The organism is Sulfurovum sp. MH2-6 (genome assembly GCF_058374785.1).
Window position 1 is genome coordinate 1,548,294 of the sequence record NZ_CM178170.1, and the last position, 55,676, is coordinate 1,603,969.

The 55,676-nt window shown below is 43.5% G+C and carries 65 protein-coding genes and 1 pseudogene (2 of these 66 cut by a window edge); 38 read left to right on the forward strand and 28 right to left on the reverse strand.

Annotated features, from left to right (window positions below; translation table 11 throughout):
* Positions 1 to 912 carry the 3' portion of an OmpP1/FadL family transporter gene (locus AC4JOV_RS07940; RefSeq protein ID WP_229938115.1) on the forward strand. Its footprint begins 384 nt before the window's first position, so the window shows 912 of its 1,296 coding nt (coding positions 385–1,296); its start codon lies beyond the left edge, outside the window; its stop codon occupies positions 910 to 912.
* A gap of 53 nt (positions 913 to 965) precedes the next feature.
* On the opposite strand, the gene upp is transcribed toward AC4JOV_RS07940, so the two are convergent.
* Entirely contained in the window at positions 966 to 1,589 is a 624-nt protein-coding gene (upp, locus tag AC4JOV_RS07945) for a uracil phosphoribosyltransferase (protein ID WP_229938114.1), read from the reverse strand.
* Positions 1,590 to 1,612: 23 nt separating this feature from the next.
* On the reverse strand, positions 1,613 to 2,836 hold the full coding sequence (locus AC4JOV_RS07950; RefSeq protein WP_229938113.1) for an APC family permease: 1,224 nt from the start codon (positions 2,834 to 2,836) through the stop codon (positions 1,613 to 1,615).
* 545 nt (positions 2,837 to 3,381) lie between these two features.
* Between AC4JOV_RS07950 and AC4JOV_RS07955 the strand changes: the two genes are divergently transcribed.
* From AC4JOV_RS07955 to AC4JOV_RS07970, 4 genes are all read left to right on the forward strand, one after another.
* Positions 3,382 to 3,630 carry a hypothetical protein gene (locus tag AC4JOV_RS07955; RefSeq protein ID WP_229938112.1) on the forward strand — a complete coding sequence of 83 codons (249 nt, stop codon included), beginning with the start codon at positions 3,382 to 3,384 and terminating at the stop codon, positions 3,628 to 3,630.
* Between the two features lie 22 nt (positions 3,631 to 3,652).
* On the forward strand, positions 3,653 to 4,042 hold the full coding sequence (locus tag AC4JOV_RS07960; RefSeq protein ID WP_229938111.1) for a hypothetical protein: 390 nt from the start codon (positions 3,653 to 3,655) through the stop codon (positions 4,040 to 4,042).
* Positions 4,043 to 4,265: 223 nt separating this feature from the next.
* Positions 4,266 to 4,724, forward strand: coding sequence for an ankyrin repeat domain-containing protein (locus tag AC4JOV_RS07965; RefSeq protein WP_229938110.1), 459 nt, complete (start codon positions 4,266 to 4,268; stop codon positions 4,722 to 4,724).
* 9 nt (positions 4,725 to 4,733) lie between these two features.
* Positions 4,734 to 4,997, forward strand: coding sequence for a hypothetical protein (locus tag AC4JOV_RS07970; protein ID WP_229938109.1), 264 nt, complete (start codon positions 4,734 to 4,736; stop codon positions 4,995 to 4,997).
* A gap of 4 nt (positions 4,998 to 5,001) precedes the next feature.
* Here the strand turns inward: AC4JOV_RS07970 and AC4JOV_RS07975 are convergent, their stop codons facing one another.
* Positions 5,002 to 5,772: an exodeoxyribonuclease III gene (locus AC4JOV_RS07975; RefSeq protein ID WP_229938108.1), complete on the reverse strand. Its 771-nt coding sequence runs from the start codon at positions 5,770 to 5,772 to the stop codon at positions 5,002 to 5,004.
* Positions 5,773 to 5,844: 72 nt separating this feature from the next.
* Here AC4JOV_RS07975 and AC4JOV_RS07980 point away from each other — a divergent pair, with 72 nt between their 5' ends.
* Complete coding sequence (locus AC4JOV_RS07980) at positions 5,845 to 6,435, forward strand: class I SAM-dependent methyltransferase (protein ID WP_229938107.1); 591 nt, start codon at positions 5,845 to 5,847, stop codon at positions 6,433 to 6,435.
* Between the two features lie 101 nt (positions 6,436 to 6,536).
* A complete protein-coding gene (locus AC4JOV_RS07985; protein ID WP_229938106.1) occupies positions 6,537 to 7,028 on the forward strand; it encodes an REP-associated tyrosine transposase in 492 nt (163 codons plus the stop codon).
* A gap of 10 nt (positions 7,029 to 7,038) precedes the next feature.
* On the opposite strand, the gene AC4JOV_RS07990 is transcribed toward AC4JOV_RS07985, so the two are convergent.
* The 8 genes from AC4JOV_RS07990 to AC4JOV_RS08025 all read right to left on the reverse strand — a co-directional run bounded on the left by AC4JOV_RS07990 (position 7,039) and on the right by AC4JOV_RS08025 (position 13,801).
* Complete coding sequence (locus tag AC4JOV_RS07990; protein WP_229938105.1) at positions 7,039 to 7,953, reverse strand: L,D-transpeptidase family protein; 915 nt, start codon at positions 7,951 to 7,953, stop codon at positions 7,039 to 7,041.
* 121 nt (positions 7,954 to 8,074) lie between these two features.
* Positions 8,075 to 9,094, reverse strand: coding sequence for an aldo/keto reductase (locus AC4JOV_RS07995; protein ID WP_229938104.1), 1,020 nt, complete (start codon positions 9,092 to 9,094; stop codon positions 8,075 to 8,077).
* Positions 9,095 to 9,122: 28 nt separating this feature from the next.
* Positions 9,123 to 9,830: a DUF445 domain-containing protein gene (locus tag AC4JOV_RS08000; protein WP_229938103.1), complete on the reverse strand. Its 708-nt coding sequence runs from the start codon at positions 9,828 to 9,830 to the stop codon at positions 9,123 to 9,125.
* A 4-nt stretch (positions 9,831 to 9,834) separates the two neighbouring features.
* The gene (locus AC4JOV_RS08005; RefSeq protein ID WP_229938102.1) at positions 9,835 to 10,461 is read right to left on the reverse strand and encodes an HAD family hydrolase; all 627 of its coding nucleotides are present in this window, start codon (positions 10,459 to 10,461) and stop codon (positions 9,835 to 9,837) included.
* Positions 10,446 to 11,372, reverse strand: a complete 927-nt coding sequence (locus AC4JOV_RS08010) for a PDC sensor domain-containing protein (RefSeq protein WP_229938101.1) — start codon at positions 11,370 to 11,372, stop codon at positions 10,446 to 10,448. Before AC4JOV_RS08010 ends, AC4JOV_RS08005 begins: the two co-directional genes overlap by 16 nt.
* Before the next feature lie 329 nt (positions 11,373 to 11,701).
* Entirely contained in the window at positions 11,702 to 12,520 is an 819-nt protein-coding gene (locus AC4JOV_RS08015) for a phosphatidylserine decarboxylase (RefSeq protein ID WP_229938100.1), read from the reverse strand.
* Positions 12,513 to 13,349, reverse strand: coding sequence for a hypothetical protein (locus tag AC4JOV_RS08020; protein ID WP_229938099.1), 837 nt, complete (start codon positions 13,347 to 13,349; stop codon positions 12,513 to 12,515). The genes AC4JOV_RS08015 and AC4JOV_RS08020 overlap by 8 nt, the downstream gene beginning before the upstream one ends.
* Positions 13,346 to 13,801, reverse strand: a complete 456-nt coding sequence (locus AC4JOV_RS08025) for an iron-sulfur cluster assembly scaffold protein (protein ID WP_229938098.1) — start codon at positions 13,799 to 13,801, stop codon at positions 13,346 to 13,348. Before AC4JOV_RS08025 ends, AC4JOV_RS08020 begins: the two co-directional genes overlap by 4 nt.
* A 97-nt stretch (positions 13,802 to 13,898) precedes the next feature.
* On the opposite strand from AC4JOV_RS08025, the gene AC4JOV_RS08030 reads away from it, so the two are divergent.
* From AC4JOV_RS08030 to AC4JOV_RS08045, 4 genes are all read left to right on the forward strand, one after another.
* Positions 13,899 to 14,636: an exonuclease domain-containing protein gene (locus tag AC4JOV_RS08030; protein ID WP_229938097.1), complete on the forward strand. Its 738-nt coding sequence runs from the start codon at positions 13,899 to 13,901 to the stop codon at positions 14,634 to 14,636.
* 364 nt (positions 14,637 to 15,000) lie between these two features.
* The gene (locus tag AC4JOV_RS08035) at positions 15,001 to 15,255 is read left to right on the forward strand and encodes a hypothetical protein (RefSeq protein WP_229938096.1); all 255 of its coding nucleotides are present in this window, start codon (positions 15,001 to 15,003) and stop codon (positions 15,253 to 15,255) included.
* A 51-nt stretch (positions 15,256 to 15,306) separates the two neighbouring features.
* A complete protein-coding gene (locus AC4JOV_RS08040; protein ID WP_229938095.1) occupies positions 15,307 to 15,621 on the forward strand; it encodes a DUF6966 domain-containing protein in 315 nt (104 codons plus the stop codon).
* A gap of 44 nt (positions 15,622 to 15,665) precedes the next feature.
* Positions 15,666 to 16,037 carry a DUF6547 family protein gene (locus AC4JOV_RS08045; protein WP_229938094.1) on the forward strand — a complete coding sequence of 124 codons (372 nt, stop codon included), beginning with the start codon at positions 15,666 to 15,668 and terminating at the stop codon, positions 16,035 to 16,037.
* 317 nt (positions 16,038 to 16,354) lie between these two features.
* Here AC4JOV_RS08045 and AC4JOV_RS08050 read toward each other — a convergent pair whose 3' ends face one another.
* A complete protein-coding gene (locus AC4JOV_RS08050; protein ID WP_229938093.1) occupies positions 16,355 to 16,882 on the reverse strand; it encodes a YbhB/YbcL family Raf kinase inhibitor-like protein in 528 nt (175 codons plus the stop codon).
* A 273-nt stretch (positions 16,883 to 17,155) separates the two neighbouring features.
* Complete coding sequence (locus AC4JOV_RS08055; RefSeq protein ID WP_229938092.1) at positions 17,156 to 19,411, reverse strand: glutamine--tRNA ligase/YqeY domain fusion protein; 2,256 nt, start codon at positions 19,409 to 19,411, stop codon at positions 17,156 to 17,158.
* 222 nt (positions 19,412 to 19,633) lie between these two features.
* Here AC4JOV_RS08055 and gltX point away from each other — a divergent pair, with 222 nt between their 5' ends.
* From gltX to AC4JOV_RS08070, 3 genes are read left to right on the forward strand one after another with little or no spacing between them, the layout of a single operon-like run.
* Positions 19,634 to 20,908: a glutamate--tRNA ligase gene (gltX, locus tag AC4JOV_RS08060; protein ID WP_229938091.1), complete on the forward strand. Its 1,275-nt coding sequence runs from the start codon at positions 19,634 to 19,636 to the stop codon at positions 20,906 to 20,908.
* Positions 20,905 to 21,180, forward strand: a complete 276-nt coding sequence (locus AC4JOV_RS08065) for a YggT family protein (RefSeq protein WP_229938090.1) — start codon at positions 20,905 to 20,907, stop codon at positions 21,178 to 21,180. The genes gltX and AC4JOV_RS08065 overlap by 4 nt, the downstream gene beginning before the upstream one ends.
* 13 nt (positions 21,181 to 21,193) lie before the next feature.
* Positions 21,194 to 22,732: a lytic transglycosylase domain-containing protein gene (locus AC4JOV_RS08070; protein ID WP_229938089.1), complete on the forward strand. Its 1,539-nt coding sequence runs from the start codon at positions 21,194 to 21,196 to the stop codon at positions 22,730 to 22,732.
* On the opposite strand, the gene AC4JOV_RS08075 is transcribed toward AC4JOV_RS08070, so the two are convergent.
* Complete coding sequence (locus AC4JOV_RS08075; RefSeq protein WP_229938088.1) at positions 22,733 to 23,251, reverse strand: hypothetical protein; 519 nt, start codon at positions 23,249 to 23,251, stop codon at positions 22,733 to 22,735.
* Positions 23,252 to 23,337: 86 nt separating this feature from the next.
* Between AC4JOV_RS08075 and mobB the strand changes: the two genes are divergently transcribed.
* The 9 genes from mobB (at position 23,338) to AC4JOV_RS08120 (ending at position 28,613) form a co-directional block, all read left to right on the forward strand.
* The gene (mobB, locus tag AC4JOV_RS08080; protein WP_229938087.1) at positions 23,338 to 23,835 is read left to right on the forward strand and encodes a molybdopterin-guanine dinucleotide biosynthesis protein B; all 498 of its coding nucleotides are present in this window, start codon (positions 23,338 to 23,340) and stop codon (positions 23,833 to 23,835) included.
* Between the two features lie 11 nt (positions 23,836 to 23,846).
* Entirely contained in the window at positions 23,847 to 24,695 is an 849-nt protein-coding gene (locus tag AC4JOV_RS08085; RefSeq protein WP_229938086.1) for a class 1 fructose-bisphosphatase, read from the forward strand.
* A complete protein-coding gene (locus AC4JOV_RS08090; protein ID WP_229938085.1) occupies positions 24,695 to 24,892 on the forward strand; it encodes a hypothetical protein in 198 nt (65 codons plus the stop codon). The genes AC4JOV_RS08085 and AC4JOV_RS08090 overlap by 1 nt, the downstream gene beginning before the upstream one ends.
* 63 nt (positions 24,893 to 24,955) lie before the next feature.
* Positions 24,956 to 25,315 carry a c-type cytochrome gene (locus AC4JOV_RS08095; protein ID WP_229938084.1) on the forward strand — a complete coding sequence of 120 codons (360 nt, stop codon included), beginning with the start codon at positions 24,956 to 24,958 and terminating at the stop codon, positions 25,313 to 25,315.
* 61 nt (positions 25,316 to 25,376) lie between these two features.
* Complete coding sequence (locus tag AC4JOV_RS08100) at positions 25,377 to 26,300, forward strand: cation diffusion facilitator family transporter (protein ID WP_229938083.1); 924 nt, start codon at positions 25,377 to 25,379, stop codon at positions 26,298 to 26,300.
* A gap of 12 nt (positions 26,301 to 26,312) precedes the next feature.
* Entirely contained in the window at positions 26,313 to 26,846 is a 534-nt protein-coding gene (locus tag AC4JOV_RS08105) for a pyridoxamine 5'-phosphate oxidase family protein (protein WP_229938082.1), read from the forward strand.
* Positions 26,847 to 26,862: 16 nt separating this feature from the next.
* Positions 26,863 to 27,024, forward strand: coding sequence for a TetR/AcrR family transcriptional regulator (locus AC4JOV_RS08110; protein WP_256444116.1), 162 nt, complete (start codon positions 26,863 to 26,865; stop codon positions 27,022 to 27,024).
* Between the two features lie 393 nt (positions 27,025 to 27,417).
* A complete protein-coding gene (locus AC4JOV_RS08115; RefSeq protein WP_229938081.1) occupies positions 27,418 to 27,993 on the forward strand; it encodes a TetR/AcrR family transcriptional regulator in 576 nt (191 codons plus the stop codon).
* 98 nt (positions 27,994 to 28,091) lie between these two features.
* A complete protein-coding gene (locus AC4JOV_RS08120) occupies positions 28,092 to 28,613 on the forward strand; it encodes a carboxymuconolactone decarboxylase family protein (protein WP_229938080.1) in 522 nt (173 codons plus the stop codon).
* A gap of 23 nt (positions 28,614 to 28,636) precedes the next feature.
* Here AC4JOV_RS08120 and AC4JOV_RS08125 read toward each other — a convergent pair whose 3' ends face one another.
* Together AC4JOV_RS08125 and AC4JOV_RS08130 are read right to left on the reverse strand one after the other, a co-directional pair.
* Complete coding sequence (locus AC4JOV_RS08125; RefSeq protein ID WP_229938079.1) at positions 28,637 to 28,885, reverse strand: GIY-YIG nuclease family protein; 249 nt, start codon at positions 28,883 to 28,885, stop codon at positions 28,637 to 28,639.
* The gene (locus AC4JOV_RS08130; RefSeq protein ID WP_229938078.1) at positions 28,882 to 29,463 is read right to left on the reverse strand and encodes a hypothetical protein; all 582 of its coding nucleotides are present in this window, start codon (positions 29,461 to 29,463) and stop codon (positions 28,882 to 28,884) included. Before AC4JOV_RS08130 ends, AC4JOV_RS08125 begins: the two co-directional genes overlap by 4 nt.
* Before the next feature lie 178 nt (positions 29,464 to 29,641).
* Between AC4JOV_RS08130 and metG the strand changes: the two genes are divergently transcribed.
* The 4 genes from metG (at position 29,642) to AC4JOV_RS08150 (ending at position 34,471) form a co-directional block, all read left to right on the forward strand.
* Positions 29,642 to 31,597, forward strand: coding sequence for a methionine--tRNA ligase (gene metG, locus AC4JOV_RS08135; protein WP_229938077.1), 1,956 nt, complete (start codon positions 29,642 to 29,644; stop codon positions 31,595 to 31,597).
* Positions 31,597 to 32,577 carry a hypothetical protein gene (locus tag AC4JOV_RS08140; protein ID WP_229938076.1) on the forward strand — a complete coding sequence of 327 codons (981 nt, stop codon included), beginning with the start codon at positions 31,597 to 31,599 and terminating at the stop codon, positions 32,575 to 32,577. The genes metG and AC4JOV_RS08140 overlap by 1 nt, the downstream gene beginning before the upstream one ends.
* Positions 32,578 to 32,673: 96 nt before the next feature.
* Positions 32,674 to 33,519: a hypothetical protein gene (locus AC4JOV_RS08145; RefSeq protein WP_491522132.1), complete on the forward strand. Its 846-nt coding sequence runs from the start codon at positions 32,674 to 32,676 to the stop codon at positions 33,517 to 33,519.
* Between the two features lie 112 nt (positions 33,520 to 33,631).
* Positions 33,632 to 34,471 carry a DUF6920 family protein gene (locus AC4JOV_RS08150; protein WP_229938074.1) on the forward strand — a complete coding sequence of 280 codons (840 nt, stop codon included), beginning with the start codon at positions 33,632 to 33,634 and terminating at the stop codon, positions 34,469 to 34,471.
* 15 nt (positions 34,472 to 34,486) lie between these two features.
* Here the strand turns inward: AC4JOV_RS08150 and AC4JOV_RS08155 are convergent, their stop codons facing one another.
* Positions 34,487 to 34,957, reverse strand: a complete 471-nt coding sequence (locus tag AC4JOV_RS08155) for an HAD family hydrolase (protein WP_229938073.1) — start codon at positions 34,955 to 34,957, stop codon at positions 34,487 to 34,489.
* 10 nt (positions 34,958 to 34,967) lie between these two features.
* Positions 34,968 to 35,582, reverse strand: coding sequence for a DUF134 domain-containing protein (locus tag AC4JOV_RS08160; protein ID WP_229938072.1), 615 nt, complete (start codon positions 35,580 to 35,582; stop codon positions 34,968 to 34,970).
* 484 nt (positions 35,583 to 36,066) lie between these two features.
* On the opposite strand from AC4JOV_RS08160, the gene AC4JOV_RS08165 reads away from it, so the two are divergent.
* From AC4JOV_RS08165 to AC4JOV_RS08185, 5 genes are all read left to right on the forward strand, one after another.
* On the forward strand, positions 36,067 to 36,288 hold the full coding sequence (locus AC4JOV_RS08165) for a DUF4492 domain-containing protein (protein ID WP_229938071.1): 222 nt from the start codon (positions 36,067 to 36,069) through the stop codon (positions 36,286 to 36,288).
* Positions 36,289 to 36,322: 34 nt separating this feature from the next.
* The gene (locus AC4JOV_RS08170) at positions 36,323 to 37,849 is read left to right on the forward strand and encodes a cytochrome ubiquinol oxidase subunit I (protein WP_229938370.1); all 1,527 of its coding nucleotides are present in this window, start codon (positions 36,323 to 36,325) and stop codon (positions 37,847 to 37,849) included.
* Positions 37,849 to 38,982, forward strand: a complete 1,134-nt coding sequence (gene cydB / locus AC4JOV_RS08175; protein ID WP_229938070.1) for a cytochrome d ubiquinol oxidase subunit II — start codon at positions 37,849 to 37,851, stop codon at positions 38,980 to 38,982. Before AC4JOV_RS08170 ends, cydB begins: the two co-directional genes overlap by 1 nt.
* A gap of 13 nt (positions 38,983 to 38,995) precedes the next feature.
* Positions 38,996 to 39,121, forward strand: a complete 126-nt coding sequence (locus AC4JOV_RS08180) for a hypothetical protein (protein WP_256444115.1) — start codon at positions 38,996 to 38,998, stop codon at positions 39,119 to 39,121.
* Between the two features lie 497 nt (positions 39,122 to 39,618).
* Positions 39,619 to 40,986: a DUF3373 family protein gene (locus tag AC4JOV_RS08185; protein WP_229938069.1), complete on the forward strand. Its 1,368-nt coding sequence runs from the start codon at positions 39,619 to 39,621 to the stop codon at positions 40,984 to 40,986.
* A gap of 183 nt (positions 40,987 to 41,169) precedes the next feature.
* On the opposite strand, the gene AC4JOV_RS08190 is transcribed toward AC4JOV_RS08185, so the two are convergent.
* The 3 genes from AC4JOV_RS08190 to AC4JOV_RS08200 all read right to left on the reverse strand — a co-directional run bounded on the left by AC4JOV_RS08190 (position 41,170) and on the right by AC4JOV_RS08200 (position 44,640).
* Positions 41,170 to 41,619, reverse strand: a complete 450-nt coding sequence (locus AC4JOV_RS08190) for a hypothetical protein (RefSeq protein WP_229938068.1) — start codon at positions 41,617 to 41,619, stop codon at positions 41,170 to 41,172.
* Entirely contained in the window at positions 41,619 to 43,430 is a 1,812-nt protein-coding gene (gene lepA, locus AC4JOV_RS08195) for a translation elongation factor 4 (protein ID WP_229938067.1), read from the reverse strand. Before lepA ends, AC4JOV_RS08190 begins: the two co-directional genes overlap by 1 nt.
* 274 nt (positions 43,431 to 43,704) lie before the next feature.
* Positions 43,705 to 44,640 (reverse strand): ribose-phosphate pyrophosphokinase, encoded by a 936-nt coding sequence (locus tag AC4JOV_RS08200; RefSeq protein WP_229938066.1) that lies wholly within the window; start codon positions 44,638 to 44,640, stop codon positions 43,705 to 43,707.
* 137 nt (positions 44,641 to 44,777) lie between these two features.
* On the opposite strand from AC4JOV_RS08200, the gene AC4JOV_RS08205 reads away from it, so the two are divergent.
* Positions 44,778 to 45,365, forward strand: coding sequence for a DUF2062 domain-containing protein (locus AC4JOV_RS08205; protein ID WP_229938065.1), 588 nt, complete (start codon positions 44,778 to 44,780; stop codon positions 45,363 to 45,365).
* A gap of 9 nt (positions 45,366 to 45,374) precedes the next feature.
* On the opposite strand, the gene mnmA is transcribed toward AC4JOV_RS08205, so the two are convergent.
* From mnmA to aroQ, 6 genes are all read right to left on the reverse strand, one after another.
* On the reverse strand, positions 45,375 to 46,400 hold the full coding sequence (gene mnmA, locus AC4JOV_RS08210; protein ID WP_229938064.1) for a tRNA 2-thiouridine(34) synthase MnmA: 1,026 nt from the start codon (positions 46,398 to 46,400) through the stop codon (positions 45,375 to 45,377).
* 39 nt (positions 46,401 to 46,439) lie between these two features.
* On the reverse strand, positions 46,440 to 46,907 hold the full coding sequence (locus AC4JOV_RS08215) for a FliM/FliN family flagellar motor C-terminal domain-containing protein (RefSeq protein ID WP_229938063.1): 468 nt from the start codon (positions 46,905 to 46,907) through the stop codon (positions 46,440 to 46,442).
* The gene (locus AC4JOV_RS08220) at positions 46,897 to 47,979 is read right to left on the reverse strand and encodes a flagellar biosynthesis protein FlhF (protein ID WP_229938062.1); all 1,083 of its coding nucleotides are present in this window, start codon (positions 47,977 to 47,979) and stop codon (positions 46,897 to 46,899) included. Before AC4JOV_RS08220 ends, AC4JOV_RS08215 begins: the two co-directional genes overlap by 11 nt.
* A complete protein-coding gene (gene folK / locus AC4JOV_RS08225) occupies positions 47,976 to 48,467 on the reverse strand; it encodes a 2-amino-4-hydroxy-6-hydroxymethyldihydropteridine diphosphokinase (protein ID WP_229938061.1) in 492 nt (163 codons plus the stop codon). Before folK ends, AC4JOV_RS08220 begins: the two co-directional genes overlap by 4 nt.
* Entirely contained in the window at positions 48,468 to 49,487 is a 1,020-nt protein-coding gene (locus AC4JOV_RS08230; protein ID WP_229938060.1) for a M24 family metallopeptidase, read from the reverse strand.
* An 85-nt stretch (positions 49,488 to 49,572) separates the two neighbouring features.
* Positions 49,573 to 50,067 carry a type II 3-dehydroquinate dehydratase gene (gene aroQ / locus AC4JOV_RS08235; protein ID WP_229938059.1) on the reverse strand — a complete coding sequence of 165 codons (495 nt, stop codon included), beginning with the start codon at positions 50,065 to 50,067 and terminating at the stop codon, positions 49,573 to 49,575.
* A gap of 90 nt (positions 50,068 to 50,157) precedes the next feature.
* Between aroQ and mqnF the strand changes: the two genes are divergently transcribed.
* Positions 50,158 to 51,381, forward strand: a complete 1,224-nt coding sequence (gene mqnF, locus AC4JOV_RS08240; protein ID WP_229938058.1) for an aminofutalosine deaminase family hydrolase — start codon at positions 50,158 to 50,160, stop codon at positions 51,379 to 51,381.
* 185 nt (positions 51,382 to 51,566) lie between these two features.
* Here mqnF and AC4JOV_RS08245 read toward each other — a convergent pair whose 3' ends face one another.
* Positions 51,567 to 52,049, reverse strand: coding sequence for a MarR family winged helix-turn-helix transcriptional regulator (locus AC4JOV_RS08245; protein WP_229938057.1), 483 nt, complete (start codon positions 52,047 to 52,049; stop codon positions 51,567 to 51,569).
* A 408-nt stretch (positions 52,050 to 52,457) separates the two neighbouring features.
* Between AC4JOV_RS08245 and AC4JOV_RS08250 the strand changes: the two genes are divergently transcribed.
* From AC4JOV_RS08250 to AC4JOV_RS08265, 4 genes and pseudogenes are all read left to right on the forward strand, one after another.
* The gene (locus tag AC4JOV_RS08250) at positions 52,458 to 53,633 is read left to right on the forward strand and encodes a TolC family protein (RefSeq protein WP_229938056.1); all 1,176 of its coding nucleotides are present in this window, start codon (positions 52,458 to 52,460) and stop codon (positions 53,631 to 53,633) included.
* 11 nt (positions 53,634 to 53,644) lie between these two features.
* Complete coding sequence (locus AC4JOV_RS08255) at positions 53,645 to 54,859, forward strand: efflux RND transporter periplasmic adaptor subunit (protein ID WP_229938055.1); 1,215 nt, start codon at positions 53,645 to 53,647, stop codon at positions 54,857 to 54,859.
* On the forward strand, positions 54,846 to 55,526 hold the full coding sequence (locus tag AC4JOV_RS08260) for an ABC transporter ATP-binding protein (RefSeq protein WP_229938054.1): 681 nt from the start codon (positions 54,846 to 54,848) through the stop codon (positions 55,524 to 55,526). Before AC4JOV_RS08255 ends, AC4JOV_RS08260 begins: the two co-directional genes overlap by 14 nt.
* Positions 55,527 to 55,566: 40 nt before the next feature.
* Positions 55,567 to 55,676: pseudogene (locus AC4JOV_RS08265) on the forward strand (ABC transporter permease); its annotated part runs 556 nt beyond the window's last position; the annotation flags it as partial.

Below are 55,676 nucleotides of genomic sequence, written 5' to 3' on the forward strand. Positions count from 1 at the left end.
TACCGGAATGCGCCACGCACGATGACTGATTCGGGCAATATGCATATGGTCACCAACCTGCAGCTGATGCAGTTCGGTATCTCTGCTGCCTATAAAGCGGATGGCTTCAGTTTTGCCGTTACCCCTATCCTTCAGTACGGATCGCTTGATATCAACTATGACGGGTTTGATGGCAGCAGTGTAGGAGACGGAGTGGCACAGGACCTGAACTTCGGGGTGAATTTCGGTGCCTCTTATGACTTCTCAAACGGTTTGACACTGGGAGCCGTCTACAAATCAAAGATCGATATGGACTACGGTAACCAACTCTCCAATGCGACACAGCCGTTTGTAGATCTTGGTATTTTCCCCGAAGCGATGGGGGATCACCTGGAACAACCTGCCGAGATCGGCTTCGGAATAGGGTATACGATGGAGAACCATACCTTTGCGGTTGACTATAAAAAGGTCCAATGGTCCGACGCCAAAGGATATAAGGACTTTGCTTGGACGGACCAAAATGTCATGGCATACGGGTACCAGTACAGCAGGGACAACTGGGCACTGAGACTCGGATACAACTATGCCTCGCACCCGATCGAAGAGATGCCGAGTGCGCCGTCATCGACAGTGACAAAACCAAACTTTCCGTATGCAGGAGGGAATGCGATCAACCTCTTCAATCTTCTGGGATTCCCTGCTACGGCAAAAACGCACTTTACGCTAGGTGGGACCTATGAGTTTACCGAGACCTTTGCAGTTGATCTTGCCTATGTACATGCACCGAAAACCACAACAACGATGAATACGATCATAGGTTATAGTAATAATGAGACACCTGAAAACCCCGATGACGATCAACTCTATATCGGAGAGTCAAGTGTCAACCATACCGAAGACTCTCTCTCTTTCCAGCTTACCTATACATTCTAAGCTGCTCTCCCCTCCTTTTGGAGAGGGAAAGTTCTCATCTCTGCTCGCAGGTATTACTCCGGGGTATTGTAGGACCTGTCTCCTGCATCACCAAGTCCGGGATAGATAAACATATTGCTGTCAAGTTTTTCGTCGATCTGGGCGATATAGAGGTGGATATCGGGGTGTTTATGATCCACCACATCCAGTCCTTCAGGTGAACCTATCAGATTCAGCGAGATGATCTTCTCAGGCTCTTTGTTCTTGATCACACTGATCGCATCACACAAAGATCCGCCGGTTGCCACCATCGGATCAAGCAGGATCACGGTTTTCCCTCTGCACTCCGGTATACGGTCATAGTAGATCACGCTCTGGTGTGTCTTCTCATCTCTCCGCATCGCCAAAAAACCGGATGAGGCTTTGGGGAAGAGTGCAGTGACAGACTCGATCATCGGAAGTCCGGCACGCAGTATCGAGACGAAGAGAAGATTCTCCTCATCGATAAATTCAAATACCCTTTGACTGTTCCATGTTTCGATCTCTCTTTCTTTTAACGGCTCGGAACTGAGTGCTTCATACGCCATAAGCCGTGCGATCTCATGTACGATATGTCGAAAACGCAATGCATCTGTCTTCGTCTCTCTTAACTGATTAATCAGTGTTTTTATCACCGGATGTGTGAGTTCTGTGATCATAATACTCCTTTTTGTAAGTATAGCTAAATAAGCGATACGATCTGAAACCCGAGCAGTGTAAGATTAAGCACTATCCCCACAACCGGTACATAGAGTGGATAGGTACGTACACCTGAAGGGTGGGGATTTTTACGTTTGACAGATATCAAAGAGAGATTGACCAGGGTAAAGACGATAAAGATCACAAAGCTGCTAAACTGTGCCAGTGTCAAGAGTTCAAAAAAGGTCGCAAGAACAAAAACAATTACCCCGCTAAGTATCGTAGAGGCGATCGGAGTGCGTGTCTTCGGGTGGACACTGCCTAAAAACCCGGGCAGCCAGTTTTGCCTGCTCATCCCATAAAATATACGTGAAGCCATAATGATCTGTATCAATGCCCCGTTGACCACTGCCACCATCGCTATGATACTTAACACGTCTGCACTCTTTCCGGTTGCCGTCTCATAGACCTTTGCCAAAGGTGCAACAGAACTTGCCAATGTTTCCGGGGAAAGTACCAGGACAGAGACCAGTGCAATAGCCATATAAAAGAGTGTAGTGATCAAAAGTGTCATCATAATGGCACGCGGCAGCGTTTTGGTCGGCTCTTTCACCTCCTCGGCGATATTGACCATATCTTCAAATCCTACAAATGCAAAAAAGGCCAGAAATCCACCGAGAATGATCGCATTGATCACGGAGAATTCCAGTGGGGGTACCGCCATTTTCAAAGGGATATCCCAACTCTCTATATACCCTGCTCCGGCATAGATCACCATCCCCAGTCCTATCATCTCTACAAGTGTTAAGATAAAGGCAATGATCATCGACTGTGTGATGCCCCATACCGCAATCAAGCTAAGTGCCATCACAAGGATCACAACAGTCACGATCTCAGGCAGCGCAACAAAGGTACTCAGGTAACCGTGAAAACCATGAAGTATCGTCGCAGAGGAGAGTAGTCCTCCAAATGCGATCAAAAGCCCAACCGCCATAGAGAGTAAAGAGGAACCGAACCCTTCATAGATATAGACCGCCTCTCCTGCACTAAGAGGATATCGGGCCGAGAGCTCTGCGTAGCTCAACGCGGTAAACAGAACCACCACACACGCCAGCAAAAATGAAAAAGGCACATAGATCCCGGCGATCCCTGCCATCTTACCGATAAGTACGTAGATACCGGCACCGAAGATATTTCCAAGTCCATAGAAAATGAGCATAGGAAGGGTAACACTGCGTTTTAAGCTGGCAGGATCGGATGATGGCATAGGCAGGCTCTTTTTTTGTTTATTATAACTTAGAAATACACAAAGTAGATCAGGCTGGAATATATCCCAATTTGAGCTCTTTTTCGCTCCGACGATTTCGTGGGAGTGTATCCTGAACTGATATCCCAAATACAATTTGCGCAGCAGTAGGAAAAGTTTGTTATACTTAAAATAAAGAAAGAGGGGGAAATATCAATGTGCGATAGAGTGCTGGCTTTTATTAGTAACTCATATCCATTTCTAAAAAAGTTAGAAGTAGATGATCTTAAACTGATTCCTGTATGGACACTTATAATAGCAACCGTACTTTTCTTTTCGGTTAAACCTGAACCTTCCCAATTTCTAATAGTTTCAATCATAATTTTTACGCTTTTGATGCCTGTTATCTTTTCTATTACTTTAAGAAATGGTTATAAGTTTTATGATGATTTTTATCTAACAGATTTGATACGAAAACCTACAAAAAACACTATAAGAAGTAGAATTTGTATAGGCCACATATTATCCCTACTAACGATACTGACTATATATTTTTGGAATTTTGTATGAATAATAGAGAATTTATTTATACCTTATTGTTGGATGAGGGCATAGATGTTTGGAAGCCTGTTGAAGCTGAAAAACTTGATGGCAACAGATATAGAATCCTTGAAGATGACAAAAAAGCGTTTCATCACTATTTAGAAAAATGGGAATTTAAAATGAATGATATAGTTAAATGTGAATATAGAACTTTAACAGAGGGAAGAGACAAAAAGCATCATGTTTTAGTTGCGGTCGAAAAGTTAAATTAAAGTAATTGAGAAAGGTGGATATATGACTGAACTAAATGAAAAAATGATAAATATTCTCACAAAAATATCTCATCTAGATGATGAACTATATAAACTTTTATTTGTATCTAATAATATCAATGGTTTGTCATTTATTAAAATTGATAACACTTTGTATTATACAAATAAGAAAAATGATAATACACAAATAGTGGGTTGGTATATAGAAAATAAAGAAAATGATAAATACAAAGAAGTTATATTTTATGTAAATAATAATCCCGTTAGTATATATTTCTATATTGATAGAAATACAGATACATTACTAGAAGTAGAATTTTTAGATTGGACGGGGGAAGTTTGTAGTAATGAATGCATTGATATTGCATTAAATTCTGATATAAAAATAGAATGGGGGAACATAATTAAGTAATAGATTCCCAATACCTAAACGATAGGTGATATCACAGGTTTCGTCACAGTTGCATAAAAAATATTGGTAGTTGATATACTGGTCATCCTTGCATTAAACATATCTCCGTTCGATCTCCTCAAAAAGTTCCCACTGTGCAACTATCACCTATCAATAAACTTGATATTGAGATGATACAAAAACTGTTATAATAGTGCCAATAAAGAGACCCAAAAGGATTCCTATGACACTTTATGCCTTCGCATCACACTATCCGGTACTTCAAAAAAAAGAAGAGTTGCTCCTCAACGCCGGATTTGACGGAGAGATCGACCCTTTTAAAGTCGTTGCATACTTTATCAAAAACGGTGAGATAGAGATCATAAGAGAACTGATCGGGTCCGGCTATGATCTCAACAGTACTGAGAGCGGTGATTTCGGTTCATCCCTGTTGCACAATGCCATCCGATACGATCAGATGGAGATATTTCACTATCTGCTTGACCAGGGTGCCGATATCGACTTTGCAGATGCAGTAGGCTGGACGCCGCTGATGGAGGCGATCATCGATAGCAAACCGGCATACGGAAAGATACTGATCAATAAAGGGTGCAATCAGAATATCGCGAACAAAAGAGGCGTCACCGCAAAACAGATGGCACAGATGTTCGGACAGCAGGAGTTTTTGGTCTTTCTGGACTAAATTTTCACCATGAAACGGAACGAATTTCGTAAATCACTGCAGAAGATCAAAAAAAACCTGGATACAACAGCAGACAAGATCGTGCTCAATGAACTCTCAGAGCACAAAGAAGAGGATCAAGGCTTCTGCAGCTGCAAAGATGCAGAGGGACTGCCTAAAATGCTCTACCCTACACTCAAAGAGGCTGAAGAGGAACTGGCATACCTCAAAAAAAGCAATCTTCGTATCTACCCCTGTCCGAGTGAAAAAGGATGGCATCTGACCAAAGGTTGAAAGACTAGACGCTGAGTACCAGTTTCACAGGACAGTGGTCACTCCCCATCACCTCATCCATGATCTCAGCCTCCACAATACGCTCTTTGAGATCCTCAGAGACGAAGAAGTAGTCGATTCTCCAGCCGACATTTCTTCCTCTGGCCCCTGCTCTGTAGCTCCACCAGCTGTAACGCTCAGGCGTATCACCGTGAATATGACGGAAAGTATCGATATATCCGTGGGAGAGAAGCTTATCCATCCACGCTCTCTCCATAGGAAGGAAGCCGGAAGTTCCTTCATTCGCTTTAGGGCGTGCAAGGTCTATCTCACGGTGTGCGGTATTGACATCGCCGCATACGACGATCGATTTTCCCTGTTTCCTCAGATCATTGATATGCTCCAGGAAGCGGTCATAAAATCCCATCTTATAGCTCAGACGCTCATCACTGCTCTGCCCGTTTGGAAAGTAGACATTGAAAAATGCGATATCCCCGAAGTGGTACTCGTTGATACGCCCCTCATCCAGGATATCTACATGCCCGCAGTGATCAGGCGTCCCTTTGATGTCGGTATAGAGCGCTACCCCCGACTGCCCCTTCTTCGAAGAGGAGTTGATACTCTGAAATTTGAACTCACGGTCAAAGATCGACTCAGGTATTTGCTCGGCTTCTGCCTTGATCTCCTGCAGTCCCAAAAAATCTACATCATGCCCGTCGATCCATTTCAGTGCTTCTTTTTTATCCACGGCACGGATACCGTTGACATTCCAGGAGATAAAAGTAAGTTTATTCATAGGTCATCCTCGTTATATTCTACATCATTCATATTTGGATGGAATCATAACACATTAGACTAAAGGCTCAAAATGTCAATAGAAGATAAAGAAAAATGGGACAAAAAACATATAGAAGCCCCTATCCCTACCCAACCTATCGATCTGGTCACCAACTTTGCCAAACTGGCACCGGGAAAACAGGCACTTGATATCGCCTGCGGCATGGGAAGACATGCCAGATACCTTGCCTCCCAAGGATTTCAGGTAGATGCCCTGGATATCAGCTCTACAGCCATCGGATCACTGCAGGATACAGAGAATATCCATGCCAAAGAGGTAGATTTCGACAGCTACAGACTCGAAGAGAACAAATACGACCTGATCGTCTGCACCTACTTCCTTGACCGCAGACTCTTTCCCCAGATAGAAAAGGCACTCAAAGAGGGAGGGATCTTTATCTATGAGACCTTTATGTACCACCCCGATAACGACCGCTCCACCTCAAACCGTACCTTCCTCCTGGAAGAGGGAGAACTCGAAGCAACCTTTGATGAGAGATATGACATCATGCATATCAGAGAAGCGTGGACGACCGACTACACAGGTGCCAAAACGATGATAGGCCAGCTAGTAGCCAAGAAAAAAGCCGGAGGAATGACCATAGACGACTTCTGGTCATAAAATACTCTGTCAGGAAGGTGCGTGATTACGCACCCTACGCGTAAACTTTACAATTTGAGATATTTTTTTACATTATCCTATGAATCTTTTATAATGATTGTATGGCAAATTATAAACGAATATTTCTTGATGGTTATAGTTATTTTATTACAGTAGCAACACATCAAAAGAACCCTATATTGATAGAAAATATTACACTGCTTAGAGAAGCATTTAGATACAGTAAAGAAAAATATACCTATCAGATAGAAGCTATTGTGATTTTACCTGACCATTTTCATATGATCATTACACCACAAGATGTAAAAGAGTATCCTAAAATAATTTCAGCTATTAAACGTTATTTTACAAAATATTGTGAACCTAAATATTTTGTACATCTTGAACAATCATTAAGTAGACAACAAAGAGGTATGAAGCCTGTTTGGCAAAAAAGATTTTATGAACATACTATTAGAAATGATAAAGATATGTATGAAAAATTACAATATATTTACCATAACCCTGTCAAACATTGTTATGTAAAAGATGCAAGAGAATGGATATATTCATCATTAAATACGCGTAGGGTGCGTAATCACGCACCGAAATAGAGGATTAAGATTAGTTTACGATAGAAACCTGCGTCCCGGGACGTACACTCTTGAAAATTGTCTGGGATACTTTATACGGCAGGCGGATGCACCCGTTTGTCCCCGGATACCTCTTGATATATTTGCTTGCATGCAGCCCGATACCCGAACTTGTCAAACGCATCCAGTTCTTGAGTGAAGCCCCCTGATACCTGAGCCCTTTTTTACTCCCGCTGAACTTGCGTTTATCCCCTTTATAGACCATCTTTTTACCACGGTAGTACTCTCCGAAAATGGTTGAGCGCTTATCTGCGATCTTCTCTGTGATCTTGAATGTACCCTTGGGCGTACGTTTGTCTCTATAGATCTTCGTATTCGGTTCAAACTTGTTTTTTGCCCCCGTCGTACAGGGAGAGCAGAGTGCCACTTTACCGTCTACATAGAGTCTCACACGCTGTTCGGAGACATCGACTTTGAGCTTGGTATTGCGTCCGTTTGCCCGCTTGAGAAGTCTTTTATCCTCAAAAACTTCATAACTTTTTTTCAGATTGACATGCTTTCTAAAGTCGCTGTAACAGCTATAACACCGCTTCCCTTTATAATGTTGAGCCACTTTTATATCTTTTGGAAACGTTACTTTTTTATAAACACTGTCAAGCTTTTGCTTCGTTTGCTTTCCTACCCAGCCATCTGCTTTTGCAAGTCCGTACTTCTCCTGGAAAGAGATCAGTGCCTCCTTCGTGTGATCACCCCACTTACCGTCTACTTTGAGTTTGGCTCCAAGTTTTTTATCACTGTTCAATGCGATCTGGAGATTGCGGACGGCATTATAATTGTTCTCACACTGGTAATACTCATTACCGTCACACATATCGTTATGTTTGCTGAAATATCCTGCATGAAGTGCAGAGAGGCCTAGAAAAATTACAAAAAGCGTTCTTATCATTTTTTACCTTGTTCAAGAGTAGTGCCCATAGATAAAAAATTCTATCTATTTTGATATTAATCTTTTATAAAATATCAAAATATGATCTTTATGATAAGAGGATCAAATATATGATGTCCCCCTACCCCATAGGGTAAAGGATCTCATCGTGCACCTCGTCACAGGCTTTCAGGACATCATCACTGAGTGTCAACTCCATCGCAGCCAGCGAAGCATCCAGCTGTTCAGTCGTTGTTGCCCCGATGATCGTGGAAGCGACAAAACTGAACTGCTTGGACCAAGCCGTAGCCAAAGTAACGGGGTCTATCCCTGCCTCTTGGGCGATCTGAAGGTATTTTTCTGTCGATGCAAGTGTCTTCTCGTTCAAAAATCTTGTAGCCATCGCTCTCTGTCTGATATTCGGTGATTGCAGATAGTCAGTGAAGCGCCCTTTGGCATGCTTCTCCAAATTGTACTTTCCGCTCAATACCCCTCCCGCAAGCGGAGAATACGGCAACAGTGATATCTGCTCTTTCTCTGCGACAGAAGCCAACTCGTCCAGAAAGCGGCGGTTGAGCAGAGAGAAGTTGTTCTGTATCGATTCAAATCTGGCATACCCTTTATACTCAGAGGTCATCAATGCTTTGGTCGTACCGTAAGCGGTATCATTGGAGGTACCGATATAACGTACCTTACCGCTTTGAACCAATCTGTCAAATGCTTTCAGACTCTCTTCGATCGGCACAACCGTATCGGGCCAGTGCATCTGGTAGAGATCGATATAGTCCGTATCCAATCTCTTGAGACTTCCCTCCACGGCACGTTCGATATGAAAACTGTCGATCGCCGTCATCCCGTGTCTGATCGGTGGGACGAACCATCCGTTTGCCGCTCCGGCAACTTTACTGGCAAGGATCACGCTCTCTCTCGGCTTGGTTTTGAGCCATCTTCCTACGATCTCTTCGGTGATACCCGCTTTATCTGCGGTCGGAGGTACAGGGTAGAGTTCCGCCGTATCGTAGAAGTTGACACCGGCTTCATAGGCTTTATCCATAATGGCAAACGCCTCTTTTTCACTGCTGCACTGTGTTCCGAATGTCATGGTACCCATACAGATGGGACTTACCCTAAGACCGCTCTTCCCGATATAACGATACTCCATTGTTTCTCCTTTAACATTACCTAAAAGTTTAACTGATCACGAAGGATGAGAGCAGTCCTACAAGACCGCCAAATACCCCACCCCAGACAACAAGCCATCCGAGATGCGCTTTGATCAGCTCCTGTACCAGCGATTTTACCATAGTAGGTGTCAGCTCCTCAAGACGTTTGGTGATCAGCTCCTCCACCGCCTTTATCATATCATCACTCAGTGAGGAGTGCTGAAGGTGATGCTCCAGCTGTGCTTTGAAAGTATCGGAAGAGACGATCTTGCTTACTGCTGATTTAAGCTTCTCACTGAAAGGCTCACGCAGTCCCTCCAGTGCCGCCTCACCCCCGAACATCGATACCGCACCTCCGAACTTGGACTCCATCACCGTCTTGCTCAAGGCATCAAATGCCGGAGAGAAATCCGCACTTTGCACCAACGGGCTCAGGTCGATCTTCTTCTCCTCATCGGCAAAGAATGCTCCGAGCTGCTCTTTTGAAAAGAACTGCTTCATGATCATTGTTTTGATGGATAATTTGAAGCTCTCAAAATTTTTCTCTATGACCCCTGAGCCGTAGAGCAACGGTACTCTCTCAAACAGCATATGGATCGCAAGCTGATTGGTGATCGCTCCAGAAAGTGCAAAAAGCCCGGTAAAAAGCACTGCCGTATGGTACGCTTCAGGTACCAGATAGGATCCCAGGATCAATAAGAGGGAAAGAATATCGGTAAGTAAAGACTTTGACATAATACTACGCCCTATTTAAAATAATCTCTTGAAGTTCATCCACACTGCGTACTGCCTGCTTATGCTCTGTAAAGCCCCAGTCTACCATCACATAATCTATCCCTGCACGCTCGCTGGCCATCTTGTCACGCGGTCCGTCACCGATAAAAAGCGACTGCTCCGCTCGCATATCCAGCTCTTCAAGTATCTTATGGAGCATATCCGGATGCGGTTTGCCCTGCGGTACGTCATCATAACAGGCGATAGCATCGAAGTGTGCATCCACTCCGAGGTGTGTCAAGGACTCCAAGGTAGAGTTCCGGTAGGCATTGGTAGCCACAGCAAGAGATGCCCCCTTCTCTTTGAGCAGATCAAGCATCTCCTTGATCCCGTCATAGAGCACCAGCTCCTTCTCGTGGTTATTGGTATAGTACTCCGAGAACCACATCTCATGTTTGGCATCAAACGCCCTGGCATGGTAGAAGACCTTGGCAGGGTTGATCGTATGGTCATTAACACGTTTGAGGATATACTCCTGCTCCATCGGATGGAAGCCCAGTCTCTCTCTTACATAGTTGATCGCATTGGCGATGGTCAATGATGAGTTGACCAGTGTACCGTCCATATCGAATATAATCAGTTTTTCTTGCATGAATCCTCTTTGTTGCTACTCTCTCTGCTGAACTTCAGGTAAATAGAGAGAGCAATGATCAATGCCGTAACCCCCCCGATCAGGTAGACTGCAGGAAGCAGGTGGCTAGGGTCAGTGATCGCGAACTTGAATACCAGCATCAATGCCTCAATGGAGAGTGCGATGATAATAGAACCGAGGAAACGGACCATCGTCTGATGACTGTCCCCCCTGCTCTCTTTCTTCTCATGCCCCAGGACCTCCTCCTCGAAGATCGCCTTGACCAGGTCCACGATCGCCAGAGAGAGGGTCAGTAGGATAGTCGCTTTGAACATCTCATTGATATCGAGCTTTCTGATATCAAGACCAAAGCCCATAAAACTCGATACGCCTTTGAAGAAGAGAAGCATCGCGACAGCAAAAAGCGCGACAGAGAAAGCCGCATAGACCACTTTGCTGAGTGTTCCGAAGCTTGAATCCACTGAACTTGGATGGACCATACGCAGGATATCTCTCAGGCTGATATCCACACAGATGATATAAAGCAGCTTGCCTTGCTGATCATAGATCGGGAAGGTTGAAGTCACTACCAGCTGGTTGCTGACCAGTGACGGGTAGGGATCGGTAAGGATACAGCGGTGTTCGCTCATCGTACGGTAGTAGTAAGCCCTGTTGCTTCTATCTTCCCCTTTACCGAATCCATGAAGCGTCTCGTTAGTGGAGACATTGTCAACGACCTGTTCCCCTTTGCCGTCAAGCACATAGATCACTTCAGCCTGAGGCAGTGCCTTTTGAAGGGTATCGATATTACGCAGTACCTGATCGATACCCCCTTCGATATGTTTGGATATATTACGGCTGAGGATATAACACAGGTAGGCCCTTGCTTTGGTGCGTATCTGTGCATACTCCTGTATCTCTTTTACAACCATCTACTTCTTCCTTCTATGCTGATTTGCTTAGAAGCAAAGCTCCTAAGCACGCATTGTCCTCAGCGGACAGCTCTTGCGAACCTGGTTTCACTTTTATACTTGTGCTGATTTGCTTAGAAGCAAAGCTCCTAAGCACGCATTGTCCTACGATTCGGCATTTCACAGCTTTTCATTTAGTGCAAAGCTCGCATCAGACTTTAGTCTAGAAATGCCTCACATGCACTGCGATTTAGTCGCTTGTCAGCGGACAGCTCTTGCGAACCTGGTTTCGCTTTTATACTTGTGCTGATTTGCTTAGAAGCAAAACTCTTAGCAGTTTCATAGTATACCTACTTGAGCTCTCCGACCACGTCTCCGAACGAAACCTTCTGGTTGATCGCCACTTCAGTGACTATACTTCCTTTAGGGGAGAATGTCAAGACTGTCGACCCCATCTCAAACCAACCGAAGAGCTCACCCCGCTCTACAGAGAGATCTTCATAGGTATAGTGTCTCGGCTCTCTTATCTCGGAGTTTGTCTGGACATTCGGCTCAAACGTGACTACCATTTTACCCACATTCAGCGCACCTACAAGTACCAGAATATGCGTTCTACCCTTGCTGTCTTCCCCCTCTATCACAACCCTCTCATTTTCGATAAAGAGATCAGGCATATTGTGCAGCAACGGAAAGTTCACGGGATAGAGTTTTCCCGGGATATGCGTCAATGAATGGATCTTTAGGTCAAGCGGCATATGGTAACGGTGGTAATCTTTCGGAGAGAGGTAGAAGTTGACAAACTCTCCTCCATCCACCTTCTCTACTGCCTCTTTGTGATACTCACCGAAAAGTCTTTCGATATCATAGCTCATCCCTTTGATCTGATAGGCACGTCCCTCTGTGATCGTACCGTAATCGGTGATCAGCGCATCAACACCGGAAATCAGCTTGGACTTATCCTCAGGGAGCTTACGAGGCAGCTCTATGGCACGGGTAAAGAGCTTGTTGAGTGATTTGTAACTTGACGGCGCTCTAAACTCCCCCATATCCAGTCCCATCAGTTTCACGTAACCGGCATTGATGATATGCTGGATCACTGAAGGGAACTCCTTGGAAGCAAATTTGCCGAAAACGGCAGAGATCGCAGAGGTATAGTGTTTTTTAGACATTAGTCTCCTTTTTAGTATAGTATTCCAGTGCATCTTTCATCAGGGAGATGTGATAGTTCTCCTGGAAGTTGATAAAGTCAAAAAATGCAGCAAGTTCTGCACTGTCTTTTCCTACTGCTTCAGAGAGTGCCCTGCACTCCTCTTTGGCAGCCAGCTCTTCCTGGATACCGTCTTTGAGGAACTGTACCACATCTTCGACCTGGTAGAGCTCTTTCATAACGATACGCGGTACGCTGAGTATCCCCATCTTGGCCATCATATTTCCAAAGGATTTCAGGTGGAACTGGCTCTCATCGATCATAATCTGAAAGATCCTGATCAGATAGGTATCATCGCTGTGAGCTTTGAGGTAGTTATAGATGAGTATCAGCTCATACTCTTTATAGCTTTCTTCAAAAAGGAAGCGTGTAAAGGCCCGGGTCGCTTCATCACTGAGCGTTACGCCCGGATACTTCAATGCTTTGTTGAATGCCTCGATCTTTTCATCCTCCATCCTCATCATCACCCCTGAGATATAGTGAATGTCCGATGAGATACGATGTGCTAGATCACGGTCCGGAGAACTTGCAAGCTGAAGATCGAGCGCGTTCAGGTTTTTGATGATCCGGTGCAAGAGTTCGCTCAGTTTATCTACCTGGATATTTATCATATCACGGTCGTAGTTGTACGATTCCTCAGTCTCGATCAGTTCATTCTCCAGCCAGGTAAAGTGTCTGAAAAAGATATTGGCAAAATCAAAAAGCTGCTCTTTTTTCTCTCCGCTGCTCATAAATCCGGCCATCAGCGTCTCAAGCCAGATCTCATGCATCTTTATCATGACTGTTTTCATTGGTCCGCTCCTGCCTCATCGGGGGTCTCACAACTGTTTTGGATCTTATAACTGATGATCGGGAAATCCGGCTCGGTTTGTCTTTTGATATAGACATCTATCGCTGCTTTCAGTGCGACTGCGACCATCTCCGAACAGGCAGCCTGTTCAGGGGGAACACGGTCAAGCATCCCCAATGTAAAGGCGATGATATCCTCCGCCCTGTCAAAATCCGCCCCTTTGGCTTCCGTGGTGATGAGGGAACCCGCTACGATCGTCGTCGAACAGCCGATCGCCTGAAACTTGATATCTTCGATCACCGGCTTGCCCGCTTCTTCTTTCACCTTGAGGTGGATCAGTACCTTTTCACCGTTTTCCGGGTTCTTCCCTATTCCCTGTGCATCGGCACCTTCGATCGACCCGTAGTTTTGCGGGTTCATCATGTGCTCGATCAGCTGTTCATTTGCGTCCATATATTCTCCCATGCTTCTAAATCTGGCAGTATTATATCCTTTTGTATTTTATATTGTATAATTCTTCATTAAACCAACTATAAACGGAGCTTAATTCATGGCTGTCTACGTACTCTTTGATACAGAAACCACAGGAAACCAGGAACAGGACCGCATCATCCAGATCGGTGCGATGATCGTACACAACAAAGAGGAGATAGAGGTCTATGATGAGCTCTGTAGCACAGAAGTGCCTATCGCTCTGGAAGCGATGGAGGTACACAATATCACTCCGGATGTGATCGCCAACCAACCGCCATTCTCGGAGCTTGCATTTGCCAAGAAGATCGAAGAGTACAACAAAGAGGAGAACTTCCTCATCGCACACAACATCCAGTTTGATCTGGGAATGATCCAAAAAGAGGGATTTGAAAACCGCTACACCCTCATCGACACCTTCAGATGTGCCAAACACCTCTACCCGGATATGCCCTACCACCGCCTGCAGTACCTCCGCTACGCACTGGAACTTTACCTAGTCGAGGGTGCAGAGGCCGATAGTCTCGGCATCACGATCAAAGCCCACGATGCGATCGGGGATGTGCTGGTGATGAAACTCCTCCTCTCCAAACTGGTACAGGCTGCCATGGAGCAGTTCGAAGGCAAAAACCCGATGCAGACACTTGCCGAACTTACCCAAACCCCGGTACTCATGCGTACCTTCAAATTCGGTAAATACAAAGGCAGAGAGATCGCAGAGATCGCCGATGAGGATATGGGATACCTCCAGTGGATGCGAAAGAACCTCGAACTCGATGAGGATATGGCGTTTACGCTGGATAACTACCTGCACTAGTTCTCGTCTGAACAGTTAGCCTCACTCTCCTCGTTCCACCAGTCCTGAAATTGTGAAAGAACTCGCGGAAATAGAAGTGTAGGTCGGGGTGCCCTCACCCCGACACCATTGATGTCTTCTCCATATAAAGTGGATGTCGGGATAAGGGTATCCCGACCTACAGATAGCGGACAGAAGATCTATTGTTGTTTATTATTGCTCGTTCCCATCGTCTCGATGGGAATGCCTACCGACATCATGGGCTTTAGAACAATTTCTTTCATCCCTTTTCTTTTTTACAATTCATAAGGCACTTTTGATATACTGATGTTACTTCAATAAAGGGGAAAGAGGACATTTGTTCCTCTGATAAATAAATTACATAATGATAGAAAACATTATTACAAACATTTTGACATTTGATATGAATACCATTGGGCTAATTCTTGGATTTATTGGCGCAGTGCTTGTGACTATATTCGGATTACCGTCGATACCTCTACTAAATAAAGGCATGTATGTCGAAATAAAAGTAACTAAAGAAATGAAAATTTATTCAGCAATATCAAGAATTGGCTTGGTTTTTATTGCTGTTGGTTTCGTCTTTCAGTTATTAGGTGTCGTACCAGCAAACCAATGAGTGTAAATTTCAGGAAGAACATACTTCTTAATAGAACGTAAATAAAAAATAATGGGACCAAATACTGAAAAACTACACTTAATGCTTGAAGAGACTATTGACTTACTAAAACACCATGATGTCACATATTGGGCAAATTGGCTTGAGAAAGAGATGCTGAGGATTGTCAAAGCCGATTTTCAAGGAGTAGAACATCTCTTATCGGCATTTGGTGGTATGAGAAGTCTCAATGATTTATATATTTGCAAAGAAAACGGTCATATGATAGAAGAGGATCAAGTCCCATCTGTAAACGATCAACTTAAGCAACTGACTAGTGAAATTTACAATTTGGCTGAGGAAATACGCAAGGAAACAGATTTATAAAGATTGCTAATCTCAAATATTATTACTGAAAAAAAAGGACTAATATGAATAAAAACATCAACGAATACAAACGATTCATAGATGACATGGTCAAACTTCGACCCTGCATTAGCGCAGAATGGGTACTTGAAGGACGTCGGTGGCCTGAAGTCAATAATGATCCAAATGACATAGCTATTAACCAGTTTGTAGACTCACTTTCCCCAGAGCACAAAAAGGTTCTTGCTTATATGCTAAACAGTGCCTTTGATTCCGGGATTCATGATGTCCTTGCTTATTTCAACGAGGAATCGATGGAGGGACTGAGAATCTGTAAAAATGGAACTGAGTTGCCACTGGAACCTTTTGACACAGAGATGCATTATGATTTCATCTGCAGAAGTGAAAGTGACCAATGGCCGGATGAGACGAGATAACAAACCAAAGCAGAACAATCAAAAACTCACAGTCAGCTTTTGATTGGTCATTTTAAACGTTGTTTAGCTGGTTCCATATCTCCTGATATGGAACCTATACTTCCCATCGGATATATCAAAAAACAATAACTGCAAGCTTAATGGTCAGTATGCATTCCCGATCAGGAGATCGGGAACGAGATTGAATAGTTTCTCTCAGGCAGAGGATTGAATTTCAGTGTTGATTAACGGTCATCTACAGACTACTACGATGTACATTATCTCTTTGCTCGTTCCCATCGTCTCGATGGGAATGCAGATTTAAATTTCAGTAGTATTTACCGCTTATAGTAAGAAACGATCGTTGCTTTCTCTATCGTATGGTGATTGATCATAAATCCTACTAACGCACTGTCACTCTTATCCGTCACATCCAGTTTTACTACATCCAGCGCATGGATGGTAAATCTGTACTCATGCGGCTTGTCGCCTTTTGGTGGGCAGGCACCGCCAAAGCCCGGTTTTCCGTAGTCTGTCATCGTCTCCAGCGCACCTTTTGGCAAGGCATTGGTAGTTGAGGCATTTTGTGCGATATGATCGACATCTGCAGGGATGTTCACGACGATCCAGTGCCACCATCCGCTGCCTGTCGGAGCATCGGGGTCATAGACAGTAAGTGCGAAACTCTTCGTCCCTTTCGGTGCATTTTTCCAGAGCAGCTCCGGAGAGATATTTTTTCCGCTGCAGCCAAACCCGTTGAACTCCTGATCGATGGTCAACTGTCCCTGAAGGTCACTGCTGCTCAGCGTAAAGTTCCCTGCACTAAGCAACACAGCCATACTCATCATAGTGATTATCTTCTTCACTTGATACTCCTTTTAGTTTCTAGTCACACTTATTGTAGTACAGTGATATAAAATTTAGCTTTTTTTCTATTTTGGTGAGTGGTTACTCACCCTACGCGAAGATTTTTCCTTCTATCCAATCTCTTTGGAGGCACGCTTGAATTGGAGGGAGTAATTAACGGTTATATAGGCATTCCCGATGCCCACAGGAAATGCCCTTGGGGTGCGGGTCGGGAACGAGATTATCATGGGAGCGAGGAGATCCTGAATCAAGTTCAGGATGACCAAAATATATTACTTTAACTTCTCCGCCACGAGTTGGTTCACCACTTGCGGGTTTGCTTTACCTCCTGTGGCTTTGAGGACCTGTCCTACAAAGAAGCCCAAGAGTTTGGTATTACCGGCTTTGAACTTCTCAACGTTATCCGGATTTTTCGCAATGATCTCATCGATCATTGGTGAGATGACTGCCGGGTCACTGATCTGTACAAGCCCTTTGGCTTCAACGATCTCTGCCGGGTTTTCTCCGCTCTTAGCCATCTCTTCAAATACCTGTTTGGCAATTTTGTTTGAGATCGTCTCATCATCAACCATCTTTACAAGCTCGGCTATCTGAGATGCAGTAAACTTAAGATCATTTATCTCTTTTTCTTTGAGTTCTCTTGCGACTTCATTGGCTACGATATTGGCGATAGTCACAGGAGAGTTGTTCGTGGAGAGAGCCTCTTCATAAAAAGAGGAGAGTTTCTCATCACGTGCCAAGATATCAGCGACCATACTGTTTAGTCCGAGCTCGCCTGTATACTTCTCAAAGAGTGCCTGTTCCGCTTCACTCATAGGTTCTACTTCACCGTCAATCTGTACCGGTTTGGCTTGTGGTTTGCGCTCACCCCTTGGTGCTTTTGGTTTATCCTTTTTGCCCCAGGAGTCTTTAAGGCCTACGATCTTGTTGAACACAGGTGCTTCATCGGTGTAGTCAACAGGATCAGCATAGAAATATCCCTGTCTTTCAAACTGGAATCTCTCATCAGGCTTCTCTGTGATGACCGCCGGTTCGATGAGCGCATCTTTGATAATTTTCAGCGAGTCCGGATTGAGATCATCCAATCCTTCAGGCGCTTCTGACGAGTAGAGTCTGTCATAGAGTCTTACCTCTACAGTTTTGGCAGCCCTTGCATCCACCCACTGGATGGCACTTTTGACTTTGATACCACTCGTATCGCTTCCGCTTTTTGACTCAGGGTTGTACTCTGCTATGATCTCCGTGATATTGCCCTCAGCATCTTTGATCACCTCTTTACAAGTGATGATGTAACCGTGTCTCAGACGCACAGCCTGATCAGGTGTTAGACGGTAGTAACCTTTTGGAGGATTCTCAGAGAAGTCTTCACGCTCAATGTAGATCTCTTTGGAGAACGGCACTTTTCTTGAACCCTCTTTAGGTATATCTTCCGGGTAGTATGGCGCATCAAGCGCTTCAGACCCCTCATAGTTCTCGATCGTCACTTTGAGCGGATCAAGCACACACATCACACGCGGTACTTTGCTGTTCAGGTCATCCCTGATAGCAAATTCAAGCTGTGCAACATCCACAGTCGAGTTTGCTTTTGCGATACCTATACTGTCACAGAAATTCAAGATAGATTCCGGGGTATACCCTCTTCTTCTGTATCCGGCAATTGTCGGAAGACGGGGGTCATCCCAGCCGCTTACCCTTCCTTCATTTACCAGTTCCAAAAGCAATCTTTTGCTCATCACCGTATAGTTGATACCAAGGCGTGCAAACTCATGCTGGTACGGTCTCGGCGGTTCAAGCCCCAGCGTATCAAGTACCCAGTCGTAAATATCGCGGTTGTTTTCAAACTCCAGTGTACAGATAGAGTGGGTAACCCCTTCGATATAGTCTGAGAGACAGTGACCAAAGTCATACATTGGGTAGATCGCCCACTTGTCCCCTGCTCTATAGTGGTGGGCATGACGTATACGGTATAGAAGCGGATCACGCATCTTCATATTTGCCGCACTCATGTCGATCTTGGCACGAAGGACATGTTCACCGTCTTTAAACTCACCGTTCTTCATTCTCTCCAGAAGGTCCAGGTTCTCTTCTACACTACGCTCTGCATATTTACTGCGACGTCCCGGTTCTGTAACCGTACCGCGGTATTCACGCATCGTCTCTTCATCAAGAGAGTCAACGTAGGCCTTGCCCATTTTCACAAGTTCTACTGCATACTCGTAAAGTTTGTCAAAATAATCAGAGGTATAACGTACATGGTTATCCCACTTAAATCCAAGCCACTCTACAGCATCCTTGAGCGCTTCGACGTATTTCGTGTCTTCTGTCGTCGGGTTGGTATCATCCATTCTAAGGTTACAGCGACCCTGATAATCACGTGCGATACCGAAGTTTATAGCGATAGATTTAGCATGTCCAATGTGAGGGAAGCCATTGGGCTCAGGAGGGAATCTTGTAACCACCTCTTTATATTTACCTGATTTTAAGTCCTCTTCAACGATTGTACGTAAAAAATCTTTGTGCTCACTCATTGCTTTTAAACCCTTTGATTTTGAAACTTTATTATAAGAGCTGTATTTTATCCAATTAGAGCTTATCACATCATAGATAGAGCAGGTAAAGAAGCGACAGTATCAGCCAGTGTGCTTTAACATATTTATAAATTAAACCTACTATAATAACACTCTTATATATCACCGCCTCGGGCAAATACCCGGTGCAGTGACAAACCCGAACCTTTTGGAGTAAGATAAATGCTTAGATTTGCCCCGTCACCGACCGGTGATATGCATATAGGAACCCTGCGTGTAGCGATCTTCAACTACATGGTAGCCAAACAGAAAGATGTGAACTTCATTGTGCGTATCGACGATACCGACAAAGAGCGGAACATCATAGGGAAAGATACGGAGTTCATGGAGATACTGGAGAAGTTTGCCCTGCCGCATGACAGCGTAAGCCATCAAAGCGAGAACCTCCATATGCACCAGACTCTGGCGATCAGGCTTCTTGAAGAGAAAAAAGCATTTGTCTGTACGTGCAATCCTGAAGAGGTGGACAGAGACAGATACAGCGGGAAGTGTTTTAACGTGGGTGCGGAAGAGCTTCAGAAGCTCAAAGAGGAGAAGACCCCCTTTGTCGTACGCATCAAGGCACCTGATGCGCCTATCGTGACCCATGACCTGCTCAAAGGGGATATCGAAACAGCGCCGGATGAAGTAGACGCTTTCGTGATCCTCAAAGCTGACGGCACACCGACCTGCAATTTTGCCTGTGCCTGTGCTGACATGATCTCAGGGATCAGCCTGATCATCCGTGGGGAAGAGCACCTCGGTGATACAGCTAGAGAGATTCATATCAAGAGAGTGCTTGGCTATGAGGAGGAGACGGAGTATGCACACCTGCCGATCATCCTCAATGAAAAAGGTCAGAAAATGAGCAGATCTGATGATGCCGGTTCAGTGAAGTGGCTCTTTGAACAAGGCTTCATCCCCGATGCGATCGCGAACTACCTGATCGCACTGGGCAACCAGACACCAAAAGAGATCTTCACGATGCCCGAAGCGCTGGAGTGGTTCGATCTTGCGCAGATCTCAAAGTCCCCGGTAACGTTCGATATCGACAGACTTCGTTTCCTCAACCGTGAGCACCTTAAAATGATAGATGACAAACGCCTCTCAGGCCTCTTTGGGTTTGCGGATGAAAATATCGGAAAACTGGCGAAGGTTTACCTCGAAGAGGCAAGCACGATCAACGAGCTTGAAGCAAAGATCAGACCGATCTTTAAACCAAAAGATTTCAGCGGCGAGTGGGGAGAGCAGATGAAACAGATCTCTGATGTGATCTTTGATGCCCCTATGATCAACACCTATGATGCATTTGAGTCGTACATCATGGAAAAGACAGGGCTCCAAGGCACGAACTTCTCACAACCGCTTCGCTACCTGCTTACGGGTACAGGTAACGGACCTGAGCTCTCAACTATCTATCCGTATATCAAATCTTATATTCTGGAGGTCGCTTCATGAGTTCACTACTCTATGCCATCGTACAAACACTACATACTGTTATCACGCTCTATATCTGGATCGTGATCATTGCTGCGCTGATCAGCTTTGTTCAGCCTGACCCACGCAACCCTATCGTGCAGGTACTGCGCCGTCTGACTGAACCTGCCTTTTCATTTGTCCGCCAAAAATTGCCTTTTGTGGTATTCTCCGGGGTAGACCTCTCGCCACTGGTGATCATCCTGGGTCTGCAGTTTTTGGATATCTTTATGATGAGAAGTCTCTTAGGATAAGGGAGGTCACCCCATGAGACTCAAAAGCGTTGTACTCTCCCTCCTGCTGGCATCCTCTACAACGCTTTATGCGGCTAAAACCCTTAGCTTCAATGAGGTACATAAGATGCCTCAAAGCGTGGAGAAGGACTACTATATCTGGCGTTTCCTTTCTCAAAAAAACACCTCTGCCTCTGAAGCCAAAAAGATCATACTGGAAGCCAGCCACCTCAATAAAAAACTGAGAACTGCTTACCGCACAAAAACCGGCACCGCTCCCGAGATCAAACAAAAACGAAGCATGGCAACGGCTGAAGAGAAAGCACGCTGGAAGAGCAACTACCAAAAACTTCAAGAACTCAAGAAATCAAAGGCAGACTACCCTGCCTGGGCCAAAGAAAACCCTGAAATCGAATGCTATCTCTTCAACAACTGCGGTACAAAGATCAGGAAAAAGAAGTATGACAAACTGCTCAACTCCAAGCAGTTCAGGGTCTTAAGCATGGACAGAAAGTTTGATAAAAGTATCCGTATCATACTGAGCGAAAACCTGCCAAAACTGCAAAGATCTCTCCTTCAGCCGCCTGCCCATTCCAATGAGATCTCGGCTAAAACACACTTTCAGATAGGACTCTTTGCACTCAAAGAGGGAAAAGAAGATATCGCCATGATCTACTTCGGTCAGGCACGAAAAAAAGCGGAAAAACGCCGAGACAAAGATCAGGCTAACTTCTGGATGTACCTCGTCACCAAAGAGCGGGGTTATCTCACCAACCTGGTCAACAGCCATGATGTCAATATCTATACACTGATCGCAAGAGACCTGCTTAAACTCCGCTATCCGAAGATCATTACCCCGAAAATTTCACGCTCCAAGGTATTTCACTATGATATACTTGATCCCATAGACTGGGCAGAACTCAAGAAAAAGATGTTCTCGGGCGACTACAATCTCAATGACCTCGCTGATACCTATAAATCCCGCGAGACGGTAGGACACTATACCTATATCAAGGCCAAAGCATCCAACTACCAAGAGATCTACTTCCCGATGCCTTACCGCGATGCGATGAGAGGGATGAGCAAAGAGCGTCAGGCACTGCTCTATGCCATCGCCAGACAGGAGAGCCGCTTTGTGCCGGCTTCAGTCTCTCGCTCTTTTGCTCTGGGGATGATGCAGATCATGCCGTTTTTGATCGAAGATATCGCTAAAAAGAAAAAAGAGTATATCGATCTTGATGACCTCTTCAATCCCTACAAAGCGATCGAGTATGCAGACTTCCACCTGGACTACCTGAATAAATGGCTCTACCATCCGCTCTTTGTCGCTTATGCCTATAACGGGGGAATCGGATTTACCAAAAAGCTGATCACAAACCCAGAAAACTTCAGAGCGGGACGCTATGAACCCTATCTCAGTATGGAGAGTATGAGCAATGTAGAGACGAGAGAGTACGGCAAACGCGTACTTACCAATTATGTTATCTATCTTAACAGGCTGGGTGTCCCTACCCGTCTTCTCCCTCTGATCAAAAAGGTCACCGATCCCAATGAAACTGACCAGTTCAGGTAGTTAAATGGCCTTATTATCTTCCACATATTTTGCCACTTTGGAAAAAGACATCTCTTTTTTTCCATAGTTGCTACTCTCAAACGTCACACTGAAACGCTGACATGGCGTATACGGGAAAGTGACCAGGTAGTAACTGTTCCACTCCGTTACAAAAGGCAATCCCTCCAAATAAGGACTCTCTTTTCCAAGCGGTTGGATACTTTTAGGTTTATTACCGTCCAGAGTCAGGCGATACGCTTTCCCCAATCGGTTAGAGGGCTCCTCTTCAAGATAGATGCCTACGACAAATTGTTCCTCTGTTTTCTCTTTCCCCAGTTTGGTGCCTGAAGGATAGAGATAGGTCGCGGTTAAAAACGCTTTAGTCACATTATGATCATAGAGTTGTACTTTTTCGGTTTTCTGCAGATGTCTGTAGGCAGTTTTGTTTTTTTCAAAACGATCGATGAGTGAATCTTCTGTTTTCGAAGAGCAGCCACTCAGAAGGAGTAAAAGTGTCATCAATCCTATAAATATTCGCACTCGGTCCTCCTTGACAATTGCTGCCATTTTAACATAGATTCAATAAACATTTAAGTATAATTCGAAGGCTAAAGTAAAGGATATACGTGAAGAAAAGAGTTGCAGTAGCATTTACCGGTCCATCAAACAGCGGTAAAACCACTCTGATCGAAAAAGTTGCAAAGAGACTGATCACTGAAGAGAGAGTGGCTATCATCAAAAATGATCCAAAAGACAAGGCCGTATTTGACACAGAAGGCAAAGACAGCTATAAATTCTCTCAAACCGGTGCCGAAGTGGTAGTCACCTCACCTACCCGTACCACCTACTTCTCTCAGCAGGAGAAGAGACTCGATGATATCATCGCTATGATCAACGACTTTGATATACTGCTGGTAGAGGGGCTCAAAACATTGCCCCTTCCGCGTATCGCTATCTTCCGCAATGAGATAGATGAAAGTTATCTCGACTGTTCAGAAGCGATTGCCATTGACGGGAGTATCGACATCAATGCGTATGCCATCCCCTCTCAGATCGATATCCTGGACCTCAATAACACCGACCAAATTATAGCATGGGTCAAAACACACGCAAAAAGTGTCTAAAGGAGAAAATAATGCAAACTGTATTTGAAGCGATCAAAAAAATCGCCTTTGAAATCGACAACGCGATCAAGACCGCTGATCTTGGATATGCCGAGGGAGAAAATGCTTCAGGAGAAGACCAGCTCAAACTTGATGTACTCTCAGACCAGATCATCGAGAAAGAATTTGCCAAAGTACCTGCGGTAAACAGTCTTGTGAGTGAAGAGAAAGAGGGCGAGCTTGAGCTTCATGATTCAGGCAGCTACACGGTTTGTTATGATCCTTTGGATGGATCCAGTCTGGTAGATGTCAACCTCTCGGTAGGTTCGATCTTCGGTATCTACCAGGGGATTCTGGATGCACAGAACCTTGTCGCTTCTGCCTATGTCGTCTATGGGCCGAGAATCGAGCTCGTGATTGCGATGAAAGAGAGCAAACCGATGCTCTACCGTGCGGCAGGTGACCAATTCAGGGCGATCGGTGAGATCACGCTCAATGAAAAAGGTAAACTCAATGCACCGGGCGGAACACAACAGAACTGGCCGCCGCACCATAAAGCATTTATAGATTCACTCTTTGCAGAGGGATACAGACTACGCTACTCCGGAGGCATGGTTCCGGACCTTCATCAGATCATGCTAAAAGGCGGCGGTCTCTTCAGCTATCCGGGAACCAGCGACAAACCTCATGGTAAACTCAGACAGCTCTTTGAGGTTATCCCGTTTGCCTTTATGTATGAGCAGGCAGGAGGACAGGCGATCAATGACAAAGGTGAAAGACTGATGGAGCTTGTACCCGGACATCATCACGATACCAGTCCGTGTTTCTTCGGATCAAACTACGAGATCGAAGCACTGAAAAAAGCGTATGGGGTTAAGTAATGAGCGAAGCTGTGCTTGATGAGTGGCAGATCGCTCTTCAGCAGAAAAAGAGCAAACTCGAAGCATGCCAGAAAGAGAAGCATGTTCAAAGCTGTTTAAAGTGTGATCAGCTGCTTCACTGTGAACTCAGGGATGCTTATGTGAAAGCCGTCTATGAGAGTATGAGTAAAGGCCAGGGCGGAGGCTTCGAGTTCTAGCTTTTTCCACATACCTTACACACAAGATCACTATCCTTGAAAAACATCATTAAGGAGGTGATCATGAAAACCCTGCTTGTTATTTCCCTCGTTTTAACCTATTTTTCCACTCAAAGTTTCTCTGCCGAGGAAGGAAGAGTACTCTTTGAAAAGAAGTGCCTCAGTTGTCACCTCCTCTCTAAGCCCGAAGTTAAAAGCGCGATCAAAGCACCGCCACTCTCTGTGATGGTCCCCCGGATGAGAGAGTTCATCGAAGATAATAAAAGTGTAGAGACGCATATCAATGAGTTTGTCCTTGATCCCACGGAAAGAAAAGCGATCTGTCCCGCGGTAGATATCTTTGGGCTTATGCCCACCATGAAAGGGGAACTTACCAAAGAGGAACTGGCGATTATCGCGAAGTGGATGGTAGATCATTTTTAATCTTAAGTAAACCCTGACACTCAAACCTGTATACTTAGGCAAACGACCCGAAAGAGAGGCTATGAAGGCAAAAAAGATACTCCTTATTATTTTTTTCAACCTTGCCATTATCATCGCAGAGATCATTTTCGGAGTTGTATCGAACTCCTTTGCACTCATAGCCGATGCACTCCACAATACCGGGGATGTCTTTGCCATCATCATTACCTATATCGCACTCCGGTTCGGCACAACCAGCCCGACATTTCAATATACGTTCGGGTTTATCAAGGCGGAGATGATGGCCGCTTTTACCAATACGCTTTTTTTGCTTCTGACGATGTTCTATATGATCTATGAGTCCATCGGAAGGTTTTTTGCCCCAGAGGTGATCGCACCCGAATATATGATCGTGGTGGGGATGATCGCTGTAATCGCCAACGGGATCAGTGCCTACCTGCTCCATGCCATGGGTGTAGAGGAACATCACCACCATGAAGATGACCATCACCACCATCATGGCGATGCCAATATCACTTCAGCCTATCTGCATATGCTTGCAGATGCACTGGTATCAGTGGGGGTAGTCGTTGCCGGGATCATGATCTACTACTTTGAGATCTATGCGATAGATGCCCTGCTTACGATCATCTTCTCCCTCTATATCATCCGGCACTCCTTTCCTCTTTTTAAACGAAGTTTTCTTGCGCTTATGGATGCCAATACGATCGATATCACTTTGGAACAACTGGAAAAGATCATCTTTGCATCCAGCCGTGTCTCCAGCTATCATGACCTGCATATCCATCAGCCAAACTCCAAACTCGGTTTTATCTCTTTTCATATACTCCTGGATGATGAAGCGATCTCGCTCAGAGAGTGTGAAGCGATTACCTGTCCGATGAAAGAGAAGTTGAAGGCACTGGGCTTCAACCATATCCTTATAGAGGTAGACTCACTGACCAATAAAGCTGCACACCAAAAGTGTGTCATTACAGGCCAATAAAGGGGGAAGTAGATGGGAAAGCAGTATCAAAAGTTAGAACAACGTGATATCGAATTTATCAAAGCACAAAAAATCTTCTATCTTGCCAGCAGCTCAGGTAAAGAAGTGAATCTCTCACCTAAAGGATACGACACTATGAGGGTTTTGGATGAGAGTAGTCTGCTTTTTGCAAGTCTTCCGGGTTCTGGTAACCGTACCTACCGTGATGCGCTCAATGATGGAGAGTTTACTATTGTATTTAATGCATTTGAAGGTGCCCCGCTTATCCTAAGACTCTTCTGTAAAGCCCAGATCATCCAAGAGAGCGACGAACATTATGAGTCCTACCTTGAGTGCTTCAATTTACACAAAGGTATCATACGCAACCTCTTTTTATTTCATATCTATGCAGTGGAATCAAGCTGTGGTATGTCTGTTCCTTATATGGAGTATAAAAACGATAGAGAAGAACTTAAAGAGTGGGCAGTGGATATGGACAGACGAGATCAGCTTGGCGAGTATAATGAGAAACACTTTATACCTCCTGATTTAAGTAAATTGGATTAGTGTTATAATACGTTTTATGAATAGAGAACAGCCTACTAGGGAAAAGATCCTTGATGTTGTATTTGAACTGGTCTACATGCATGGATATAACGGTACCAGTATGTCGATGATTTTAAAATCCTGCGATATTCCCAAAGGTTCACTCTACCAAAGTATAGAAAGTATAGGGGTCAGGTGATAATGATAACTCATTTCTTACTCCTCTTTGCCACCCCATATACTGCAGGCTGTGATATACCAAGTACTTTCTCTCTCCCATAGGGGATGATGGGAACGAATAAATATCCCTTGATCAACTTCACCATCCAAATATTTGTGGAGTATCGGGTCAGGACTCTGCCATACAGAGGTGCGAGGGTCATAATACCTAGCGCCATGTCATGAAAAAGAACATGCTGAAATTCAGCGATAGAGTGAATTTATTTTATCGTAGCGGGGCTTGGGGTTAGATGTCACCTAGCGGTGGCTTGTCATTGTCTGTTATTTTATACTCTGGTATGGGTTCCACCTTTGGAAAGGTGGAACCAGAAAGGAACTTTGAGTCACCGGAATTAGTGTTATAATACGTTTTATGAACAAAGAGCAGCCTACTAGAGAAAAGATCCTTGATGTTGTATTTGAACTGGTCTACATGCATGGGTATAACGGTACCAGTATGTCGATGATTTTAAAATCCTGCGATATTCCCAAAGGTTCACTCTACCATTTTTTCAAGTCTAAAAAAGAGATGGTACTCACCGTCATCAAAGAGCGGCTTGGCCCTAAAATGGATATCTTTTTTACATTTAACCCTATCGAGGGCAAAGACGGTATCGATGCGATCATCGAAGCCATCCTGACTATCTCTAAAAATCCTATGCTGATCACGTACGGTTGTCCTCTTAACCGCCTCAATCAGGAGATGTCACCGGTAGATAAGGAGTTTGATCGGGAGATCACCCTGCTCTATGATCACCTTAAGGCAAAAATCATCATACTGCTTAAACAAAGTGAGCTGAAAGCAGATACCGATATCGATTCACTTGCCGACTTTGTGATCGAAACTGTCTGGGGTGCACTCTCCTTAAGCCCCTCTCAATCATCAAGCAGACGTTATCTCCACTCGGTGAAACATCTCAACAGCTACCTCAGATCACTCAGAAAATAACCTCAAATAAGACTAGACCAATCAGTCTAGTTTAAGGCAATCTATTCTACTATATAAAAATTAGACCGATTGGTCTATATACAAATAAAGGGGAAATCATGTTTATCATCGAACCGATCAAAAAAGAAGATGCAACCGGCAAACTGAAGCTGCTTTACCAAATGATAGAAAAGCACTTAGGATTCATCCCTCCTCACTTTGAGCTGATGGCAACGATTGACATCAAGGCGATGAAGGATTTCCTTGACTACAACACTGCCATCATGTCTCATGAAAAGATCGATAGAGACCTTATGCCGTTTCTCAGACTCTATATCGCGCAAAAGGAGTGCAGAAACTACTGTATAGGGTTCAACACGGAGATACTGAAGAAGATGAATATCGATGAAACCGTGATCAATGACATTGAAAATCACCTTGATGAGATACCTGTGGAACATGCCCAGAAGATACTTCTAAAAAAGGTCATTAAAGCGCTCTATCATGCAGATGAATTTGGCAAAAAAGACCTGGAAGCACTCTATGACGAGAGGTTTAATGACAAGGATTTCTATGACATTCTGGACTATGCAACAACTTTTATGGGCAAAAGCAAACTCATAGAGGTCTATCGCAAATAAAAAGTAGGGAGAAGAGAAGCAGGTCAACTACCGATCAGGCTTAATTTTTCAGCCCGGCTCATCTTCTTCTTGATCTCGTATTCGCGTCTGCTGGCACTGCTTCTGTCAGGAAAAGTTTCACTGTAGACCAGGCTCACCGGCCGTCTGCTTCTTGTATACTTGGCTCCCTTTTCAGAACTGTTATGCTCATTCAGACGGCGATCGATATCCGTAGCGATACCTGTATACAGGGTATCATCGGCACACTTCAGTATATAGACAAAATAACTCATTTTTGTGCTGGATCATCCTCTAAAGAGTACTGCTTGTAGTAGACACGGAGCACATCATCCGAGATAAAGATCCTATCAGAGTAGTCTCTGATCCTTATCAATACATCCTTTTGCTTCAACCCGTCAAATCCCTGATAGAAAAGCGGCAGGATCAGCGGCCGGGAAGAGAGCCTTTTACAATCTTCAACCTGGATATAATAGGAACGGTCCATCCCAAGAAATCTATAGAGTATCCTGTTCTCGATATGATAGACTTTTTTATTTCTCAACCTTCTTTTTTGAAGCTCTTTGTACTTATGAGCGATACGCCTCTCTTCATTGATTCTTTCCAGAATTTTCTCTTTTTCAGACACGGTAAGCTTTTTGTTTCCCTGCTTCTCCTGCCGCTCTGCCTCCTGACGTGCCTTTCTATCCGCGTTCAATCTCTCCAGGATCGTTTTTTTCTCTTCCTCACTATAGATATCTTCGGATTTTATTTCAGCTTCCTGGCGTGCCTTTCGCTCTGCATCCAACCTCTCAAGGATCATTCTTTTCTCTTCAGCCGTGTAAACATCCTTGGATTTTATTTCATTAGACATAAAAACCTCACTCTTCCAAATTAATATTGACCTATTATAGCATAAAAGATTAATATTTATTTATATGAGAACAAAAAAGTTCTACTGTATCATCCACACTACAGCACATTTTGGCTAGAATATCTCCCAATATTTACACCTCGTAAATCCAAAACTCATTTGTTTAAGGAACTACCTAATGTCTTGTCACAAAAATGCCTATATCACTACCCCGATCTACTATGTTAATGATATCGCCCACATCGGTCATGCCTATACTACGATCATCGCAGATACACTTGCACGCTACTCCCGTATGAGCGGTTTGGAAACTTTTTTCCTTACCGGTACCGATGAACATGGTCAGAAGATCGAAGAGTCTGCAAAAGTAAGAGGCAAAAGCTCCCAAGAGTATGCAGATGAGATCTCTGCAACCTTCAGAAACCTCTGGGATGACTTTGGCATCAGCTATGACAAATTTATCCGTACAACAGATGCGGATCATATGAAAGGGGTGCAAAAAGCCTTTTCAGTGATGCACGCCAACGGTGATATCTACAAAGATACCTATAAAGGTCACTACTGTATCTCATGTGAGACCTTCTTCCCGGAGATTCAACTGGTGGACGGTGAGTACTGTCCTGAGTGTGGAAAGAGCACTACAGTAGTGGAAGAGGAGAGTTACTTCTTCAAACTTTCAAAATACGAGGACAAACTCCTTCAGTGGTACAACGACAACCCGGAGTGTATCCTTCCAAGAAGTAAAAGAAACGAGGTGATCCGTTTTGTCGAGGGTGGGCTCACCGACCTTTCGATCACACGTACAAGCTTTGACTGGGGTGTAAAGCTTCCTGAAGAGATGAACGATCCAAAACACGTCATGTATGTATGGCTTGATGCGCTGATGAACTATGTGACTGCATTGGGATACGGTACAGATGAAGCCAACATGGATTTCTGGCCTGCCCGTGTACAGATCATCGGTAAAGATATCCTCCGTTTCCATGCGATCTACTGGCCTGCATTCCTGATGAGCCTTGGCCTACCTCTGCCGAAACATATCGCTGCACACGGATGGTGGACACGAGACGGTGAGAAGATGAGTAAATCAAAAGGTAACGTGGTAAACCCTAAAGAGGTAGCAGATGCATACGGTCTGGACAACTTCCGTTACTTTATGCTTCGAGAGGTACCTTTCGGCGGCGACGGCGACTTCTCACAGAAAGCACTGATCGACCGTATCAACTCTGATCTTGGAAATGACCTGGGGAACCTGCTTAACCGTCTGATCGGTATGAGCGGTAAATATTTTGAAGGTGAAGTCTCTTCTGTTCATGTAGCAAAATTCTATCAGGAAGAGCTGGATGAAGTACACGCTTCACTTGACTTGCTAGAACCGCTGCTCTTTGAAATGCAGATCCATAAATATCTTGAAGAGCTTTGGAGACCGCTGACTGTTGCAAACAGATCGATCGACAAGTACCAGCCCTGGACATTGATGAAAGAGGGTAAAAAAGATGAAGCGATGGCACTCAACGGACTGATCGCAGCGATCCTTGCAAAAGTATCCGTGATGCTTTACCCTGTGATGCCGGAAGTGTGTACAAAGATCTCAAGAGCCCTTCATTTCGAGATCGACAATACAAGCTGGAATGCACTGATCAAGGAGAAAACACTTCTTGAGACATTTAAACTTGAGAAGATCGATCCACTCTTCCCTCGTATAGAAGCACCGCTTTTGGAGCAGGTTGAGCCTGAAGATACAAAAGAGACGCCGAAAAAAGAGGCGAAGAAAGCTGAAAAGAAAGAAGAAAAAGCCGAGGGTGTTGCGCTCATCGGTATCGACCAGTTCTTTGAAACCGTCCTAAAGATCGGTACGATAGTAGCAGCTGAAGAAGTACCAAAGAGCAAAAAACTTCTTCTGCTTCAGGTAGATGTAGGTGAAGAGAGCCCGAGACAGATTGTCGCAGGGATCAAAGAGTGGTACGGGCCGGAAGACCTTGTCGGTACACAAGCGTGTGTCGTAGCCAACCTTAAGCCGGCAAAACTGATGGGGCTGAAGAGTGAAGGGATGCTTCTTGCAGCCAAAGATGAAAACGGCCTCAGTCTGCTCAGACCGGAGACCCCAAAAATTGCAGGAACAAAAGTTAGCTAATGAAAATTGAAGATATTATAAACCTTACAGACGGTACACTTACCAATGAGCCGCAGGTACAAGCCATCTCTGCTGCCACAGTTTTCCCCTCTAAGGTTGAACACGGGGACCTCTTCTTCTCATCCACGCAGGAAGATATTGATAAAGCCATAGAACATGGCGCTTATGCCATTGTCTATGACAACAAAAAGATCATCAAAACAGATGATGAGATCGCATGGATAGAGGTATCAGATATCAAACTGGCTGCGTTTAAACTCATCCGCTATGTCACACTCAAAAAAGAGGCCGAGTTTTTCCTGCTGGAACCTCACGAAATGAGCTTCCTGAAGATGATACTCACACACAAGGGCAATGTAGCCTTTATGGCCGATGAGTGGCGCAAGGTGTTTGAACAGATCCTGAACTCTGATGACTATCTCTTTGTAGGGACCGATCAAGAGTTGATGAAACTGATAAAACCGGATATCAAAAAGCTCAAAGAGGATGTAGAGGGGTACCTGATCGGGGATACGCTCTTTAAATCTACCTTCAAAGTCGGCGGATATGTCTATCAGGAGAAGGACCTTGTGCCTTTCCACCTGGAATATCTGCTTCGTGTCGTGAACTTTTGTGATACCTATGAACTGCCGTACGATATCGAACGTATCAAGTATACCAAGCACTTCATCCCTGTATTCATCGATGCAAACCTCCAGAGTACAGCCAAAGGGAAGAGTGACCGCGTAGCGATCTTTACTGACAACCTTGACGATATCAGCCGTGCAAGAGAGTATATCAAACGCTCCAATAACTGGGTAAAAAGCATTGTCCTCACGCCGCCGAAAACAAAGGTTGAAGGGATCGACCGTCCACACTGGTTTGAGACGGAAGAGGAGCTCAAAGAGATACTCAAGAACATCCACTTCAACTACGCCTTTATCTACAAAGCAGACAGAAGCATCCTCAATACGATCAAAGAAGAGTACAGCCTCTTCTAAAAGTAAACCGTGTTTAGCTTCAAAATACAATCAAAAAAAGAAGCAGTAAAGCGTGTAAGATCCAATCTTTGGTTCATATACATGTATGCTGCTTTGATGTTTGCACTTTTTTTCATTGATACTAAAAATTACATTTTTTTGATCATTGGACTTCTCTATACCATAAATGCTTTTTTGATAAAAAAATTTATGAGCAGGGCCGCTGCTGTAGTCATGACTATCCTTTCACTGCCTGTCGGATATATCATGTACCAGGCAAATGTGGTCAATATCGCATTGAACTTTATGGTTTTTCTCTTTTCTACTCAAATGGCAATAGCCACATTTTTCTTTCATAAAAATATCACACCGATGGTATCATCGAATAAAAGTGAAAATCAAAAGATCCTGCCGAGTCATATTCTCAACGCAATGATGCTGCTCTATATCTTCTTATTTTTTGATTTTCAATCACATTTACTCTATTTTGACTATGATCACCAATACAGTATCTTTATCATTTTATTACTTTTAACCATTGCTATTGTTGCAGCCCAGCTCTTAAAAAAATATTTTCCGCAGGATAAATACGGCATAGAATATTATGCTCTAACGATCGTTGCAATACTGATATTCACTTATTCTGGTCTACCTAAGATCCTACATTCAAAGAGTAAATCAGAGGTTACGCTCAACGCTAAAGTGTTGAAGATCAGAGAAGTTAGACGTACTAGTAAACATGGACATTCATACCATTCCTGTCTCATAGAAACTTCAAATGAAAGATTGAATCATCAAGAGATAGATGATATAAATGAAAATGCTTTTTATTACCTCAAAGAAAATGACATGCTCATTATCCATGGTGAAATTTCTGATTACCTCTTTAAGACCATAGACATTGAATTTCCCGATAGAGAAATAAACGTATCTTACCAACGAATGCGTCGATCCAAGTCATAGCAAACACTATACAAACAGATCATACTGCAAATGTTCATCTCAGGATAAAGTAAGCATCCTCAATACGATCAAAGAAGAGTACAGCCTCTTCTAAATCTGCTATACTGTCACTATGAAGATAGTGACAGTGATGCTGATCGTACTGATCATCCTTGTAAGTATTGTATGGATGGCCAAACTGCAATGGCATAGCTATACAGCTTTGCAGTTTCAGAAAGTTAAACATTCTCCTGCATCCCCCTCTTCTATCGATCCGGAAGAGATCACTACCCTGCCCCCTATCGTACAAAAATATTTTCGTTTGGTACTTGAAAACAGAGCACCGCTTATTCAGATAGCGGAGCTTTCTCAGACCGGAGCCTTCAGAGCCAAACCGGAGATGAAGTCATGGTCCGCCATGCATGCCGAACAGAGGTTTTCTACCTCTCCCAGAGGGTTTGTCTGGAGTGCAGAGATCTCGATGCTTCCCGGAGTCCCGATCACGATATGCGACTCCTATATAGAGGGAGAGGGCTCTATGAAAGGCAAACTCCTCTCGTTGGTTCCCATTATCAATACAAGCACTAATAAAGCGCTCAATGAAGCGGCACTCCAACGCTATCTTGCCGAAGCGGTATGGTTTCCAACCGCCCTGCTTCCAAGTCAGGGTGTCAGATGGAAAAAGATCGATGAGAGAAGAGCGACAGCAACCATCACAGATCACGGCATGCGTGTCTCTATGGAGTATACCTTCAATGAAAAAGGGGAGATTGTCTCTGTTTATACGCCCCGAAGATACAGGGAGGTGGATGGAGAGTACATCGCTACCCCTTGGAGAGGCAGACTCTCAGACTATACCAGGGCAGATGGTTTTCTCGTCCCGACTTATGCAGAGGCAGCATGGCTGCTTGGGGAGGATACCTACACCTACTGGCGTGCAGATATCAAACAAATAGACTATATCTACCGATAATGCTGCAACAATCGATCATCTACGGAGTGTAGCGATCAGTCTGTTCTCATTGAGCAGAAGATCCAATGCATCATTAATGTTTTGAAATACAATGTCACTTGCGACTAATGACTTGGTAGCGCATCCCTCTTCCTGCTGGATAGCAAAACCGAGTATCGCCTCCTGAAGTATCAGTGCATCATTAAGCCCGTTGCCTACAGCAACAGTCTGCTGCGCACCCAAATGCTTGAGATAATCAAGCTTTGCATAATCCTGTGACTCTTTTCCGATAATATGTATATGAATGAAAGGTACATTGCACTGTTCCTGTACAGAGCCGAAAGTATCGGCTGTAATCACATGGATCTTTAACTGTGTTGAAAGTTGTTCAAGCCTTTCTAAAACACCTGCTTTGATCTGGCCGTCACATGCCAATGTTCCGTTATAATCCAAGAGTAGATGTTCAACTGTTATCTCGGTCATCCCCGGTATCGTTATTTTTAACACTTTATTCCTTTTATATGAGTGATTCCAACACTGTGTCTATATCGGAAAGGTCCGAATACTCGATATTCAATCCTATCCCCTCGATATTGCGTTTCATCCCCTCTCCAAGACTTTTGACCACCAGCATATTGCCTTTTTTTAACAACGGAGGGATGATACGTCCCGCTGCCATCCCTTTAGCACTGTCATCATCGACAATGGTAATACCCTTTGCATGAAGTGCCTGATAGACAGGATTGTCGATATAGCTGATAGAGACAATACTGTCCTCCTCGATCTTCGCAAAAGCAAAGAGCTTTGCAGTAAGAAAATAGGGATGGATCGTCACCCTGTCATTGGTAGGATAGACCAAAACAAAATTTCGTTTCTCCTGAAGCAACTCTATCCCTTTGCCATACATCAACATCTCGGTCACTTTCTTTCGTGCACTTTTGATGATCTTGGCAAAGGTAGGCCGGGAAACACCAAGCTGTTTGGCACACTCCTCCTGGTAGAGTCCTCTGAAATCAGCCAGATAGAGCGCTTCAAGTTCATCATCGCTCATCTGTATCATCTCTTTTGCTTTATGGGTCAGCGGACCGAATAACAGACTTTTCGGTTTAAATGTAATATTTCTATTCTTCATCACAACTCCATTATTTACATATGTAAACAATATAACGTAGCATAAATTCGTTGATTTCTTCGTTAAAAAGCGATATTTTGAGATATTTTATCAAAAAAATCCATATTTAATTTTTAATTTATTTTACATATGATAAATTTACGGCGATTTAGTATAGGATATAAGTATAGGTGACACCTGTTGTTGCTTCCTCCTTCTCAGGTGTCACTTATACTTATTTCTTATATTAATGAAACAGAAAAAGAGATGACTGTGATACCTCTGCTGATCAGATGACAGATGAAGGTATCTCTACAATCCTTTTTCAATGGATTGAAAACGACACTCAGAATTGTTACTAAATTGTGATAAACAGCCGTTTATCAGAAGAAATTCAGTACACATAGGGAGAAGTGACGCTATAGTGTCGCTTCAAAAATCACATACTACACAAAAAACTAAAATATGGTTTTATTGCCGTAGAAAAGATAAAAAGAGCAGTATCATGAAAATCACAAACCTTATCACTGGTATCATCTTTTTTTACATCGATGGTTTCAGACAGATGAAAGTCGGGAAAAAACTCTGGCTGCTGATAGGGATCAAACTTCTGATCCTCTTTGGCGTTCTGAAGTTTTTTTTCTTTCCAAACTACCTAAAAACAACCTATGATAACGATGAGGCACGCAGTGCCCATCTTATCGAACACTTAACAAAGGAGAGATAATGATCATAACATACAAGGAGAAAACATGGAAATGATGCATACAGAACTCGTGGATTGGTCAAGAGCACAGTTTGCACTGACTGCACTTTACCACTTTTTATTTGTTCCGTTGACACTCGGACTTTCATTTATCGTAGCCATTATGGAGACGATCTATGTAAAGACCGGTGATGCAAAATGGAAAACAATTACCAGATTCTGGATGACGCTTTTTGCGATTAACTTTGCGATCGGTGTAGCAACAGGTCTCATTATGGAATTTGAATTTGGAACAAACTGGGCAAACTACTCGTGGTTTGTAGGAGATATATTCGGTGCACCGCTGGCAGTCGAAGGGATCTTGGCATTCTTTATGGAATCCACCTTCTTTGCAGTCATGTTCTTCGGATGGAACAAAGTCTCCAAAGGCTTTCACCTGGTCTCTACCTGGCTGGTAGCAATCGGTTCAAACCTTTCAGCACTTTGGATCCTGATAGCAAACGGATGGATGCAGTACCCGGTAGGTATGGAGTTCAATCCGGATACCGTACGTAATGAAATGGCAAGCTTCTGGGATGTAGCACTCTCACCTGTTGCAATTGCGAAATTCCTGCATACGATCGGAAGCGGATATGTGATCGGTGGACTCTTTGTCATCGGTATCTCTGCATGGATGATCCTGAAAGGACGTGATGTCATTGAGGCAAAACGTTCTATGGTAGTCGGTGCGAGCTTCGGTCTGATCGTATCGATCTTCCTTGCAGTGAGCGGTGACGAGTCAGCGTATCAGGCGGCACAGCATCAACCGGCAAAACTGGCAGCGATGGAAGGTCTCTATAAGGGTGAAGAGCGTGCAGGGATTATCGCAGTCGGTATCCTCAACCCGGATAAAAAGATCGGTGATGACCTGCATCCTGTCTACGGTGATATTGAGATTCCTTACGCACTCTCATTCCTGGGATATCACGATATCAATGCCTTTGTTCCCGGACTGGATGACCTGGTACTCGGTAATGAGAAGTACGGTATAGAAGGTGCCGCTTCAAAAATCGAAAAAGGTAAGATCGCGATCAAAGCGCTTGAGGATTACAAAGAGGCGAAGAAAGCGGATGATCAGACGTCAATGGCTGAAGCAAGAAAACTCCTGGATGAGTATATGCCGTACTTCGGTTATGGATTCCTTGAGAAACCGACCGATATCGTACCGCCGGTTGCGACAACATTCTATAGTTTCCACATTATGGTAGGTTTGGGAATGTGGTTTATCATCCTCTTCCTCATCGTGCTTTACCTCACGATGGCAAACGATATTACACGCTTTAGAAAAATACTCTGGCTGGCACTTTTGAGTATACCGTTAGGGTATATCGCAGCAGAGGCAGGATGGATCGTAGCAGAAGTAGGTAGACAGCCATGGGCGATCCAGGACCTTATGCCTGTAGGTATCGCAGCAACGGATATCGACGCGGGGAATGTTCAGGTCTCATTCTGGCTCTTTGCCCTGCTCTTTACTGCACTGCTTATCGCAGAGATCAAAATCATGTTGCGCCAGATCGCAATTGGTATTAAAGGAGGTCACTAATGTTTGAAACACTATCACTCCATGCACTGCAAGTGTACTGGTGGATCATTATCGCACTGCTCGGCGGACTGTTTGTCTTCATTATGTTCATACAGGGGGGACAGACACTGCTCAATCAGCTTTCATCATCGGAAGCTGAAAAAACCATGCTCGTCAACTCACTCGGACGTAAATGGGAGCTCGGCTTTACTACACTGGTACTCTTCGGTGGTGCACTCTTTGCTGCATTTCCAAAGTTCTATGCGACCAGTTTCGGTGGTGCCTACTGGCTATGGTTGGGAATTCTCTTCTCATTTATTGTACAGGCCGTCTCTTATGAGTACAGAAAGAAAGAAGGAAACTTCCTCGGTTCCAAAACCTATGAGGCATTTCTCTTTATCAACGGAAGTGTAGGAACGATTCTACTGGGGATCGCGATCAGTACATTCTTCAGCGGTGCGGCATTTACCCTTGATGACAATAACTTCGTACACTGGGATGTCGGTACACGCGGTTTGGAAGCATTGATGGAACCGTTAAACTATCTGCTTGCATTTGCGATGCTCTTCCTTGTGCGTATCATCGGTGGGATGTACTTTCTAAACAACATTGACCATGAACCGATCCGTAGCAGAACACGTAGTATGATCAAACGAAACATTGTCTACTTTTTGCCATTTTTCCTTGGGTTTGTAGGATGGGTACTGCTCAAAGACGGTTATGCTTATGATCCCGAAACACTGGAAGTATCTCTGGTCTCTATGCACCACCTTACGACTTTCCTTGAGATGCCGTACCTGGCAGGAATGTTCCTCATCGGTGTAGTGATGGTACTCGTAGCAGTATTCAACTCTGTCTTCAGAGAAAAGAACTGTTGTATCTTTACGGTAGGTATCGGAACGGTATTGACAGTGATGGCGCTCCTCTTGAATGTAGGGCTGAACAATACTGTTTTCTATCCATCTACGACTGACCTGCAGAGCTCACTCACTATTGTCAATGCAGCGGGAAGCCACTATACGCTGACGGCGATGTCTTATGCATCACTGATGGTACCGTTTGTACTTGCATATATCGCCTATGTATGGTATGCAATGGACAGAGTCAAGATTACAGAAGAAGAGATCACCTCTTCAGGTGAACACCACTATTAAGAAAGGATTCGTTATGGATTATACCGCTTCACTTATTTGGCTGACTGTATGGCCATTGATTATTTTTTTGGGGTATAAATTTACTGCATTTAACCTCCAACACTTTAAAAGACTTGAAGAGCTTGAAGAAGAACACTAGCATTACCGGACAATCAAGGGATCCCTTGATTGTCTTATACTATATATAAACTACTCAAAATCCTATCATAGTATAGGACGGCAGAAGAGTAAAATTACCTCCATCACCTCTCCTAACGTATCACACTTCACCCCATATAAATCGTATTTTCACGCTTTCTTATCATCTCATGCTTATGAAGGAAACAGTCTCTTGCCAGTTTTACACCATCGAATAAAAAGATAGAATAGTGAGCGTTACAAAAGCGTTTAAACTGCATATATGTATATTGATATTATTTATAATTTATCCTCTGTAAGAATAAAGATAAAAAATAAATTTTTACAATTTTATACCACATGGCAAAACTATTTTATAGATTTAAATTTTATTTTATTGTTAGATTCTATAATAAAATTTATAAATCAATATTATTATAATAATAAGTATTATTTATCCAATTAAGCTTTTTTCTGCTACTATTTTGGCAATTTTTTGAACAAGAAAGGTAAATTTTCATGAATAAACTCATTGGAATGTCACTCGTGGCAACACTGGCAATGACAAGTATGAACGCTGCAACTGTAGAAGAGCTTGAAGCAAGAATTGCAAAGCTGGAAAAGAAAGTAAAGAAGAACAATAAAACAATCGTTGAAGTGAAAAAACATGATGCATTCGATAACATCAAATTCGGTGTGGATTTTAGAAATGCGGTTGATTCACTCAGTTATAAGGACAATGAAACGGGAGAAAAGGTCGATAATAATTCACTCTTGACAAGCAGACTCTATTTGACGATGGCTGCTGCACCGACTGAAGGACTGATCTTTAAAGGGAAACTTGCGATCTATTCAACATGGGGAGCACACCTCTATGATGAGTCTGCAGGGCTCAAAGACTGGTCAGCATCTTCCAAGGCAACAGATACACTTATGCGTGTAAAAGAGGCGTATTTTGTCTACTCTACTGAAGTAGGTGAGCAACCGGTCAGTTTCTCTATCGGACGAAGACCATCTACAAACGGTTTCCTGGCTAACTACAGAGAGAATGAACCGGATGCAGGCTCTCCATTGGCACACATTACCAACATGGAGGTAAATGGAGCCATGGTGAAACTTGACTGGGGACGCTATATTGAAGGTGCCTATACAAAATTTGTCTACGGAAGAGCACACACTGGTGAAGTAGAAGGTGTTTACGGGAAAACTACGGATGGAAGATTCCCATATGCCGATATTGATTCGGATGCAGAAGATGAGAATGTTGATTTCCTTGTAGTCGTAGGTGATGCCTACTATAACGGTCAATACAAACTTATGTATCAATGGGCACATATCTTCAATACCAAAGGGATAAACCTTGATACTGATGTTACTAAAGTTGATGCAGGTTCGGCAGACCTCCTCTCTCTTGGGCTTCAGGTAAGCGGTATCGGTGACGGGATCAGTGATTTCCTTGACGACACCATGGTATTTGTTTCTGGTGCCTACAGCTACTATGATGCAAAAGACGGATATCAGCTTCTTGGTTCTGAAGATGGAGGAAGCCAGGACGGTTACTCTATCTGGGCAGGTGTCGTTATCCCTGATATGATCACAGAGAGCGGTAAATTCGGGTTTGAGTATAACCACGGTTCCAAATACTGGACACCGATGACTTGGGCTGAAGATACGGCTATCGGTTCCAAGATCGCGGTACGTGGTGATGCCTATGAAGCATACTGGAACTTTAACCTCTTTGGGATAGAGTATCTTCCTTCACAAGTAAGATATACCTATGCACAACATGACTATACACCAAATATCAACTGTGCCGGTTGGGTTGACTCAGATCCGGTTGATATCACTGCACAGGATCTAAGATTCTCTGTGAGTTACAGATACTAATTCTATGCAATATGCAGGTCTTTAATACAAGACCTGCTCTCCTACACCCTATACAGATAATAGGCTATCTTACTCCTCCAACACATGTCCAAAACTTATGGTAGCCTATTGTGTGTATCCTATTGGCTCAATAGAAGATCTATATACTTCCAATTCAATACATAGTGATTTTTATGACTGTAGTTAGAGGATATCCCGAAGTACCATGGCATAGTGCAATACCCAAAGGTTGAGTAGAAGTATTCCCATCGATGAACCGCGGGAAAGAAGTTTCTGGATGACTGTTTTCTCTTTATAGATGGTCATCAGAGAGATTACCGTATGAATGATCGTCATCACGATAATCACTGCTACGATATAGAGCTTGATACGCAGTGCATCCATCACTTCATTACTGATATCTGAAAAGAGTATCGTCAATAAACCATTCTGGTCGATCATCTGATAGCCGGTAATAAGAAGAATGATCAGGGCGACTACTTCGAAGTAACCGTAGATAGGACCGATTCTGGGATAGACCTGACTTTGTCCCTCTTTGTCCCTCAGGCTCACCCCGAGGATAAACATAAAGATCGCTCCTCCGATCCAGGAGATCGCAGCGATCAGGTGGAGGTGGAGAAGCCAGGCTGACATTAGCTATCCAGTTTGAGTACAGCCATGAAGGCCTCTTGAGGCACCTCTACCTTACCGATAGACTTCATACGCTTTTTACCTGCTTTCTGCTTCTCAAGAAGCTTACGTTTACGGGTAATATCACCCCCGTAACATTTTGCAGTCACGTTTTTCCCCATAGACTTGACATTGGAACGCGCGATAATATTGTTTCCGATACTCGCCTGGATCGCCACTTCGAAAAGTTGTCTTGGGATCAGTTCTTTAAGCTGATTAACAAATGCAAGCCCTCTGGTACGCGCTTTCTCTTCAGGTACAATGATAGAAAGAGAATCCACCACCTCTCCTGCAACACGGATATCAAGCTTGACCAGATCACCCGGTCTGAATCCTATCGGTTCATAGTCAAAACTTGCATACCCTTTGGTAGTAGACTTGAGTTTGTCATAGAAATCCATGACAATTTCGTTCATCGGGATGTCATACTCCAGTAACACACGTGACTCATTGAGATAGTCCATCTTCACCTGTATCCCGCGGCGGTTGTTCAAGAGTGTGATCAGGTTTCCTACAAACTCCTGAGGTGTCAGGATCGTTGCTTTTACATACGGCTCATAGATCGTATCAATCTTTTGAGGCTCAGGAAGTTCACTTGGGTTCTGTATCTCTACCTCACTACCGTCTGTCTTTTTGACACGGTAAACAACCGTCGGTGCCGTAGCGATCAGATCAAGATCGAATTCGCGCTCCAGACGCTCTTTCACGACCTCCATATGAAGCATTCCAAGGAAACCGGTTCTAAACCCTGAGCCTAGAGCCATTGAACTTTCAGGTTCAAAACTGAGTGAAGAGTCGTTAAGCTTGAGCTTATTGAGTGCATCACGAAGCTCTTCGAACTTATCCGTCTCGATAGGGTAAAGCCCCGCAAAGACAAACGGCTTTGCAGGTTCAAACCCGCTGATCGCTTCAGCGGTTGGATTTTTTGCACTAGTGAGGGTATCCCCTACCTGGATCGCATCTACTGACTTCAGACCCATCACGACGATACCGATCTCTCCGGTTCGGATCTCTTTTGTCTTGATCGGTGCGATAGGGTTCGGGTACATCAGATCAAGTACCTGGTGATCCTGCTTGGTACCCATGACTCTTATCATTTCACCTTTTTTGATGCTCCCATCCATCACACGGACAAGCGCCAGTGCCCCCAGGTAGTTATCAAACCAGCTGTCATAGATCAATGCTTTACAAGGAGCATTCTCATCACCCTGCGGTGCAGGAATACGCTCAACGATCGCATCGATCAATTCAGGGATACCCACCCCTGTTTTAGCCGATACAAGGTTATGCTCGGTCGCATCGATCCCTATCGCCTCTTCAAGCTCTGTCAGTACCCTGTCAGGGTCTGCAGCAGGCAGGTCGATCTTATTGACCACAGGAAGCAGTTCCAGATCATTCTCGATCGCGATATAGACATTGGCGATCGTCTGGGCCTCTACCCCCTGTGCAGCATCAACAATCAACAATGCACCATCAGATGAGGCGAGAGAACGGCTCACTTCATAGGAAAAATCCACGTGGCCCGGAGTGTCAATCAGGTTGAGAATATACTCTTCACCGTTTTTGATATAGTTCAGTCTTACAGACTGTGCTTTGATCGTAATCCCACGTTCTTTTTCTATGTCCATCGTATCCATGACCTGGGCAGACATCTGTCTATCCGAAACGGCACCGCAATGCTGGATAATACGGTCAGCAAGCGTAGACTTACCATGGTCGATGTGCGCGATGATAGAGAAGTTGCGTATATGTGATTGAGGTATCTCTTTTGCCAATGTTTTTCCTTCTTATTTTTCTCCTTGAAGTAAAGCAAAGCTTCACTTCAATTCTTCTCACTAAAGCTTTGCCTATTGGCTCAGAAAGGTCATCCCTAAGTTTTAGTTTAGATACGAGAAAACGATCTATTGTCACTTCTCATTTGGTGTAGAGTTACGAAAGCGTGCATATTTTGCGAAGCAACACGCAATAGAAACGTCGTACACTTGAGAAGTAATGCTTTTTTGCCTACTTTTTAAAAAAAGTAGAAAATAAATTTATCAAAAATTAAGACTAATTCGTCTCAAACAGAGAGTTTACACTCTCGTTGTTGTGAACACGTCTGATCACTTCACCAAGCATCCTAGCCGTAGAGAGGACTTTGATCTTACTGCACTCTTTTGGCATCGGTATCGTATTGGATACGATCAGTTCATCAAGCTCACCCTCTTCGATACGGTCAAACGCCGGACCTGAAAGTACAGGGTGTGTACAACATGCCATCACCGATGTTGCCCCAAGCTTTTTAAGTGCAGATGCAGCCTTCACCATTGTCCCGGCCGTATCCACCATATCATCGATAAGGATGACATCCTTACCTTCCACATTACCGATCACGTTCATCACTTCAGACTCATTGGCTTTTTCACGTCTTTTGTCCACAATGACCATTTCAAGACCAAGCTTTGCTGCAAAGTATCTTGCTCTTGCCACCCCACCGATATCCGGAGAAGCAATGATAGGGTTTGGAAGGTTTTTACTCTTAATATAATCGATAAACAAGATCGCGCCGTAGAGGTTGTCTACAGGGATATCAAAGAATCCCTGGATCTGGGAAGCATGAAGATCGATCGTAACCACACGCGTAATCCCCGCTGTCTCCATCAGGTTCGCTACAAGTTTCGCAGAGATCGGTACTCTAGGAGCGGCTTTTCTATCCTGTCTTGCATATCCGTAGTATGGTACCACTGCAGTGATAGACTTCGCAGATGAACGCTTCAGTGCATCCGTCATAATAAGAAGTTCCATCAAATTGGCATTTGCCGGTGCAGAAGTAGGTTGTACAATAAATACATCTTTACCCCTTACTGACTCTGCAATCTGTACATTGATCTCACCATCAGAAAAACGATTGATTGTTGCTTTAGCAAGTGGCATCTCAAGGTAATCAGCTACCTCTTGAGAAAGTTCTGGGTTTGACGTACCGGAAAATATCATATATCCGCTCATTATAAGACCTTTAGTGTGAAAAATTTCATTACATTTTCGTAATAATTTATACGCGTATTCTACACAAAAGTTGATAAAAAGGTGATTTAAAGGCTTCTGTGACTAAACTAATACCAGTATAATTTAGTTGGATATATATGATAAGAAAAGTCTTAAAGAAAACCTCATCCCGCAGTGACAAACTTGATAAATTTTTAGATAAATACAACCTCTCAAGAGAGTTTTTCGGTGTCAGCAGACGCAGTATTACAAAAGGGGTTTGGGTAGGACTTTTCTGGGGGTTTATCCCTATGCCGATGCAGATGGTCGCAGTGGTGCTCAGTACCTTTGCATTCCGTTTTAACGTGCCTATCGCCATCGCTATGGTGTGGCTAAGCAACCCTATCACCATGCCGCCGATGTACTATATGGAGTACCTCACCGGTAACTTCCTCTTAGGACGCGAGGGGCTGGAAAACATCGAACTTACGATGGAGTGGTTCACAGAACACTTTGATGAGATATTGGTACCGCTTTATGTCGGTACCTCTTTTTACTCCGTGATTGTCTCTACGGTTATCTACTTTCTTGTAAACTGGCTCTGGGTAAAGTCCGTCCATGAAGAGAAAGCACAGCGAAAAGAGAGACACAAAAGAAAGATCAAAGAGCTTCTCAAGAGAAAAACCCCTATCAATCACCCGATAAAAGAGCATGACGAAGTGCAGGAGGAAGAGGAGAGAGGATAACAACTCTCTTTAACAGATCACTCCCCCGCCGATCAGCTTATTTCCTTCATAAAATGCTGCAACCTGCCCGTGTGCAAGACCGAATACCGGCTCTTTGAGCTTCACGGTCCCCTTGTCACCCTCGATCTTCACATGGCATGGCACAGCGTTGGTACGGTAGCGTACCTTGACCAGACAGTCAAACACCTCTCTCTCTTCAAAAAGGTTGATCTTTTTGATCTCAAATTCATGGGCTTCAAGCTTCTCTTTCGTACCGACCACGATCTGATTGTTTTCAGGTTTGATCGCCAGAACAAAATGCGGATCATGGGCTCCGTTTACAAAAAAGCCTCTGCGTTTACCGATAGTGTAGTGCATATACCCTTTATGCGTCCCCACAACATTTCCCTCTGTATCCACGGTTTCACCCGGCATATCGATATCCATATGACGCGCAAGTACCTCATCATAGGTATTTTCGACAAAACAGATCTCTGAACTCTCTTTTTGCTTAGCGATATCCTGCAGGACACCGATATCAGCCGCATAAGCCTTCACATCCTCTTTGACCCAGTCACCCAGCGGGAACAGCAGTCTGGGGATCACCTCTTTTTTGACTTCGGACAGAAAGTAGCTTTGATCTTTATTCGGATCTTTACCCATATAGATAAACTGACCGTCAGAGTTGATATAGTGCCCTGTTGCTATGTACTCTGCACCGATGCTGTCTGCAAACTCTACCATCTTTCCGAACTTGATCGTACGGTTGCACATCACACAGGGGTTGGGTGTCAGTCCTTCCTTGTAGGAGTCTACAAAGTAGTCATAGACCTCCTCTTTGAACGCTTTACTCAGATCCAAAGAATGTATCTTGATCCCGAGATACTCCCCAACACGCCTTACTTTTTCAAGGTTCTCCTCATGATAGCCCTCTTTTTCATGGAGCTTCATATAGACACCCTCTACCTCATACCCCTCTTTCTGTAGCAGTATGGCACTCACCGTTGAGTCCACTCCGCCACTCATTCCAACCAATACTTTTTTACGATCTTTCATTTTATGCCTCGCTGCGTTTTCATTCAATTTTTATAGTCCTCAGAAGACTCTGTTTACCTGTAAAGCGATCCTGCCATCTACAATGACCAAGGAACCCTGTGCGACCCGCTTCTCTTCAACGACGATACTGAGATCATCAAAATGAAGATCCATGGTCCCGATCACATGTCCCACTTCCAGTTTTCTGCTTTGTATCTCTCCTAATGAGACGATCACACGCTGATATTTTTTTGATACGCTCTCGTTCGTATCTTCACTCAAAGAGATGATCCTGAGCCGATCCGCGTAGTTGTGATGCTCGACCGTTACCTCGGCACGGATACCCTCTGCATCAGACAATACCAAGCGTAATTCATCAAGTCCCAAAAGAAGAATATCCCCCTCTTTCAACTCCTGAAGCAGACTCTTTTTCATCTCAAAAGGAGGTAAGGAAAGTCTATAGTAAGGGTGAACCTGATGCCTTCGCATCATCATCTCCAAGCGGTTTGCCTGGGTATCACCCCGCATCAATATCTCCGATAAAACGTTCCAGAAGATACTCTTTGCTTGCGATACGCAGATCATCAGGAACCTCTTGCCCTATGGAGAAGTAACTCATAGGAAGATCATACGCCAACATAAAGTTGAGCAGTGTACCCAAATGTTTTGTTTCATCAAACTTGGTAATGATCACAGAGTCAAGATTCAAAAAAGAGAAGTTCGTATAGATATCCTCCATATCCTCATATTTTATCGTTGCCGGGAGGACAAGGTTTACCTCAAGATCCTTGAGGAGATCCGAATTCACATACCCTACCGTATGAATCAGTTTCTGCATATCATACGGAGACATTCCCGCCGTATCTACCAGAATGACATCATAAGAGTCCAACGCTTCCAGTGCCTCTTGAAACCCATTGACATTTTCTACAGCGACATGGTCGATCTGCATGATGTCCGCATAGTGTTCAAGCTGTTCTATCGCACCCACTTTATAACTGTCAAGGTTGATAAGTGCGACGCTGTAAGGTCTCTCCATCAGATAGGCATAGCGTGCTGCCAGTTTTGCGATCGTGGTCGTTTTACCTGTCCCGGTAGGCCCTACAAACATCATTACTTTTGGTGTAGAGAGATCTTCGGGTCTCTCTTTGAGTGCCTCATCGATCTCACCCAGCAGATAAGAGACCAGAAGTTTGCTGTCTTCAGCTATCGGCGAACCGGCCAATGTATTCATCATCTCATCCAACCAACTCTCAGCGATCCCTTTTCGCTTAAAAAGCGATTTCACTTCTGAAATAACTACATCATTCTCACTGATATCACTCTGGAGTGTCTCTTTCATCTGTGAGAGTTGAGACTTGAGCAGTGTAATCTCCTCCATAAGCAGTGCTTCTTCATCCATTGCACACACGGTATCAGTACCCATCGTCATTTGCATATAGACCGTTTTAGGGATGGCAACCTCGATCTCACATCGTAGCTCTCCATCCTCATACTGCAGCTGTCTGGCAGAGACCAGTTCGATCCTGTTACCATACTTCTCTACAGCTTGTGTGTATGCACTTTTAGGATCTGAGGCTACAAATGTTTCATGGATCATACCAGGTCACCTTTCATATAAGATAGCGGGATGAGTACCGAGTCCCGTTCAAACCAGTGAGGATGCGGGAGAGTCAACCTCTCCTCTTTCATAGTGATATTTTCATAAAAGATAATATCGATATCCAGTGTTCTCGGCCCATCTTTAAAAAGACGTTTTCGTCCAAAATGCTTCTCAACTTTGAGAATATATCGCAATAATGCCTTTGGTGTCAAGTCTGTTTCTATACGTACCAAAGCATTATAAAAATCCTCTTGATCCATATACCCGAAGGGAGGGTTTCTCAGTATCGGAGAGGTCTCCCTGATGTGAACCAACGCACTACGATTGAGAAAAGCAAAAAGGTGTTCAAACCGACGTACGACATCACCTATATTGCCACCGATTCCAAGTAGCGCTTCTCTCTTTCCCAAACGTTTGGAAGAGAGATAGGGATAGTGTCCTCCGATCAACAGTGTATTCTCCCGGTCGATACCTTTTCTCAGCATTTAAAGTACCACTGCCTTTCCGTCTATCATCGCTACCATATCTTCGATACGTATCCCAAACTCTCCGGGGATATAGATACCCGGTTCGATCGTATAGACCATGCCGTCTTCAATGATCGTCTCTGAGCGTGAAGCGATATAGGGCATCTCATGGATATCCAGTCCCACCCCGTGTCCGGTAGAGTGTACATAGTACTCTCCAAACCCGGCTTTGGTGATCAGGTCGCGCGTCAATGCATCAACCTCTCTGGCCTTCATCCCGGATCTGGCTTTTGCTATCGCATTGTCATGGGCCTTACGCACCACATCATAGGCTTTTTGAATCTTCTTTTTTGAAAATTTTGATTTGGTCCCGAAGGTAAACTTCTCACCCACCTGGACCGTACGGGTACGGTCTGAACAGTAACGCTTATATTTAAGCCCGGCATCCACCAGGAGTAGATCACCCTCTTTCATACGTTTTTTGGTAGGCAGCGCATGCGGTTTTGCAGCATTCGCATTCAGTGCCACGATCGGATCGAAACTGAGATCGTACTTTCCGTACCCTCCCAGGATAGACTTGGCCGTATGGGTAAGCGCAAACTCATTTTCACCGATACCGTTTTGTCGAAACTCTTTTGCCAGTCGGGAAAAGGCTTTGGCGCCCAGCTTCGCCGCTTTTGCAAGTATCTTGAGCTCTTCATCACTTTTAATGATACGTCTTTTATGGGAGAAATCCGGCTCCGGCTGAAACGTGACCTTTGTATTGTCAGTCAGGTGTTGAAAGGCTGCAACGGACCACTCTTTTGGATCGAAGAGCATCTTTTTGATCTTGCTTTTTTTGAGTATCTTTACTGCCCTTCCATAGAGATCACGATCTATCACCACCTCTGCATTTTTCACCTCTGCTTTGGCCTCTATCGTATAACGGCTGTCGGTAATGAAGTATGCTTCACTTCCGAGTGAAAGATAGAGTGCATTGTCACAGCTGTATCCGCACGCGTAATAGATCGCATTTTCATTGTTTAGCATATAATTCATGGTAACCTCTTCAAAGATGGTTTAGGAGTATTCTCAAATCAATGAGCCAAGGATGCTTCCGGACGGGTACCCGGAAGCGAAAGTTTTAAGCCTGAGCTTGTGCCTGAGCCGCCTGTGCTTTAGCCTGGTGTTCTTTCATCATTTTGATCTCTGTAAGCATTTGGTTCATCCCTACCATTGCAAGGTGGTACCCGTATGGTCCCATACCCGCGATCTGTCCTGCACATACAGGTGCAGTGAGTGACTTATGTCTGAACTCTTCTCTTTGGTAAATGTTAGAGAGGTGAACCTCAAGTGTAGGGATCTTTACTGCTGCGATCGCATCACGAATCGCAATAGAAGTATGCGTATACGCTGCAGGGTTGATGATGATACCGTCTGCATCGCCCAGACACTCCTGGATACGGTCTACGATCTCACCTTCAAGGTTACTCTGAAAAAACTCGATCTCGTGCTTGTTCTGCTCTGCGAAAGCTTTCATCTGTGCATGAATATCCTCAAGTTTCATTGGGCCATAAATATTTTGTTCTCTCACTCCCAACATATTTAGGTTTGGACCTTGAATAACTACAATTTTCATCTATTTTACCTTATTTAAAATTTTAGCTATCATTTTATCCAAATAGTATTAAACCCAATACAAAGAGATAACAAAAAAGAAGAGAGCTTTATGAACCTGATCACAGCAGACTATATCTATACCCCAAATGGATTTGTAGAGAACGGCACCGTTGCCTACAATGACAAGATCGAGGCAGTCGATACACTACAAGCCTTAACAGAAAAATACCCCGATGCAGATATCCATTATGCCGGAAAAAACTCGGTACTCTACCCGGGCTTTATCAACACCCACGTACACCTGGAGTTTTCAGCCAATACCACGACACTGAAGTATGGCGGTTTTATGCCATGGCTGGACTCGGTTATCAAACACCGGGATGAATTGATACAAGCATGCGACAATAGACTGATGCTCAGCAAAACAAAAGAGATGCTGCACTCCGGTATCACGACATTCGGTGCCATCTCCAGCTTCGGAGCGGAACTTGAAGCCTGCGTGGAAGCGGCCCAAAGAGTCGTTTTCTTTAATGAACTTATCGGCTCCAATGCCGCCTATGCCGATGCGCTCTACAATGATTTTCTCGAACGCATCAAGGCGTCACAAAGCTGTGAAGAAAAAGATCATATCACCCCGGCCATTGCGATCCACTCACCCTACTCGGTACACCCGGTGATCCTCCAACGGGCCGTACAGGTAGCCAAACAGAACAACCTGCCTCTCTCTGCACACTTTCTGGAGTCACAGGCAGAACGTCAATGGCTGGAAGAGGGGGAGGGAGACTTCAAACCGTTTTTCGAAAAGTTTTTCAACACCTCCACACCGGTAACCTCCATCAAAGAGTTCATGCATGCGTTTGACACCTATCCGACACACTTTACGCACTGCGTACAGGCCAATGAGGACGAGCTTGCACACCTCTCATCAAAAGGACACTCTATCGCACACTGTCCGCGTTCCAACAGACTGCTTGGATGCGGAAGACTGGAGATTGAGAAAGTAAGGGGATTGAAGATACCGTTCAGTGTGGCAACGGATGGGCTCAGCTCCAACTGGTCGCTGAATCTCTTTGACGAACTCCGCGCAGCAGTGATGATGCACCATGCCGGACCGCTGGAAACACTCTCAAACCTCCTTATCCGGTCCGTTACCTCAGATGCAGCGAAGATACTGAGACTGAATGTAGGACGCATAGAAGCAGGCAGGGAGGCAGATTTTGCAATCATTTCACTGCCTGACACCCCTTCATCAGTCGATGATATCGCACTGCAAACGATTCTACATACACAGAAAGCTTCAGAGGTATATATAGGTGGAGAGAAGATCGTATAGCCCCTCTTCCCATCCGGTGCGTGATTACGCACCCTACGCGAAATATCTCTCATTCCCAAGCCCCTGCTTGCGGGATGCAGACCTTAACCTGGAACTAAAAACAACGATATCCCAATCTAAAATTCTGATATTTTACGCTACAAATTCTCAAAGTAAAAAACAGGGTATAAAACCTCATAAAATATTTATTCTTCTGCCCACGCATAGATCACTTTTTTAAATGCCTTTTTTATTGTCTCTATTTCTTTATCAGTTAATACTTCAAAAAACTTTTCATCATGTGCTTCAAATTTGGGAATACAACTTTCAATGATTTTATTGCCAGCTTCAGTATTGTAAAGTAAATAACTTCTTTTATCGTCCTTATATACTTCTTTATAAATGAGATTTTTGGACTCAAGTTTTTTGACTACTTTACTTATTCCTCCGGAGGTGAATATAAGTCGTTCTGAAACTTCTGCAGCTGTCAGACCTCCGTTATTCAAGTGTAATGTAGCTAACAGATCAATTTCTGATTGTGTTAAACCAAACTCTTCAACTACATGCCTACTGTTAGCATAATGCGTATTACATATGATGGTCATAGGAATCACTAACGAGGCCATTTTAACGACATCACTATTTTCTTCCAGTGTTTTGTAAAACATATCTATATTTTTCTTTTTCATAAAGATATTTTAACAATAAAAATCAAAAAGTTTCCTACAACTACCTTCCTGGTAAGCCAATTATAACTTTTCGTATGTTACATTCCCAGGAAGCTAAATAGTAAGAAAAGCATCATGTGGTATTGTTATATCAGGAGAGGAGAATACATCATTTCAACGATCATATATGCAAAGAGATGATGTATTTCACTTATTTCGTACACTAACGCTTAAAAAGAGGTAGAGGAATGAACAATACAGTGTCAGAGGCTTGTCATGCTAAAATGACAGTTAACAATCATTTACATTCTATTTATAATTAAATTACAAACTTCCTGTAGAGTACCATCATATCAATGATGAAAAATAGGATTCAAAGTTTTTTAGAAAGGCCATAATGAAGTACAAAAATATCATGAAAGGAATCATATGAAAAAGGCTTTAATTTTTATGCTTTCTTTTCAAATATTATTTTCTAATGATGAATCGATTTCACATTTGAAAAATGAGTTATTAAATCTCAAGCGGCAAAAAATATTGAAGGATATGGATATTGAAGAAAACAGCTGGATATCCCCGGCAACGATCAGTGCATCGTTTGAAAAGAATAAAGATTCAACCGATGCTCTCTCAGAGAACCAACGTATCAGTGCCAGTTGGTCCCAGGACATATTTAGAAGTGGAGGAATTCAAGCGCTCATAGACAAGGCAAAAGCTTCAGGCAAAGCTGATCTTATAGGTATAGATATGGAAAGGTCCCAGTATTTAAAGGATATCTTTACTTATCTTTCAAAAATGAAACGTGATGAGTTAGTTGTTGAACAAAATAAGTTGACACTTCAAAATAGTGAAATCGACCTAATAATTATAAAAAAACAGTATGAAGTCGGTAATAAAGATATCACTGATCTCAATAGGGCTATATTGGATAAGGACAATGCACGTACAACATTGATCATTAGCCAAAATACATTACAAAGCTATATAACAGAACTAAAAAAACTCATTGGTGAAAATGACATTGCAAATATACAAATCCCGGCTATACCTTTAATCACTAAAAATGAATATCTAGTAAGAAATATGGAACTTGAACAATACAGTGCACTTGTTCAAAGAGATATCGCTGCACAACAAGTGACCAAAAGTTCTTATTTACCTAAACTTACACTTAACGGATCCGTCGGATATAATAAATATGAAGGAAATAACATAGGCTATGATGGTGACAGCTACAGTTATGGAGTAACCCTGAGTATGCCTATTGACTACAATGCTGAAAATTCTATAGAATCAAGTCAACTACAATTGCTCCAAACAAAAACTTCTCTTATGGATAGAAAAGCTGAAATTGAAGAAGAATACGATAACTCTATTGTCAATATCAAGACCTATAAACAGAAAATAAATGTTGCCAAAGAGATGAAAGAAATATATAAAAGCCTCTACAAGACAACAAAAGCTCAGTCAGCAACAGGTTTTAAAACAAATTACGATGCTGAGTATATAAAGAACTCTTTAACAATACAAGATTTAGAGATAAAGATACAAGAGTACAACATACTAATAGAAAAAATTGCACTCTACTTTAACCTGACGCACTGAAAGGAAAACATATGAAAAAAATAGAAGAGATTGTTGCCTACAAAGGCACCAGTAAAAAAAAGATCGCTGTTTATATAGGCGTTTTTCTTTTTTTGTTTATCCTTGGTTTTTCCCTATTCTCCGGTAAAGACCAAACCCGTAATCACTACTTGACGGAACCTTTAAAAAAAGGGGATCTGACTATTATCGTATCTGCCTCTGGCTATATCGAACCGTTGGAAAGTGTTGATGTGGGTTCGGAAGTATCGGGAACGATCAAAGAAGTCTATGTTGAGAACAATGACATTGTTACAGAAGGACAGCATTTGGCGCAACTGGATAAAACGAAATATGAAAGTATCGTAAATCAAAATAGAGCATTGCTGGATGCGGCCAAAGCTACACTTGAAAGTGCAGAGGCGAAACTGGAAAAGACCAAAAGTATCGTGGATCGGAATAAAGAACTACGTGAATCAACAAAAGGATCTTTACCGTCTAAAAATGATTGGGAAGAGGATTGGTCCAACTACCTTTCTGCCAAAGCTGATGTAGCAAATGCCAAAGCACAAGTGGAACAGTCATCTCATGCCCTAACCTCTGCAAAATATGATCTTGAAAAGACTCTGATTACTTCACCTATCAACGGTATCGTACTCGTGCGCGAAATTGATCCCGGACAAACTGTGGCAGCCTCTTATCAAACACCCGTACTTTTTACTATAGCAAAAAATTTAACACAAATGGAACTACGTGTGGATGTAGATGAAGCGGATATAGGTCATGTCAAAGAAGGACAGTCCGCAACATTCAGTGTAGATACCTATTCAGAAAAAATCTTTAATGCCACCATAAAAAAAGTTCGCGTCAATTCTGAGGAAACAGATGGGGTTGTAACATATGAAACGATCATGGATGTCAATAACAGTCAACTATTGTTACGTCCGGGTATGAGTGCAGATGCGGATATTGTAACCAAATCTATCAAGAATGTTTTTATTATATCAAGATCTGGGTTGTTGTTTAATCCTGTTGAGAAAAAGGATACAAAGGCATTTCAATTTAGAAATGAAGAAAAAAGCACAATAGATCAAAAACCACATGTATGGATCTTAAAAGATAATACGCCTCAAAAAATTTATGTCAAGGTATTGGAGAGAGAAGGTTCTAAAAGTGCTATAGCGTCTGATGAACTAAAAGAAAATGATCTCATTATTTTAGCTCAGGAGAAACAAGATGATAACTCTTGAAAATATTACCAAAACTTACGGTGAGGGTGAGGCGAAAACGCAAGTATTGAAAAGTATTGATCTATCGATAAATAAAGGTGAGTTTGTAGCTATCATGGGACCGAGTGGAAGCGGAAAATCAACCTTGTTGAATATTTTAGGCACTTTGGATATTCCCAGTGAAGGGAAATATGGTTTTCAAGGTGTCGAGATTGGATCACTTTCCAAAGATCAAAGAGCTCTATTCAGGCGTGAAATATTAGGTTTTATTTTTCAAGGATTCAATCTTATGAAAAAAACTTCTGCCCTCGAAAATGTAGAAGTACCGCTTATCTATTTAGGCATGGGGAAAGAAGAACGCAAGAAAAGAGCAACCGAAGCACTGATCAATGTTGGACTGCAAGATCGTATGTACTACGATCCTGCTCAGTTGTCTGGAGGGCAACAGCAACGTGTTGCTATAGCCAGAGCCATCAGTACGCATCCTGAAATTTTAATTGCTGATGAACCGACAGGAAACCTTGATACACAAAGAAGCCATGAGATTATGAAGATTCTAGAACTATTGAATCAGGAAGGGATCACCATTATCATGGTAACACATGAAGAAGAGATGGCCGCATATGCTTCAAGAATCATCTATCTACGTGATGGCATCATTGAGAAGGATATTTCCAATGTGGCTTAATGCTTTTTTTCAGGCGATCAAAGAGATCCGTCGAAATACGATGCGGTCATTGTTGACTGCGCTTGGTATTGTCATCGGAATTGCTTCTGTTATCGCTATGGTAAACATAGGGAAAGGAGCAAGTCAATCTATTACTGAAAGTGTGAGTAG

Coding starts and splice junctions, on each gene's coding strand:
- upp (WP_229938114.1), bottom strand. CDS start 1,589: ATGATCACAGAACTCACACATCCGGTGATAAAAACACTGATTAATCAG.
- AC4JOV_RS07950 (WP_229938113.1), bottom strand. CDS start 2,836: ATGCCATCATCCGATCCTGCCAGCTTAAAACGCAGTGTTACCCTTCCT.
- AC4JOV_RS07955 (WP_229938112.1), top strand. CDS start 3,382: ATGAATAATAGAGAATTTATTTATACCTTATTGTTGGATGAGGGCATA.
- AC4JOV_RS07960 (WP_229938111.1), top strand. CDS start 3,653: ATGACTGAACTAAATGAAAAAATGATAAATATTCTCACAAAAATATCT.
- AC4JOV_RS07965 (WP_229938110.1), top strand. CDS start 4,266: ATGACACTTTATGCCTTCGCATCACACTATCCGGTACTTCAAAAAAAA.
- AC4JOV_RS07970 (WP_229938109.1), top strand. CDS start 4,734: ATGAAACGGAACGAATTTCGTAAATCACTGCAGAAGATCAAAAAAAAC.
- AC4JOV_RS07975 (WP_229938108.1), bottom strand. CDS start 5,772: ATGAATAAACTTACTTTTATCTCCTGGAATGTCAACGGTATCCGTGCC.
- AC4JOV_RS07980 (WP_229938107.1), top strand. CDS start 5,845: ATGTCAATAGAAGATAAAGAAAAATGGGACAAAAAACATATAGAAGCC.
- AC4JOV_RS07985 (WP_229938106.1), top strand. CDS start 6,537: ATGGCAAATTATAAACGAATATTTCTTGATGGTTATAGTTATTTTATT.
- AC4JOV_RS07990 (WP_229938105.1), bottom strand. CDS start 7,953: ATGATAAGAACGCTTTTTGTAATTTTTCTAGGCCTCTCTGCACTTCAT.
- AC4JOV_RS07995 (WP_229938104.1), bottom strand. CDS start 9,094: ATGGAGTATCGTTATATCGGGAAGAGCGGTCTTAGGGTAAGTCCCATC.
- AC4JOV_RS08000 (WP_229938103.1), bottom strand. CDS start 9,830: ATGTCAAAGTCTTTACTTACCGATATTCTTTCCCTCTTATTGATCCTG.
- AC4JOV_RS08005 (WP_229938102.1), bottom strand. CDS start 10,461: ATGCAAGAAAAACTGATTATATTCGATATGGACGGTACACTGGTCAAC.
- AC4JOV_RS08010 (WP_229938101.1), bottom strand. CDS start 11,372: ATGGTTGTAAAAGAGATACAGGAGTATGCACAGATACGCACCAAAGCA.
- AC4JOV_RS08015 (WP_229938100.1), bottom strand. CDS start 12,520: ATGTCTAAAAAACACTATACCTCTGCGATCTCTGCCGTTTTCGGCAAA.
- AC4JOV_RS08020 (WP_229938099.1), bottom strand. CDS start 13,349: ATGAAAACAGTCATGATAAAGATGCATGAGATCTGGCTTGAGACGCTG.
- AC4JOV_RS08025 (WP_229938098.1), bottom strand. CDS start 13,801: ATGGACGCAAATGAACAGCTGATCGAGCACATGATGAACCCGCAAAAC.
- AC4JOV_RS08030 (WP_229938097.1), top strand. CDS start 13,899: ATGGCTGTCTACGTACTCTTTGATACAGAAACCACAGGAAACCAGGAA.
- AC4JOV_RS08035 (WP_229938096.1), top strand. CDS start 15,001: ATGATAGAAAACATTATTACAAACATTTTGACATTTGATATGAATACC.
- AC4JOV_RS08040 (WP_229938095.1), top strand. CDS start 15,307: ATGGGACCAAATACTGAAAAACTACACTTAATGCTTGAAGAGACTATT.
- AC4JOV_RS08045 (WP_229938094.1), top strand. CDS start 15,666: ATGAATAAAAACATCAACGAATACAAACGATTCATAGATGACATGGTC.
- AC4JOV_RS08055 (WP_229938092.1), bottom strand. CDS start 19,411: ATGAGTGAGCACAAAGATTTTTTACGTACAATCGTTGAAGAGGACTTA.
- gltX (WP_229938091.1), top strand. CDS start 19,634: ATGCTTAGATTTGCCCCGTCACCGACCGGTGATATGCATATAGGAACC.
- AC4JOV_RS08065 (WP_229938090.1), top strand. CDS start 20,905: ATGAGTTCACTACTCTATGCCATCGTACAAACACTACATACTGTTATC.
- AC4JOV_RS08070 (WP_229938089.1), top strand. CDS start 21,194: ATGAGACTCAAAAGCGTTGTACTCTCCCTCCTGCTGGCATCCTCTACA.
- AC4JOV_RS08085 (WP_229938086.1), top strand. CDS start 23,847: ATGCAAACTGTATTTGAAGCGATCAAAAAAATCGCCTTTGAAATCGAC.
- AC4JOV_RS08090 (WP_229938085.1), top strand. CDS start 24,695: ATGAGCGAAGCTGTGCTTGATGAGTGGCAGATCGCTCTTCAGCAGAAA.
- AC4JOV_RS08095 (WP_229938084.1), top strand. CDS start 24,956: ATGAAAACCCTGCTTGTTATTTCCCTCGTTTTAACCTATTTTTCCACT.
- AC4JOV_RS08100 (WP_229938083.1), top strand. CDS start 25,377: ATGAAGGCAAAAAAGATACTCCTTATTATTTTTTTCAACCTTGCCATT.
- AC4JOV_RS08105 (WP_229938082.1), top strand. CDS start 26,313: ATGGGAAAGCAGTATCAAAAGTTAGAACAACGTGATATCGAATTTATC.
- AC4JOV_RS08110 (WP_256444116.1), top strand. CDS start 26,863: ATGAATAGAGAACAGCCTACTAGGGAAAAGATCCTTGATGTTGTATTT.
- AC4JOV_RS08115 (WP_229938081.1), top strand. CDS start 27,418: ATGAACAAAGAGCAGCCTACTAGAGAAAAGATCCTTGATGTTGTATTT.
- AC4JOV_RS08120 (WP_229938080.1), top strand. CDS start 28,092: ATGTTTATCATCGAACCGATCAAAAAAGAAGATGCAACCGGCAAACTG.
- AC4JOV_RS08125 (WP_229938079.1), bottom strand. CDS start 28,885: ATGAGTTATTTTGTCTATATACTGAAGTGTGCCGATGATACCCTGTAT.
- AC4JOV_RS08130 (WP_229938078.1), bottom strand. CDS start 29,463: ATGTCTAATGAAATAAAATCCAAGGATGTTTACACGGCTGAAGAGAAA.
- metG (WP_229938077.1), top strand. CDS start 29,642: ATGTCTTGTCACAAAAATGCCTATATCACTACCCCGATCTACTATGTT.
- AC4JOV_RS08140 (WP_229938076.1), top strand. CDS start 31,597: ATGAAAATTGAAGATATTATAAACCTTACAGACGGTACACTTACCAAT.
- AC4JOV_RS08145 (WP_491522132.1), top strand. CDS start 32,674: ATGTTTGCACTTTTTTTCATTGATACTAAAAATTACATTTTTTTGATC.
- AC4JOV_RS08150 (WP_229938074.1), top strand. CDS start 33,632: ATGAAGATAGTGACAGTGATGCTGATCGTACTGATCATCCTTGTAAGT.
- AC4JOV_RS08160 (WP_229938072.1), bottom strand. CDS start 35,582: ATGAAGAATAGAAATATTACATTTAAACCGAAAAGTCTGTTATTCGGT.
- AC4JOV_RS08165 (WP_229938071.1), top strand. CDS start 36,067: ATGAAAATCACAAACCTTATCACTGGTATCATCTTTTTTTACATCGAT.
- AC4JOV_RS08170 (WP_229938370.1), top strand. CDS start 36,323: ATGCATACAGAACTCGTGGATTGGTCAAGAGCACAGTTTGCACTGACT.
- cydB (WP_229938070.1), top strand. CDS start 37,849: ATGTTTGAAACACTATCACTCCATGCACTGCAAGTGTACTGGTGGATC.
- AC4JOV_RS08180 (WP_256444115.1), top strand. CDS start 38,996: ATGGATTATACCGCTTCACTTATTTGGCTGACTGTATGGCCATTGATT.
- AC4JOV_RS08185 (WP_229938069.1), top strand. CDS start 39,619: ATGAATAAACTCATTGGAATGTCACTCGTGGCAACACTGGCAATGACA.
- AC4JOV_RS08190 (WP_229938068.1), bottom strand. CDS start 41,619: ATGTCAGCCTGGCTTCTCCACCTCCACCTGATCGCTGCGATCTCCTGG.
- AC4JOV_RS08200 (WP_229938066.1), bottom strand. CDS start 44,640: ATGAGCGGATATATGATATTTTCCGGTACGTCAAACCCAGAACTTTCT.
- AC4JOV_RS08205 (WP_229938065.1), top strand. CDS start 44,778: ATGATAAGAAAAGTCTTAAAGAAAACCTCATCCCGCAGTGACAAACTT.
- mnmA (WP_229938064.1), bottom strand. CDS start 46,400: ATGAAAGATCGTAAAAAAGTATTGGTTGGAATGAGTGGCGGAGTGGAC.
- AC4JOV_RS08215 (WP_229938063.1), bottom strand. CDS start 46,907: ATGCGGGGTGATACCCAGGCAAACCGCTTGGAGATGATGATGCGAAGG.
- AC4JOV_RS08220 (WP_229938062.1), bottom strand. CDS start 47,979: ATGATCCATGAAACATTTGTAGCCTCAGATCCTAAAAGTGCATACACA.
- folK (WP_229938061.1), bottom strand. CDS start 48,467: ATGCTGAGAAAAGGTATCGACCGGGAGAATACACTGTTGATCGGAGGA.
- AC4JOV_RS08230 (WP_229938060.1), bottom strand. CDS start 49,487: ATGAATTATATGCTAAACAATGAAAATGCGATCTATTACGCGTGCGGA.
- aroQ (WP_229938059.1), bottom strand. CDS start 50,067: ATGAAAATTGTAGTTATTCAAGGTCCAAACCTAAATATGTTGGGAGTG.
- mqnF (WP_229938058.1), top strand. CDS start 50,158: ATGAACCTGATCACAGCAGACTATATCTATACCCCAAATGGATTTGTA.
- AC4JOV_RS08245 (WP_229938057.1), bottom strand. CDS start 52,049: ATGAAAAAGAAAAATATAGATATGTTTTACAAAACACTGGAAGAAAAT.
- AC4JOV_RS08250 (WP_229938056.1), top strand. CDS start 52,458: ATGAAAAAGGCTTTAATTTTTATGCTTTCTTTTCAAATATTATTTTCT.
- AC4JOV_RS08255 (WP_229938055.1), top strand. CDS start 53,645: ATGAAAAAAATAGAAGAGATTGTTGCCTACAAAGGCACCAGTAAAAAA.
- AC4JOV_RS08260 (WP_229938054.1), top strand. CDS start 54,846: ATGATAACTCTTGAAAATATTACCAAAACTTACGGTGAGGGTGAGGCG.